The organism is Microbacterium ureisolvens (assembly GCF_015278315.1).
GTDB lineage: Bacteria > Actinomycetota > Actinomycetes > Actinomycetales > Microbacteriaceae > Microbacterium > Microbacterium ureisolvens.
This window is the reverse complement of the sequence record NZ_JADIJE010000013.1, coordinates 1-54,906: the sequence shown is the minus strand read 5'-3', so window position 1 is coordinate 54,906 and position 54,906 is coordinate 1. Positions and strand designations below refer to the sequence as shown.

Here is a 54,906-nt window from a genome sequence, read left to right as displayed (position 1 = left end):
CGAAGCGGCTCGCCGCCGACGGCAACGCCGTCGCGGTGCTCGACCTCGACGAGGCGCAGTGCGCCCAGACGGTGACGGCGATCACGGATGCCGGGGGCCGGGCCCTCGCCGTCGGCGCCAACGTCGCCGACGCCGCGTCGGTCGAGCGCGCGGTGGCGCGGATCGCCGAAGAGCTCGGGGCGCCGACGATCCTGGTGAACAACGCCGGCATCATCCGCGACAACCTGCTGTTCAAGATGACCGAGGACGACTGGGATGCCGTACTCGCCGTGCACCTGCGGGGCGCGTTCCTGATGTCGCGTGCCGTGCAGGAGCACCAGGTGAAGGCGGGGTGGGGCCGCGTCGTCAACCTCTCGAGCACGTCGGCTCTCGGAAACCGCGGCCAGGCGAACTACGCCGCCGCCAAGGCGGGCATGCAGGGCTTCACCAAGACGCTCGCGATCGAACTCGGGCGATTCGGCGTGACCGCCAACGCGGTGGCGCCCGGCTTCATCGTCACCGACATGACGCGCGCCACCGCCGAGCGGCTCGGCGTCTCGTTCGAGGACTTCATCGCCCACAACGCCGCCGAGATCCCGGTCGGGCGCGCAGGCGCCCCCGACGACATCGCCGCGGCGGTGTCGTACTTCTGCTCCGAGGGCGCCGGTTTCGTCTCCGGCCAGGTGCTGTACGTCGCCGGGGGTCCGCGGGCATGAGCATCGCCGTCGACTCCCCCGCCGCTCTCACCGAGGCGATCGGCCGCACGGCCGTCGGGGACTGGTTCGCGATCGACCAGGACCGCATCCAGGCGTTCGCCGACACGACCGAGGACTGGCAGTGGATCCACCTCGACTCAGGGCGCGCGGCATCCGGCCCGTTCGGCGCCACGATCGCCCACGGCTACCTGACGCTGTCGCTCCTCCCCCGCCTCACTCAGGGGCTGCTGTCCGTGGACGGTGCCGCGATGGTGGTCAACTACGGGCTCGACAAGGTGCGCTTCCTCCAGCCGGTCACCGTCGACTCGCGGGTGCGCGCCGTGACCGAGGTCGCCTCCGCCGAGCCCACGCCGCAGGGCTACCGGGTGGGCTTGCGCACCACGGTCGAGCTCGAGGGCTCCGAACGACCCGCGCTCGTCGCCGAGACGGTCGCGCTCTTCGTGCCCCAGGCCTGAAGAAGACGACGGATGCCGCACCCCCGGCATGCCGTCATCGCGCCGGAGCGGCCCCGCCCGGCCCGGAGCGGCAGCGAGGGCGGACCGTCGGGTCCGCCCTCGCGCCGTGGGGTCCTTCGCAGCGTCAGCCGGCGGCGACGGCGATCTCGTTCGGCGTGACGTCGAGCGTCGCGGTCGAGACGATCTCGCCCGATGTCAGGTCGACGGCGTGGATGGCGTTCGCGGCGGGCTCGGTGACGTAGGCGATGTCGCCCGCCACCACGATGGCCGGGTGCGGGTCCTGCCACTCCGCGGGGCTCTCCCACGGCTCGACGACCGGGTACGCGTCGACGATCTCCGCGGTGGCGGGGTCGAACACATGGATCGACCCGTCGGCGGCGAGGATGTACGCCAGGTCCTCCGGTCCGCGGGCGATGTCGCGGAACGTGTACTCGACGCCCTCGGGCAGGTCGACGACCTCGAGCGTGCCGGCCCCGGTGTCGATCACCGTGACGGCGCCGAGGAGGTAGCCCTCGGCATCGGGATCGCTCTTGTAGTCGCCGACGACGAGCGGGCTCGTCTCGCTGACGTACGCGTTGCCCATACGACCGTAGGGCTGGTCGGGGGCGTCGAGCTTGAGGATCTCGCCGTCGCGGTACAGGAGGGCGCCGTTCTCGCAACCGAAGACGACGGCCTCGTCGGCTGCCGTCCCCTCGCCGTGCACGCCCGGGCAGGCGTCGCTCGTCGCGATCACCGCTCCCGACGCATCCTGCGCCGAGATGCCGGTGCGTCCGTCGGCGCCGCCGACCGTCGTGAGGAAGGTGCCGTCCTCGAGCACGACCGAGACGCCGTGGTGCGCATCGACCCCCGGGATCGTCTCGGTCTCGGGCAGCTCGCCGTCGGCGGCGAGCAGGGCGTCGGTGTCGAAGATCATGGTGTCGCTCGTGCCGTCGGCGTAGAGGATCGTCTTGCCGCCGTGGCGGACGACGTGGCCGGGGGTGTCGGCGGCGAAGACGAGATCGGTGAGCTCCGCCTCGTCGGTGCTGCCGGCGGCGGTGTCGAGCACCTGGAAGCCCTCGCTCATGGTGACCAGCACGTGGCGGCCGTCTCCCGATGGGTTCAGGCGCGTGAACTCCTCCGACTCGAGGTCGGCGACGGTCTCGAGGCTCTCGCCGTCGAGGACGACGATGCCGCCCTCGTACGAGACCGCGATGCGGGGGCCGGCGGTCTCCGCAGACGGCGTCGGGGCGCCGGCATCCGACCCTCCCGGTGACGACGAGCAGGCCGCGAGGGTCGCGACGGCACCGGCGGCGACGGCGATCAGGCCGGCGCGACGCAGCGTGCGTATGCGCATGTGGTGTTCCTCTTTCTCGGTGTGGGGCTCACTGCGAGAGCCCGGTGACGATGCGCCGCGTGTTCTCGCGCATCATGGTCAGGTAGTCGCCGGCGCCGCCGCCGTCGGCGGTCAGCGACTCGGTGTAGAGCTCGATCACGTCGACCTCGGTGCCCGTCTCGTTCGCGAGCGCCTGCATCAGCCGGTCCGGCGACGAGGACTCGGCGAAGATCGCCGGCACACCGTTGCCCTCGATCGCCGACACCAGATCGGCGAGGTCGGAGGCGCTGGGGGCGGCCAGCGTCGTGCCGCCGGGGATCGCCGCGCCCACGACGCGGAAGCCGAAGCGCTCGGCGAGGTAGCCGAAGACGTGGTGGTTCGTGACCAGCGTCCGGCGCTCGGCCGGGATGCCGGCGAACGCGCTCGTCATCTCGCCGTCGAGGCGCGCGAGCTCGGAGAGATACGCGTCGACGCGCGCGTCGACATCGTCCGGTTCGACTCCCGGCAGGCCCGACAGCCTCGGCCGCAGCGCCTCCACGACGGCGACCATGCGCGCCGGATCGGTCCAGAAGTGCGGGTCGGGCGTGCCTGCGGCATCGCCCTCGGCGTAGGTGAGCGCGTCGATCGCGTCCCCGGCGGCGAAGGCTGCGTCACCGTCGGCGGCGGCCGCGTCGAGGTGCTGCTGCAGCCCTTCCTCCAGGCCCAGCCCGTTGGAGACGAGCAGGTCGGCGGCACGAAGACGCGCGGCTTCCCGCGCCGAGATCTCGAACGAGTGGGGGTCTGCGTTCGGACGCATGAGCGTCATCACCTCGACGTCCTCGCCCACGAGCTGGTCCACGACGTCGCCGAGGATGTTGGTCGACACGACGACGAGGGGGCGCTCGGCGTCCGCCGGCGAGCACGCGGCGAGGACGGATGCCGCCACCGCCGCCGTCGCGAGCGCTGCGAGAGCTCGACGCCGGATGCGGCTCATCGACCGTCCGCGGCTCATCGGCCCGTCTCCGCGAGGAATGCCGGGGTGGTCGGCGGCGAGAACACGCGGGCGATGCGGGCGCCGTCGGCGAAGTCGATCTCGTAGAGCGCGCGCTCGGCCGGCGCATTGAGGTAGGCGCGGTGCTGATCGGCGACGAGAGTCGGGGCTCCGGCATCGATCGCGAGCGACTCGGCGACGAGCGGCTCGGTCTGCGCGATGGTCTGCCCGCTCGCCCCGTCGATCGCGAGCACGCGCCCGTCGGCGCCGAGCGCCAGCACGTGCTGGGCCTTGTCGTCGACCGCGGTGGCCTGCACGATCGGCCGGTCGACGGCGAGCAGGGTCCACGCGCGCTCGCGCGTGTCGAGCAGCCAGACGTGGCGGTCACCCGCGACGGCCGCCACCGTCGGGCGGCCGTCGCGGCCGGCGAAGTCGGTCGCACGCGGCGCGGCGGCCCCGGTCGGATAGGCCACGCGCTCGATCTCGACGCCGCCGTCCACGACGGTCGCGAGCAGTGCACCGTCCGCGCAGCCGATGACCGCGCCCACGCGCGTCGTGATGGTGCCTCGCGCTTCCGCGCACGCGGCAGTGCGGCCGGGCACCGGCATCCCGTCCTCGTCCACGACGCTGACGGATGCCGCGACTCCGTCGCGCGGCTCGGTGACGAGCGCGAACGACCCGATCGGCACGACCATGCCGTCGTGCGGCGCGGTCTCGAGGCGGAACCGCTCGACGAGCTCCCCCTGCGACAGCGCCCGGGTGTCCAGGAGCACGGCCTCGCCGCTGCCGGCGAAGAAGACGCCGGTGCCGCCGGTTGTCGACGACAGCGTCGTCGCCACCGTCGCCGCACCTCGGCCGGCGACTTCACCGAGCAGAGCCGGCTCGGCCAGGTAGTAGTGGAAGTGGTCGACGTGGTCCCACGTCCAGCGCCCGCTGTCGATGACCGACATCCCCTCGGCCAAGTCCGCGAAGACGTAGCGGCCATCCGTCGCCGTGCGCTCCGGCGCGGGCACCGACCCGAGCTCGGTTTCGGTCTCGTCGAGGAGGTCGAGCTGGCGGACACCGCCCTCGGGGTCGATGGTCAGCAGCGCAAGCTGCGGCTCGCTGACCTCGGCGGCGTCGGCGACGGCGCCGTGATCGTCGGATGCCGGGGCCGCGGCCGGCGGCTCCGCCACGGGCTGCGCGCATCCGGTCAGGGCGAGCACCGCCCCTGCGAGCAGGGCGGCGGTGAGGGAGCGGTGGGGCACGGTTGCTGTTCCTTCGGAATGGGGCGGGTGGCGCGGAGCCGTGGAAGAGGTCAGGGGTGCGTCGGGCGCAGAGCGGTGGATGTCACGACGGTGCGGATCCAGGCGACGCGCACCGCCCACGAGATGCCGGCCAGGAGGACCGCGGTCAGCGCGATCGAGGCGCCGGCGGCCGTGCCGGCGTACCACGAGGCGAGCAGCCCGACGAGCACGGCCGCCACGCCGAAGCCGCAGGCGAGCGCCATCGTCGGCAGCACGCGCGTCGCCCAGCGAGAGGCCGCGACCGCCGGGGCGATCAGCAGTCCCACGACGAGCAGCGAGCCGACGGCCTGGTACGAGGCGACCACGGCGAGCGTGACGAGGCCGACCAGAGCCGCCTGCGCGACCCGTGGCCGCAGGCCGAGCACGGCCGCGACCCGCGCGTCGACCGCGAGCGCCACGAGCGACCGGTGGGCCAGCGCTGCGACGGCGAGACCGACCGCCGTCGCGCCGGCGAGCACCGCGAGATCCTCCGCCGAGATCGCCAGGATGTCGCCGAAGAGGATGGCCGTGGCATCCGTCGCGAAGCTTCCCGCGTGCGAGATCACGATCACGCCGGCGGCCAGCATCGCGACGAAGAGCATGCCGATGCTCGTGTCGTACGACAGTCGGCCACGCCGCTGGAGGGCTCCGATGCCGAGGCTCATCGCGACGGCGCTGAGGCCGGCGCCGAGCACGACGGGCACTCCCAGCACCGTCGCCACCGCGACGCCGGGAAGCATGCCGTGGCCCAGCGCCTCGCCGAGGAACGCCATGCCGCGCGTCACGACCCACGTGCCGACGACGCCGCAGAGCACGGCGACAAGACAGCCGCCCAGCAGCGCGCGCTGCACGAACTCGAGGGCGAAGGGTTCGGTGAGGAGGGTCACGAGCGACGACCGTAGCGTTAATGAGAACGATTCTCAAAATCGATAAGCTGTACTCGTGCCTTCAGGTCAGCCGCCCATGTCCGCGCTCTCGGTTCGGGGCATCCACGTCGATTTCGCGGGCAAGCCGGCACTCCGCGGCGTCGATCTCGACGCTGCGACCGGGGCGATCACCGTCATCGCCGGCCCGAACGGCGCGGGCAAGTCGACGCTGCTCGAGGTGCTGGCCGGCACCCTCGCTCCGAGCCGCGGCGTCGTGAAGGCCGGCGCGCTGTCGCGGGCCTTCGTCCCGCAGCGCGCTGCCGTCTCGGAGACGCTGCCGCTCACCGTCCGCGACGTCGTGACGGTCGGGGCGTGGGGGCGCACGAGTCCGTGGCGCCGCGTCGGGCGCGACGGTCGTCACGCCGTCGACGAAGCGCTCGAGCTCCTCGACCTCGGCCCCCTGCAGCGGTCGCCGTTCGGCGCGCTGTCGGGAGGGCAGCGCCAGCGGGCGCTCCTCGCTCAGGGGCTCGCGCGCGGCGCCGACGTGCTGTTGCTCGACGAGCCGACGACCGCGCTGGACTCCTCCAGCGCCGCGCGCATCACCGACGCCGTGACGAGCCAGGCGCGGCGCGGTGTCGTGGTGGTGTGCGTGAGCCACGACCCCGCGCTGATCGAGCTGGGCGACGTCGTGATCCGGCTGGACGCCGGGTGCGTGGCATCCGTCGACGGCGCGGTCAGCCCCGTGTGCCCGTGAGCCGTCACGACCTCGTTGGCCGCCGGCCCGCTGATCAGCGGAGGGTGTCGCGGATCGTCGGCGTCAGCTCTCGCGCGAGTTCCCCTGCCAGGAAGCCGAGCCCCGGGTCCTCGGTCAGCCGCGCGCCCGCTCGCGCGTGCGCCCATGCTCCCCACACGGCGGCCTGTTCGAGGGCCACCCCGCGCGCCGTGAATCCCGCGATCGCGCCGGCGAGCACATCGCCGCTGCCCGATGTGCCGAGCCCGCCGCCGCCCTCGTTCACGCGCCATGCCCGGCCGTCCGGATGCGCGACGAGTCCGTAGCAGTTCACGACGGCGCGGAAGGTCCGCGCGATCTCGCGCACGTCGGCGACGCCGTCGCCGAGTTCGCGACCGAGGAGGATGGCAGCCTCGTCCTTGTTGGGACTCAGGATGAGATCGTCGGGCAGCGTCGCCCGGTCGATCTCGGGGAGCACGCCCAGCGCGAAGGCGTCGAGCACGACGCACCGGGGCCCCGCCGCTGCGACGGCGATCAGGGTCGCGCGGGTCTCGTCCGGTTCGTCGAAGCCCGGGCCGACGAGCACGGTGTCGACGGATGAGACCCGGCCGCCGAGCTCCTCGCCGAGCGGATCGTCCGCGGCATCGGGCAGCGCGAAGATGCCGGCCTCGGGCAGCGCGATACCCACGTGCGCGTCGATCGACTGGGGAACCGCCAGGCCCACCCGGCCCGCGCCGACGCGCAGCGCCGCCTCGCCGGCGAGGAGGACTCCTCCGGGCGAGCGCCGCGAGCCGCCGACGACGAGGACGTCGCCGCGCGACTTCTTCGAGTCGCCGGGGCTCGGCAGGCCCCACTCGCGCAGCAGCGCCGGGGTGACGGGCTCAACGCGGCTCGACATCGGGGCTTCCCGGGTGCGCGGTGATGTCGGCGCCCTCGCGCTGCAGGTGCGCGACGTCGGAGAACGCCGAGAGGGTCCAGCCGTCGTCGCCGCGGACGAGGTGGGTCACGGAGGCGTTCAGCACCGTGTGCCCGGCGGCGAAATCGAGGAGCCCGGGTTCGTCCATCGGCAGGAGGATGTAGAGGACGAGCATGACGACGGCGTCGTGCGCGACGATCATCGCGCGCTCGTCGGGACCGGCCATGACGTCACGCAGGAAGGACCTCAGCCGCAGCGCGACATCGGCCCACGACTCACCGCCCGGCGGGCGGTGGTAGAACTTGCCCAGGTGCTGTCGCCGCGCGAACTCCCCGGGGTGCAGGCGCGCCGCACCCCGACGGGTGAGCAGGTCGAGGATGCCGAGCTCGCGGTCGCGCAGCCGCTCGTCGACCAGCACCCGCCCGCCCTCGTCTCCGAGCGCGAGCGCCAGCGTCTCCCGCGCCCGGAGGTACGGCGACACCCAGTACACGTCGAGGCCCTCGCGGTGCCCGTCCAGCCACTCGCCCAGGGCGAGCGCCTGCTCGCGACCGGTGTCGGACAGCGGCACGTCGGCGTCGCGCACGTCCAGCGGAATGGTGTCGAGTCCATCGATCTCGGCCTGCGTCGCCGCGACGTTGCCGATGCTCTCACCGTGCCGCGCGAGCCAGAGCTCCTTCACTGCCATCGCCCCAGGCTAGGCAGACGGACGGCGACCGACCAGCCGTTGACAACCGCGTCGCGGAGCACCAGTGGTTCGGGTGACAGCCGGCGGGCGCAGCATCCGTCCCCTCCGCTCCGCGACGGCGCCCGCCCGGATAATGGGGAGGTGGAGCCGTGGGAGATGCGCGAGTGGTACGCCGACTACCTCGACGCGTGCAACCGCCACGACCTCGACGCCATCCGCTCGTTCGTCGCGCCGGGTGTGCGGCGCGCGCATCTACCCGGCGGCGCCGACGCGTGGGTGTCCGACATGGCCGACCTCTTCCACGCCTTCCCCGACTGGCGGTGGCGCCGCATCCAGCTCGTCGTCGAGGACGACCGTCTCGCCGCACACCTGCGCGGCAGCGGCACGCACCTCGGCGTGTTCCGCGGCGTCGCGCCGACCCGGCGGCACGCCAACGTCGCGCAGTTCGCGATGTACCGCGTGACCAACGGACGCATCGCCGAGTTCTCGGGTTCGGCGGACGAGGTGGAGCTGCTCGCTCAGCTGACGGGCACGGACCGGTAGCGGATGCCGCGACCCGGCCCCACCGCCGGTCGCCGAGGCGGCGTGCCGATGAGCCGCCGGCCGACAGAATCGGTCCGGGAAGATCGGGTGCGGTGCGCACGCCCCCGACAGGCTGGATGTCGAAGGAGGAACCGTGATCGCGATTCTCAACCGCGTCGTCGAGTACGTCGACTCGCATCTTGCGGACGACATCGACGTGGCCGGGCTGGCACAGAGCCTGGGCACGACCGAGTACCACGTGCGCCGGATGTTCTCGTCGCTGGCGGGCATGCCGCTGTCGGAGTACATCCGGCGGCGGAGGATGACGGTCGCAGCCGCCGACCTGCTCGGCGACGACGACCTGCTGGGCATCGCGGTGCGCTACGGCTACGGCTCCACGGAGGCGTTCACCCGTGCGTTCCGCGCGGTGCACGGCGTCGGCCCGGCGGACGTGCGCCGTGAGGGCGGTCCCCTTCGCTCACAACAGCAGCTCAGGTTCCGCCTGACCGTCGAAGGGAACACGATCATGGACACCCGCCTCACCGAGCGACCGGCCTTCCGCCTCATCGGCCACGCCGCCCGGGTGCCGCTCATCCACGAGGGGCCCAACCCGCACATCCAAGCGCACATCGCCGCGCTGCCGCCCACCGAGCACGAGCGGCTCAAGTCGCTGAGCGACACCGAGCCCGGAGGCCTCCTCCAGGTGAGCGCGGACGTCGATCCGGACTACACCGAGGGAAGCGAGCTGACGTACCTGCACGGCGTCGCCGTCAGCACCGGCTCGGCCCTGCCCGAGGACCTGGACGAGATCGACGTCGCAGCCGGCGCGTGGGCGGTGTTCCGCTCGGCGGGTCCGTACCCGGCCGCACTGCAGGAGACCTGGGCGGCTACGGCCGGCGAATGGTTCCCCTCCAACCCGTGGCGGCTGCGGCCCGGCCCGTCGATCGTGGCGGTGCTGGACCGGGCGCCGGACTTCTCCACCGCGACCTGCGAGCTCTGACTGCCGGTGGAGCGGGCGCAGGAGCCCGCGTAGGAGCGACTAGCGGCCGGCGGAGCCGGCGAACCAGCCGAAGCTCGCGCCGCGCTGCGGCGCGGGCTCCGGCTGGGCCGGTTCGCCCGAGCCGAGCATCGTGCGGGTGAGCTGGGAGCGGGAGTCGAGCAGGCGTGCGAGTTCGCCGGCGAGGTCTTCGTCGACCGGCGGACGCCCCTCCTGGGCGGCGCGCAGCACGCTGCGCCGCATGAGCTCCTTCGCGAAGGAGCCCGTGGTCCCCTCCGCGCGCTCGGCCGCGGCATCCAGCGCAGCGTCGCTGTACGGGAGCTGCTGCGCGTAGCGGCGGAACAGCCGCTGCCGCTCGGGCAGCGCGGGCAGCGGCACCTCGACGGCCAGGTCGACGCGTCCCGGCCGCTCGGCGAGCGCGCGCTCGAGCATCTCGACGCGATTGGTCGTCATCACGAACGCCACGTCGGCGTCGCCGTCGAGGCCGTCCAGGGCGTCGAGCACCTCGAACAGCAGCGGCTGCGGCGACCCGTGACGTTCCATCGCCACCAGGTCGATGTCTTCGAGCACGACGATCGCGGGCTGGAACGTGCGGGCGATCTCGGCGGCGGCGCTGATGTAGCGGATGCTCGAGCCGGTGAGGAGGACGGCGGTCGTGTCGGGCGTCGCGCTGAGGAGGTGGCGCACGGTGAGCGTCTTGCCGGTGCCCGGCGGCCCGTACAGCAGCACGCCGCGCTTGAGGTGCTGACCGGCGCGCGAGAGCGCCTCGCGGTGGGCGCCGATGCCGATGACATGCTCGACGACCTCTTCCAGCACCCCTTCCCGCAGCACGATGTCTTCCGCCGCGACGTCGGGCCGGTGCACGAACGTCGCGCCTGCGTCCCGCCCGTACTCGGTCGGCTGGAACGACAGCACCTTCCCGCGCAGCACGCTGAGCTCCACCATCGTCCGCCGCAGCGTCTCGAGGAACCGCGTCACCACGTCGGCCTCGGCGCCCATGATCTCGACGCTCGCCGTCTGCCGGCCGAACTGCGGCACCGCGGCCCGCTGCGACAGCGCGATCGGAGACCCCTCGAAGTGGAGCAGGCGGATGCCGAGCGACACGACGCGCTTGCTCGAGTCCGGACCGGTCGAGCGCTCGGTGTAGTCCACCGGTCCGGGCGCGTAGCGCACGTGGCTGTTGCTGACGAACTCCGCGAGGCCGTGGTGGTGACGCTGCTCACCCCCGCCGACGCCGAGGAGAGTGCCCGCGCCCCCGGCGGAGAGCGCCTCGAGCGCCACGTCCGCGTCGGCCAGGCGGTGGTCGGCGATCACCTCCTGCACGACCGAGACCTGCGAGGCGTCGGTGCCGAGGTGCTCGCTGATCAGATCGCCCAGCGGCGTTCGGCTCGGCCGGGCCTCGCGCTCCCCCAGCTCGTTGACGCGTCGAAGGTAGCGGGAGACCTCCCGCATGAGATCCCGGTCGTCCTCGCTCAGCACCCACCGAATCTCCCACAGAGCCGCGACACTCCGCAGCGACACGCGGCACGCGGCACGCGGCGTCCGGCAGCGCGCAGGTCTCAGCGACCCGTCTCGTCGAGCTCCCGGCGCAGGTACCTCGGCGCCTGCACCCGCCACGCCTCGGTCACGAGCTCGGCGAGATGGTCGTCGTCGATGCGCGCCATGCGGAACGCCACCTTGGGCTCGCCCCACGCCGTGGTGGCGCCGAGGAACACCTCGGGCTGCATCTCACGGAGCGCGAGCGCGTCGAGCCCGTCGGCGACCTTGACGCCGACCACGAGCTCAGACGCGATGATCGCCCGCACGTCGGCCGGGATGCTCGGCCACGGGTGGCACTCCCACGCGTACAGCTTGCCGCGCACGAACCAGGCGGCGCCGCCGGTGGTCGCGCGCTCCTCGCTGCCCGGCAGCGCGTCGGCGGTGCGGCGCAGGTCGTCGAGGGTGGCCACAGGCCGAGCCTAGGCCGCGCCTCCGACAGCCCCGCCCTCACGCCACGGCGCGGGGCCGGCGCTCACACGCGCTCGACCACCATCGCCATGCCCTGGCCGCCGCCGACGCACATCGTCTCGAGGCCGTACCGCCCGCCGGTCGCCGTGAGCCCGTTGAGGAGCGTGGAGGTGATGCGCGCCCCGGTCATGCCGAACGGATGCCCCACCGCGATGGCCCCGCCGTGCACATTGAGCCGCTCGGGGTCCACACCGAGCTCGCGGGCCGAGGGGATCACCTGCGCGGCGAACGCCTCGTTGATCTCGACCAGATCGATGTCGTCGATCGTGAGCCCGGCGAGAGCGAGCGCGCGACGCGATGCCTCGACCGGCCCGAGGCCCATCACCTCGGGCGAGAGCCCGGAGACCCCGGTCGACACGATGCGGGCGATCGGCTGCAGGCCGAGCTCGGACACGACTCGGTCCGACACGATCACGACCGCCGCCGCCCCGTCGTTGAGCGGGCAGCAGTTGCCGGCCGTGACCGTGCCATCCGGCCGGAACACGGGATCCAGACCCGCGAGCGCCGCCACGGTGACGCCCGGCCTCGGGCCGTCGTCGGCGGCGACGACCGTGCCGTCGGCAAGGGTGACCGGCGTGATGTCGCGGGCCCAGAAGCCCGAGGCGATCGCGGCCTCGGCGCGCTGCTGCGACCGCGCCGCGAAGGCATCCTGGTCCTCTCGCGTGACTCCGCGCAGCTGTGCGACATTCTCAGCCGTCTGCCCCATCGCGATGTAGGGGTCGGGCAGCGCACCGTCGTCGCGCGGATCGGTCCACCCCTCGGCTCCGGCGGCGGCGCGGGCCGCCGTGCGCGCGAGCGATGGCGCGAACGCCGGGTTGACGGCATCCGGAACATCCGACGCCCCCGCCGCGTAACGCGACACCGACTCGACGCCGGCCGAGACGAACACGTCGCCCTCGCCCGCTTTGATGGCGTGGAACGCCATGCGCGTGGTCTGCAGCGACGACGAGCAGTAGCGGTTGACGGTCGTGCCGGGCACGGCGTCCCAGCCGAGCAGCACCGCGACGATCCTGGCGAGGTTGAAGCCCTGCTCGCCCGCGGGCTGCCCGCAGCCGACGAGCAGGTCGTCGATGCGCGACGGGTCGAGCCCGGGCACCTTGTCGAGCGCGGCGCCGACCATCCGCGCCGCGAGGTCGTCGGGTCGCACGTCGACGAGCGACCCCTTGCGGGCACGCCCGATCGGCGAGCGCGCGGTGGCGACGATGTAGGCCTCGGTCATCGCTTCTCCTTCAGACGAACGCGGCGATGCCGGTGATGGCGCGGCCGACGATGAGGGAGTTCATGTCGTACGTGCCCTCGAACGTGTAGACGGCCTCGGCATCGGCGAAGTAGCGCGCGATGCCGTAGCCGGCGGGGATGCCCAGCTGCTCCTGCCCGCCGAGCTGCACGCCGTTGCCGCCGCAGATCTCGCGGCAGAGCGCGACGGTCTCGCGCACGCGCCTGCTCACGAACGCCTTGGCCATCGCCGAGTGGTGGTCCTGCTGCGTGCCCTCGTCCTGCAGCTGCGACACGCGCACGCACATGCCGATGCACGCCGTGATGTCGGCGAGTGCGTCGGCGAGCTTCTGCTGCACGAGCTGGAACGACGCGATTGGCTTGCCGAACTGCACGCGAGCCTTCGCATAGGCGACCGCGCACTCGTACGCCCCGACGGCGACGCCGAGCGCCTGCCACGCGACCTGCGCGCGGGTGATCCGCAGCACGGCCGCGAGGTCGCGGAAGCCGTCGATCCGCTGGAGGCGGTCGCGCTCGGGGACGACGACGTCGGTGAGCACGATGTCGGCGTTCTCCACCGTGCGCAGCGACTGCTTGCGCTCGATCTTGGTCGCCGAGAAGCCCACCGACGGCGTCCGCACGAGGAAGCCCTTCACCTGGTCGTCGGCGACGTCGCGCGCCCAGATGACCACGACGTCGGCGAACGCGCCGTTGCCGATCCACCGCTTGGCGCCGTTCAGCACCCACTCGTCCGCGCCGTCAGGGCCGGGGCGACGCTCGGCGGTGGTCTCGAGCCCCTTGGCGGTGTCGGATCCGTGGCCGGGCTCGGTCAGCCCGAAGCAGGCGATCTGCTCGCCGCGCGCGAGCACCGGCAGCCATTCGGCCCGCTGCTCGTCGGAGCCTCCGACGGCGATGGAGGTCATCGCGAGCCCGCTGTGCACGCCGATGAACGTCGCCGTCGACGGGTCGGCCCGCGCGATCTCCATCGCGACCCAGCCGCGGAACACGTTGCTGTTCTCGAAGGTCCGCGTCTCGGGGAACGCGTTGCCGTAGAGCCCGAGCTCCGCGATGCGGGGCACGAGGTGGCGCGGGCTCTCGGCGCGATCCCAGTGATCGTCGGCGTGGGGGCGCACCTCGGTCTCGAGGAAGCCGCGGATGTCGCGCAGCGCGCGCCGCTCGGCATCCGTCAGCAGCTCCTGGAACGCGTAGAAGTCGGCGTCGAGCACGTCCGCCGGCTCGGCGAGGCCGGCGCCGGCGGGGCCGGTCTGGGTCAAGGTGAACGTCATCGTCTCTCCTCAGCTGGTCGTGACAAGAGTATGCATCACTTTCAGGAATGTTGCACAACACATTCGGAAACGTTGCACCAGCGCTTGCTCCGCCGGGTAGAGTTCCGGCATGAGCACGACGGTGACCTCTCCCCCCACGATCGCGACGGTCGGGACGGATGCCGCGCCCTCGTGGCTCTCGGATCGCCTGGCAGGCGGCGCGCACCCCGACGCGCAGCGCGCCTTCGAAGCCGCGCGGGCGACGCTGATCGGCGGACGCCGCATCGACATGACCGCTCTGGCCGGCGCCCTCGGCGTGGATCGCACGTCGCTGTTCCGCTGGGTCGGCAACCGCGACGCGCTGCTGAGCGAGGTGCTGTGGTCGCTCGCCATCCCCACCCTCGTACAGGCCGAGCACGCCAGCACCGGCCTCGACGGCGGCGAGCGCGTCGCGGGAATCCTCACGCATTTCGTCGACGACCTCATCACGGCGGAGTACTTCCGCTCGTTCCTGCGGCGCGAGCCGGCTCGCGCGCTGCGCCTGCTCACCACGAAGGAGAGCCCGATCCAGCGCCGCTACGTCGCGACCGCCGAGTGGCTCATCCGCCGCGACCTCGGCGACGCCCCGCTGGGCGGTGCCATCGCCCCCGCCGACCTGGCGTACATCCTGGTGCGCCTCTCGGAGTCGTTCACGTACGCCGACCTCATCTCGGGCGACACCCCGAGCGCCGAACGTGCCCGCGTCGCGTTCCGCCTGACCCTCCGGGTCGACGGATGACCGCGCCGACCCCGTCGCCCACCTACCCGGTGCGCGAGCCCTTCGCCACCCGCTGGAACGACAACGACCAGTACGGCCACCTCAACAACACCGTCTACTACGCGGCCATGGACACCGCCGTCAACGCCTTCATGATCCGCGACGGCGGGCTCGAACCGCTGGGCGGCGCGGCGATCGCCCTGTGCGCGGCGTCGTCGTGCGAGTTCCGCGCCTCGGCCGGATTCCCCGAGCCACTCGAGGTCGGCATCGGCATCGAACGGCTCGGCACGACGAGCGTCACCTGGGCGCTCGCCATCCTCCGTGCCGGGGAGGCCGACCCGATCGCGACGGGACGATTCGTGCACGTGTTCGTGGATGCCGGCACCCGGCGCCCGACGCCGGTGCCGGCATCCGTCCGCCACGCCATCCAGACGCGGATCCTCGAGGCCTGACCCCACCCGGACCTCAGGTGTCACGACACGCGGCAGCCCCGCGAACGAAGCCGCCAATCGCGACCCTCGAACCACGCCCCGGACCTCAGGTGTCATGACACGCGGCACCCCCGCGACCGAAACCGCGATTCGCGACCCTCGAACCACGCCCGCACTCTCGCGGCGCCGCGCGATGGACGATTTCGAAACAAACCGACCATCCGGTATGCTCGTTTTCAGACCCGATGGCGGGGCTGGGAGGGTGTCGAAGATGACCGCAGTGCCCGGACTGGATGCCGCAGGCCTGACCGCGTGGCTGCGCGACGCGCACCCCGACCTGGCGGGGGGCGACCTCGCGGCGAGCGTGATCGCGGGGGGTCGCAGCAACCTCACCTACGCGATCGAGGGCGCGCGGATGCCGCTCATCCTGCGGCGCCCGCCGCTCGGGCACGTCCTTTCCAGCGCGCACGACATGCGGCGCGAGCACCGCGTCATCTCGGCTCTGGAGGCGACCGCTGTGCCGGTCCCCCGCGCGATCGACGTCGTCGACGACTCGACGGCCGCGCGCGTGACGGGCACGGTGTTCTTCGTCATGGAGCGTGCGCCGGGGCAGGTCCTCGCCCGGCGCGCGCAGAACGCCGCCTACACCGCGAGCGGACTGCGCACTCTCGGCCTCGATCTGGCGCGACACCTCGCCGACCTCCACGCGGTCGATCCCGCAGCAGTGGGTCTCGACGACTTCGGGCGCCCCGACGGGTACCTCGAGCGCCAGCTCGCCACGTGGCGCCGGCAGCTCGACGCCTCGCGCTCGCGCGAGACCCCGCTCCTCGACGCGCTCCAGTCGCGCCTGGCCGGCGGCGTCCCGATCTCCGCCCGGTCGGGCATCGTGCACGGCGACTACCGGCTCGACAACGCGCTGGTGGTCGGCGACGCGGAGACTCCCCGCATCTCGGCGATCCTCGACTGGGAGATGGCCACGCTCGGCGACCCCCTCGTCGATCTCGGCATGTTCGGGCTCTACTGGGACATCGCCGAACTCCCCGGCGGAGGCGGTGTCGTGCCCAGCGCGGTCGATCCGGCCGCCGGGTACCCCGCCTTCGACGAGCTCGTCGACGCCTACGCCGCGCACGCCGGCCTCGCGGTTCCCGACCTGCGGTGGTACCGCGCGTTCGCCGCCTACAAGCTCGCGGTGATCCTCGAGGGCATCCATTTCCGTTTCCGAGCGGGAGACACGGTCGGCGAGGGCTTCGACCGCATGGGCGCGCTCGTCGAACCGCTCGCCCGCACGGGGCTCAGCACCGCGCGGGCCCGCACACAGGAGGTGCGCTGATGGACTTCGCCCCCGACGCCACGACTCGCGACGTGACAGCTCGCGCCCACGCGTTCCTCGAGGAGCACGTTCTCCCGGCCGAGCCCGTGCTCGACGCGCAGCTGGCCGCGACGCCCGACGAATGGACGGTGCGTCCCGTCGTCCGCGAGCTGCAGGCAGAGGCCCGCGCGCAGGGCCTCTGGAACCTCTTCCTCCCCGGCGACCACGGTGGAGCCGGGCTCACGAACTTGCAGTACGCGCCGGTCGCCGAGGTCACCGGCTGGAGTCCGCGCCTCGCACCGCCGGCCTTCAACTGCGCTGCGCCCGACACCGGGAACATGGAGGTGCTGAACGACTTCGGCACGCCGGCGCAGAAGGAGGAGTGGCTCGAGCCCTTGCTCGATGCCCGCATCCGCTCCGCGTTCTGCATGACCGAGCCGGAGGTCGCATCATCCGACGCGACGAACATCGGCACGCGCATCCGCCGCGACGGCGACCACTATGTCATCACGGGCCGCAAGTGGTGGTCGACCGGCGCGATGAATCCGGACGCCGCTGTCTTCATCGTGATGGGGAAGACGGATCCGGATGCCGCGCGCCACCGTCAGCAGTCGATGATCCTGGTTCCGCGCGATACGCCGGGAGTGCGCATCGTGCGGCCGCTCACCGTCTTCGGCTACGACGATCGCGACCACGGCGGGCATGCCGAGGTCGCCTTCGACGATGCGCGCGTGCCAGCCTCCCACCTCATCGCGGGCGAAGGCGACGGGTTCGCGATCGCGCAGGCGCGGCTCGGACCCGGCCGCATCCACCACTGCATGCGCGCCCTGGGCATGGGCGAGCGCGCGCTCGCCCTGATGATCGACCGCGCCTCGGCGCGGCACGCCTTCGGCCGCGCCCTCGCCGAGCAGGGCGTCGTGCGCGAGTGGATCGCCGAGGCGCGCATCCAGCTCGAGTCGCTGCGGCTGTTGGTGCTCAAGACGGCCTGGCTCATGGACACCGTCGGCAACAGGAACGCGATGACCGAGATCCAGGCGATCAAGATCGCCGTGCCCCGCGCCGTCCAGCAGATCATGGACCGCGCGATCCAGCTCCACGGCGGCGCCGGCGTGTCGTCCGACACGCCGTTGGCAGAGCTCTACGCCGGCGTGCGGTCGCTGCGCATCGCCGACGGACCCGACGAGGTGCACCTTTCGAGCCTCGGCCGCGCGCAGCTGCGCGCCTGAATCGCACGTCGAAGGAGACGACATGACCACGCATCGCACCGACCCCGCCATCGACGGGCCCGGCTTCGCCACGCTGTCGGTGGCGAGCATCCTGGCCGAATCGGCGGTGCGCCACGCCGACCGCACCGCGCTCCACTTCGCGGGCACGCGGACCACGTACCGCGAGTTGTGGGATCAGACCCGCGCGTACGCCGGCGCGCTGCGCGCACGGGGCATCGGCCGCGGTGACCGCGTCGCGCTCCTCGCGCCGAACGTGCCCGACTTCGCGCGGGTGTACTACGCGGCACTTTCGCTCGGCGCGATCGTCGTGCCGGTGCACCTGCTGTTCAAGTCCGATGAGATCGCCTACGTGCTGCGCGACGCCGGCGCCGACCTGCTGGTCGCGGCCGCGCCGCTCCTGGGCGAGGCGGCGCCCGCGGCGGCGTCCGCCGGAGTTCCGCTTCTGACCGTTCTCCTCCCCGCCGGCGCGGGCGTCAATCTCCCCCGCCTCGAGGACGAAGCCGCCGCCGCCGAGCCGATCGCGCGTCATGAGTCGGTGCGAGCATCGGATGCCGCCACCATCCTCTACACGAGCGGCACCACCGGCACGCCCAAGGGCGCCGTCGGCTCGCACCTCTCGATCGTCGAGCAGGTGCACACCACCCTCATCGACGCGTTCGACCTGCGCGCCGACGACGTCGTCTTCGGCGGGCTGCCGCTCTTCCACACGTTCGGGCAGACCGCTGTGATGAACATCGCGCTGCGGGTGGGGGCATCCGTCATCCTCCTCCCGCGGTTCGACGCCGATGAGGCCCTCGCGCTCACCACCGAACTCGGGGCGACGGTGTTCACCGCGGTGCCGACGATGTACGTCGGGATGCTCGAGGCCGCGCGCCGCTCCCCCGCCAGGCCGCCGCTGCGGTACGCCGTCTCGGGCGGGGCGGCGCTGCCGGTCGCGGTGCTGGAGGCGTTCCGCGATGCGTTCGGCGCCGACGTGCACGAGGGGTACGGCCTCACCGAGACCGCGCCGACCGTGTCGTCGAACCCGCTGCGCGAGGCGATCCGGCCGGGCACAGTCGGTCGCGCGCTGTGGGGTGTCGACGTCGCGATCGCCGACCCCGAGATCGAGGACGCCGTCGTGCTCCTGGACGCGGCCGACGCGCTCGGCGAGGTCGTCGTGCGCGGCCACAACCTCTTCAAGGGCTACCTCGGGAGGACGGATGCCTCTGCCGCCGCGGTCGTCGACGGCTGGTTCCGCACCGGAGACCTCGGCACGTACACCGACGGCGTGCTCACGATCGTGGACCGCAAGAAGGACATGATCGTCCGCTCGGGGTACAACGTGTACCCGACGGAGGTGGAGGCCGTGCTCGCACGCCACCCCGGCATCGCGGTGGCCGCGGTGTTCGGCGTCGCCGACGACGTGCGCGGCCAGGAGGTGCACGCCGCGGTCGTCGCCCACGACGGGGTCGACCTCGAGCCCGCCGACGTGGTGGCGTTCGCGCGCGACCGCATCGCCGCGTACAAGTACCCGCGCGTCGTGCACGTCGTGCCGGCGCTGCCGCTGGGTGCGAGCGGCAAGGTGCTCAAGCGCGAGCTCGTCGCCCAGTTCTCCCCCGTGCCCTGACCTCGGCGGTTCGGCGGAGGGGGTTCGGCGAACCACCCTGGTCGCCGCGCACCGGGCCGGCGCCGCCCAGGCCGGCGCCGACCATGCCGGCGTGTCTCACAAACCGCGGGCCGCGGCATCCGTCACCCACCGATCGCGCGACACGCACCCGAACGCGGCACAGAACCCGCGCGGTCGGGACCCTCGACCCGGCGAGTTGTGAGACCGCCCCGCAGCGGCCGCAAGCGCACCAGGCAGCGACCGCATGGACGCACACCCGGACGCGCGACACCCGGGTCGCAGCGCCCAGGCCGGCCGCGCGCAGGCCGGCGTGTCTCACAAACCGCGGGCCGCGGCATCCGTCACCCACCGATCGCGCGACACGCACCCGAACGCGGCACAGAACCCGCGCGGTCGGGACCCTCGACCCCGCGAGTTGTGAGACCACCCCCGCAGCGGCCGCAAGCGCACCAGAAGGCGACCGGATGGACGCACACCCGGACGCGCGACACCCTGGTCGCCGCGCACCGGGCCGGCCGCGCCCAGGCCGGCGTGTCTCACAAACCGCGGGCCGCGGCATCCGTCACCCACCGATCGCGCGACACGCACCCGAACGCGGCACAGAACCCGCGCGGTCGGGACCCTCGACCCCGCGAGTTGTGAGACCACCCCCGCAGCGGCCGCAAGCGCACCAGAAGGCGACCGGAGGCCGCACTCCGACCCGCCGACCCGCCGACCCGCCGACCCGGCTGCCCGGCTGCGGCGTCAACGCCGAAGGCCCGGACCCACTCGGGGTCCGGGCCTTGGGCGGGGGGCCGTCAGGAGCCGGGGACTCCCTCGCCGGACAGGGCGACGGGTGCCGGGTCGACCGCAGTCACGGTGCCGCCGTCGACGGCATAGGTCGCGCCGACGTAGTCCTGCACGCCCTGGTCGACGGCGGTGATGCCGACACCGAGGTACGCGGCGTGGCTGTCCTCGCCGAACGAGAGCGGGACGATGCCGTTGCCCGCGAGGTCGCCGGACTGCACCGCGTCGATGAGGGACTGGCGCGTCGGGTTCTCACCCGCGGCCTCCAGCGCCTCGGCGAAGAGGTACGCCACGCTCATGCCGTAGATGGTGTTGCCGTCGAACACCGCGCCGTCGTTGTACTCGTCGTTGATCTGGCGGAAGAGCGCCACCCACTCCGAGTCGCCGCCCGAGGCCGGCAGGTAGTTGGTGCCGATGAGGCCCTGCAGCAGCTTCGGCCCGACGTCCTCGCCGAGGTAGCCGACGAGCGTCTCGTAGTTGGCGCCCGACGACGACGAGAACCACATCGGGAACCAGCCCAGCTGCGCCGCCGTGCCGACGGCCAGGGCGGTGAACCCGTTGATCGTGCCGAGGATGTTGATCTCACAGCCGGCCGCCTTCATCGCACCGATCTGCGCCGAGACGTCCTGGTTCGACACCGAGTACCGCTCGACGGCGGCGAGGCCGTCGGCGCCGAGGGCGAGCTCGGCGCCCTCGATCATCTCGTCGCCGAAGTCGTCGTCCTGGCCGAGCAGGCACACGACCTTGCCGGGGTGCTCGTCGGCGGCGTACTGCGCGAGCGCTGCCCCCTCGACGACGTAGTCCGCATTGAACCCGAACGTGAAGGGGTAGGTCGACGGCTGATTCCAGCTCGTGGATCCCGACGCGACGAACAGGTCGGGCACCTCGTTCTGGTTCAGGTAGTCGAGCACGGCGGTGTGCGTCGGCGTGCCGAGGCCGTTGACGATCGCGAAGACCTCGTCCTCCTGCACGAGCTCGCGCACGACCGTCTGGGTGGTGGCGGGGTTGTAGCCGTCGTCCTTGACGAGGTACTCGATCGACCTGCCGTGCACGCCGCCGTTGTCGTTGAGGTACTCGAAGTACGCCGTCGCGGCGGCCGAGATCGACGAGTACCCGGCAGCGGCCGGGCCGGTCAGGGGCGTGTGCGTGCCGATCGTCACGGTGTCGTCGCTGACCCCGGGGACGGCCTCGTCGGTGCCGCCGGGAGCGGCGGGCGTGCTGCAGCCGGCGAGCGCGACGAGGACGGCGGATGCGCCGGCCACCGCCGCGACGCGGCGTGCGAGGGAGTGCTGTGACATGGTCACCTCTTTCTGTGTGGATGGTGCGGAGGAGGAAGGATTCACGGATGCCGCGCCCCGGCGCCCGTCGCCGCGGTCGGCGCCTCGTCGCGTGCGGGGTCTGCCCCGGCATCGACGGCGGCCGCGGCATCCGTCGGCGAAGCGTCGGGAAGTCGCGAAGCGGAAACGGGACGACGGCGGCGGAGGCTCGCCAGGCCACCGGGCCAGACGAGCATCACGACGATGAGCAGCACGCCGAAGACGAGGATCGACAGGTTGCCCGACAGCCGCTGGGCGAGCTCTGCGGGAACGGGGAGCGCGGCCGTCATGGTGGAGAGCAGCCACGGCAGCAGCACGATGAGCGCCGATCCGATGGCCGCACCCCCGAGGGAGCCGAGGCCGCCGAGCACGATCGCCACGATGAGCAACAGCGAGAACGCCAGGGTGTAGGCGCCGGGGCTGACGGACTGGGTCGCGAAGCACAGCACTGCGCCCCCGGCGCCGGCGGCGATCGCGCTGACGGTGAACGCGGTCACCTTCACCCGTCCCGCGCGGACGCCGCTCAGGCGCGCGGCGGTCTCGTCGTCGCGCACGGCGCGCATCTGCAGGCCGAGCCGGCCCCGCGCGTGGGCCGCGAGGGCTGTCACGACGACGCCGGCGACCATCAGCGCGACCCACGCCTGCCACTGCTCGACCGCGATGAGCCGCTCGAGCACCGGCGGCACGCCGTCATAGGCGATCTGCACGCCTTGGTCGCCGCGCAGCACCCCCGAGAACACCGCCGCGACAGCGGGCACGGCGATCACGAGGGTGAGCGTGACGCCCGCGAGGTACGGGCCGCGCAGCCGCGCAGCGGCGAGACCCAGCAGCCATCCGAGAGCCCCCGACACGATCACCGCGGCAGCCATGCCGGCCAGGAATCGCGGGATGCCGGTGACCCCGGTATCCGTCATCGCATTCGCCGTGAGCGCATACCCGTACCCGCCGGCTGCCATGAGGGCGGCGTGGCCGAGCGAGAGCTGCCCGCTCTGCCCGATGAGAAGGGTGAGCCCCGCGGTCGCGCAGAAGTACGCCGCGATCGTCGCGAGCTGGAAGTTGCGGTACGGGTCGAGCAGGAACGTGCCGCCGATCGCGAGCACCGTGAGCGCCGCGCCGAAGACGATGGTGCGCGGGATGCCGCGCAACGACGGAAGAAGCCGGGTCATGCGCTCCTCGCCTCCCGCAGTGAGAAGATGCCGCCGGGTCGCACGAGCAGCACAGCGACCAGCAGCACCAGGACGCCGATCGGCGCGACGGTGGCGCCGAGGTAGCCGGTGACGAGCGTCATCGCGACGCCGACGACCAGTCCGCCGAGCAGGGCTCCGACGGGTGAGTCGAGTCCGCCCACCACGGCCACGGCGAATGCGTAGACGAAGAGCATGTCGGTCGCGTGGGGGTTGAGGCCCAGCTCCGTGGGCACCAGCAGCATGGCGGCGAGCGCGGCGACCGCGGCCGACAGCATCCACCCGATCGTCACCATCCGGCTCACGCGCACGCCCAGCACGCGGGAGACCTCCGGCGCGAAGGCGGAGGCACGCAGCTGCAGACCGAGCGACGTGCGGGTGAACAGGAGAGCGAGGAGGGCCATCACCGCGAGTGCGACCACCAGCACGAACAGGTCGTACGGCGAGAGCAGCGGAACGCCCCCGACGGTGATCGGGCTGTCGTCGAACGGCGCGCGCATCGGCAGATACTGCGCGCCGAACAGGATGCCGAGAAGCGACTGCAGCACCATCACCAGCCCGATCGCCACGATCACCCCCGACAGCGGGCTCGAGTGCGGGGCGAAGCGCATGAGGCCGCGCTCCACGCCGAGTCCGATCGCCGCGCCCGAGATGAGGCCGGCGGCGAGCCCCGCCCAGTACGAGCCGGTCAGGCCGGTCACGGCGAAGGCCGCGTACGTCGCGACGAGGGCCATCGCGCCCTGGGCGAAGTTCACGATGCGCGCGGCGCGCCAGATCAGCACGAGCGACAGGGCGAACAGCGCGAAGATCGCGCCGCGCGCGAGGCCGGTGGCCAGGAGGAAGAGCAGTCGGTCCATCAGAATCCCAGGTAGGCGTGGCGGAGGGTCTCGTCGGCGGCGAGCGCGGTGGCCGGGGCATCGGCCACGACGCGGCCGAGGTCGAGCACGACGCCGCGGTCGGCGATCGACAGTGCGCTCGTGACGTTCTGCTCGGCGAGCAGGACCGTCAGGCCACGGCTGGCGGCGGCATCGCGGAGCGTGCCCATCAGCTGCGCGACCACGAGCGGCGCGAGCCCGAGCGACGGCTCGTCGAGCGCGAGCAGCACCGGTTCGGCGATGAGGGCGCGACCGAGTGCGAGCATCTGCCGCTCACCGCCCGACAGCTGGTGCCCGGCGCTCGTGCGGCGGCGCGCGAGGGGCTCGAAGAGGTCGTAGACCGCGGCGACCGCACGCTCGCGCGCCCTGCCCCGGTGTCGCCAGAGGGCGCCGAGACGAAGGTTCTCGTCGACGGTGAGCTCGGCGACGACGCTCTGACCGTCGGGCACGAGGGCGAGGCCGCGGCGGGCTCGATCCTCGGTGCGCAGGGCCGCCACGTCGTCGCCGTCGAGCGTGATGGTGCCGGATGCCGCAGGCACGAGGCCCGCCAGCGTGCGCAGGAGCGTCGTCTTGCCGGCGCCGTTCGCTCCGAGCAGGGCCACGACCTCGCCGGGCGCGAGCGCGAAGGCGACGTCGTGCAGCACCGGCGCTCCGCCGTAGCCGACGGTGAGTCCGCGGATCTCGAGCGCGCCCCGCGGGCCGGAGGACTGCGCCCGGGGCTGCGGCGTGGCCTGCGACCGGGGCTGCGGCGTGGCCTGCGACCGGGGCCGAGGCTGGGGCTCGGTCGGAGCCGGGGCTGCGGCGCTCATGCTGTCGCCTTCACGCCGAGATAGGCCTCTTCGACGCGTGGGTCGGTGCGCACCTCGTCGGGGGTGCCGCGGGCGATCACGCGGCCGAAGTCGAGCACGGCGATGCGGTCGGCGAGGCCCATGACGAAGTCCACGTGGTGCTCGACGAGGAGCACGGCGCAGCCGGCCGCGGCGACCTCGCGCACGGTGTCGCCGAGCGCGGCGATGTCGTCGGAGCCGAGGCCGCCGGCGGGTTCGTCGAGCAGCAGCAGCCGCGGCTCGGTGACGAGGGCGCGTGCCAGCGCCACGCGCTTGCGGTCGGGGTACGAGAGCGCTGCCACCGGACGGTCGGCGAGCTCCTCGAGTTCGAGCGAACGCAGCCGGGCGGCGACGCGGTCCTCGGCGTCGCGGCGCGCAGCGACCGGGACCCGCACGTTCTCGCGCACCGTGAGCCCGGTGAACAGGCCGAGCCCCTGCAGCGTGCGCGAAACGCCGCGGGCCGTGAGGTCGGCGGTGCGGCGCGGGGCGGGGGCGCCGTCGATCCGCACCTGCCCCCGCCGGCGGACGAGTCCGCACGCGGCGTTGAACACCGTGGTCTTTCCGGCGCCGTTCGGTCCGATGAGGGCGACCACCTCTCCAGGACGCACGTCGAACGAGACGGCGTCCACGGCGGTGAGACCGCCGAACGAGACAGCGAGGTCGACGACCTCGAGACGCGGGACGACGCCGGCGGCGGGGTCGACCGGGATGGGGTCGGAATGGGGGTTCATCGGCACCTCTTCGTGTCGGGTGCGCCCACTGTATCGCAGAAACCGACCGGGCGGTATGTAGTTGTTGCACGATCGTGACGAGCGCGTCCATCCGTCCGGTCCGGGCACCCCCGCCTCGTGTCGCCGGCGCGCCTCGCGCGTCCCAGCGACGCTGCGGCGCGGCATCCGCTGGCACTCTCGCCGCCATTCGTCAAGCCCCCGGCCGACCCAGCGCGGGCGACATAGCGTCCCCGTCATGACAGATCGCGACCAGCACAACACCCAGGGCGTGCCAGACGAGAACGCCGACGCCGACACGGCTTCGGGCGGTGCGCCCGAGCCGCCGGACACCACCGACGACAACGACATGCCCGTCGACAACCCCTCAGGAGGCTGATCATGCCGAAGACCCGCATCTGGACCGCTCTTGTCGGAGTGGCGTCCGTCGCCGTCGCCTACGTGATCGGCGCGAAGGCCGGTACGAGTCGATTCCGCGAGCTCACCGGAATCGCCAAGGACGTCTGGAACGACCCGGGCGTGGCGAAGGTGCGTGACCGCGCCTTCCGCAGGATCGAGTCCAAGGCGACCCGGGTCGCCCAGAAGGCCTGACCCGAGGGGCCGACCCGGGGGGCTGACCCGGGGGCGCAACAGCCCTCACGTCCGAAAACCTGGTCCGCGACGTCGACGCGCCGATTCGGGGCATCCGTCCCCGGCGTGTCGCGTTGCCGGCCAGGTTTTCGGTCTTTCGGCACGTCGGCTGGACCAGAGCGCAGGGCGCCGGCGGGCGGCACCGGCCGAGAGGGCAGGTCAGACGCCGGCGAGCAGCTCTCCGAGCACGCGACGGGCGAACTCCGCCTGGCCGGGTGGCTTGTTCGTCAGCATGATGAGCGCCTTCCACAGCGCCCAGCCCCGGCCTCGGGCCCACGTCGCCTCATCGACGGCGAGGGTCTCGCGGAAGGCGTCGCGGGCCGCGCCCTCGAACATCGTCCAGAGCGGCACGGTGTCGCAGGCCGGATCCCCCACGGCGGCGCAGCCGAAGTCGACGACGGCGGCGAGGGCGCCGTCGCGGATCAGCAGGTTGGCGGCTGCGACATCGCCGTGGAACCAGACCGGCTCCGCAGCGGACGGCGCGGCCAGCGCGTCGCGCCAGATGCCCTCGGCGATGTCTCGGTCGCGGCCCTGCACGCGCTGCAGCAGGTCGCGCATCTCGTCGTCCCAGTGTGCGACGGGCCCGCCGCGGAACGCGCTGTGCAGCCCGGGAGCCGGCCCGCCGGCGGGGTCGGCCGCGCGCAGCGCGACGAGGAAGCCGGCGAGGTCCTCGGCGAGTCGCGCGTGGTCGTCGATCGCGGCGACCGCGGCGTTGCGGCCGGGGAGCCAGCCGTACACCGACCACGGCGCGGCGAAGAGCGCCGACGGCCGACCCGCACCCCGTACGGTCGGCACCGGAAGCGGCAGGTGAGGCGCGAGGCGGGGCAGCCAGGACTGCTCCTTCGCGACCTGCGGCACATACCCGGGCGCGCTGGGCAGCCGCACCGACAGCTCGTCGCCGAGCCGGAAGCTGCGGTGGTCGTTGCCGCCCGGCAGCACCGGTCGCACGTCGAGCTCCGCCCATTGCGGGAACTGCTCGCCCACGAGCTCACGCACCAGCCGTTCGTCGATGCGCGACGCGTCGATCGGGCCGGAGGTCATCGGCTCACGCTACCCCGCCCCCAGAGGGCGGGGTCTACTTGTGCGGGATGCCGGCGATCATGCCGCCGTCGACCACGAACTCCGCGCCGCTCGTGAACGACGACGCGTCCGAGGCGAGGAACACGATGGTGCCGGCGAGATCCGCGGGCTCGCCCGGCCGTCCGAGCGGGATGTCGAGGTGCGCCGGGTCTATGCGGGTCGTCATCTGGGTGCGGATGAACCCCGGATGCACGGAGTTCACCCGGATGCCGGACTGACCGAGTTCCACGGCGAGCGACTGCGAGAGGCCGCGCACGCCGAACTTGGCCGCGGTGTAGCCGTGGAGGCCGGGGCTGCCGCGCATGCCCTCGACCGACGAGATGTTGATGATCGAGCCGCGGCCCTGCGCCTTCATGACGGGAACGGCGGCCCGGCACCCGAAGAAGACGCCGGTCAGGTTCACCGCGATGACGGCGTTCCACTTCTCGGTGGTCAGGTGCTCGATCGGCGCCGCGTTCGCGATGCCCGCATTGTTCACGAGGACGTCGAGCGCGCCGAAGGCGCCGACGGATGCCTGCACCGCCGCATCCCACTCCCCCTCATCCGTCACATCGAGGTGCACGAAGCGTGCGCCGTCGCCGAGATCGGCCGCGAGGGCGGCGCCTTCGCCGTCCAGGATGTCGCCGATCACGACGCGCGCTCCGGCGCCGTGGAGCGCACGCACGTAGGCCTCGCCGATGCCGCGCGCACCGCCGGTGACGAGGCACACCCGCCCGTCGAGATCGAACCGGGTCACGGCGACACCTCGATCACGACGCGGCCCACGGTCGAACCCGAGGCGAGCGCGGTGAGCGCCTCCGGCGCGCGCTCGAAGGGCACGACGTGGTCGACGACCGGCCGGATCGAGCCGGCGTCGGCGAGCCGGGTGAGCTCCGCACGAGCTTGTTCGACGAGGTCGGGCCGCACGCCCGGGTACATGCCCCAGTGGAGACCGAGCACCGAGTAGTTCTTGACCAGCACGTGTCCTGCGGGCACGCTCGGAATCGTTCCGCCGGCGAACCCGACGACCACCAGGCGCCCCTCGAACGCAATGCACTTGGTCGATGCCTCGAAGGCGTCGCCGCCGACCGGGTCGAACACCACGTCGCCGCCGCGGCCGCCCGTGGCGGCCTTCACGCCCGCGACGAGATCGTCCGCTCCTCGCACCAGCACCAGCTCGGCGCCCGCCTCGCGGGCGACCGCCGCCTTGGCCTCCGAGCCGACCACGCCGATGACGCGCGCACCGGCGGCCAGGCCGAGCTGCACCGCGGCGAGGCCGACGCCCCCGGCGGCGGCGTGCACGAGCAGCCACTCCCCGGGCTGCAGTGCGGCCCGCCGGTGGAGCCCGAACCACGCCGTCTGGTACGCGACAGTGAGCCCCGCCGCCTCGGCGTCGCTGAGCGACGCGGGCGCCGCCCACACGTCGGATGCCGGGAGCACCGCGTACTCCGACAGCACCCCGATCTTCGACCCGGCGACGCGCGCGCCGACCGCGATGCCGGCGACCCCGGCGGCATCGGCCCCATCGCCGCCGACGGCGACGACCGTGCCGACGAGCTCGATCCCCGGCGTGAACGGCAGTTCGGGTCTCACCTGGTACTGGCCGCGGCACAGCAGCACGTCGGGGAAGTTCGCCGCCACGGCCCCGACCTTCACCAGCACCTCCCCCGAACCGGGGGCGGGCACGGGCACGGCGTCGAGCGACAGGGCGTCGGCGGGTTCGCCGAGCCGCGTCACCCGCCACGCGCGCATCGCATCGGGCAGGGCGTCGGTCACGGCGGCGTCGGCGTCGACGGTCGCGTCAGGTTGCGGCATCCGTTCTCCTCAGACTGGTCAGGAACAGGTCGGTCAGCTGCTCGGCCACGAGCGTCTTGTCTTCGGGGCCCTCGGGCGAATACCAGTGCGACAGGTAGTGCACGTCGCTGAAGAAGTGGGCCACGAGCATCGCCAGCGGGATGTCGTCGCGGTAGACGCCCTCGGCCTGCCCACGCGAGATCAGCTCGGCGAACTCGTCGTGATACGCGCGCCGGCGGCGCGTGACCTCCTGCTGCCGCGGCGCCGAGAGCATGTTGAGGCTGCGGAAGAAGACCGCACCCTCCTCCATCGAGTCGATCGACGTCTCGAGCACGTCGATGCACACCGCGCGCAGCACCTCGTCGGTCGTGCCGCCGCGCGCGATGATCTCGTCGAGGTGCGCCTTCTGCAGCGTCAGCAGGCGCTCGTAGATGCCGAAGAGCAGGTCGTCCTTCGATTCGAAGTAGTGGTACATCGCGCCTTTGGTGACGCCGGCGGCCTCGACGATCTGCTGCACGCTCGTGTTCGCGTACCCCTGACGGGCGAAGAGCTCGACGGCGGCACGCGTGACGTCGTCGGCGACGTGGGAATCCTTCATGCCTTCATCCTTCACCCGAACCGGCCGCGACCACTGTCACTCGAGGGCTCTGTCATGTGAGGGGACGGATGCCGGCGCCGCCGTCGATCGGGAGGGTCTGGCCGGTGATCCATGCGGCGTCGTCCGAGAGCAGGAAGGCGACCGGGCCGGCGACGTCGGCCACCTCGCCGAGCCGCGCGAGGGGATATGCCGCGGTTGCCTCGGCCTCATGCCCTTCGTACAGCGCCCGTGCGAACGCGGTCTTGACGACCGCGGGGGCGACGGCGTTGAACCGGATGCCCGGGGCCAGCTCGAACGCGAGCTGCGCGGTGAGGTTGATCAGCGCGGCCTTGGAGATGCCGTAGAACCCGATGCCGGGGCTCGCGCCGAGGCCGGCGACGGAGGCGATGTTGACCACCGAGCGCGACAGCCCCGCGGCGAGCGCGGCGCGGGTCCAGTCAAGCGTCGAGACGACGTTGACTTCGAGGATCTTGCGCGCCGCCTCCGCGTCGATGTCCACCAGCGGCCCGTACACGGGGTTGATGCCGGTGTTGTTGACCAGATGGTCGAGCCGTCCGTGGCGCTCGGCCAGGTGCGCGAAGACGGCGGCGCGATGGTCGGGGTCGTCGGCTCGCCCGGCGACGGCCGAGGCGGCCGCGCCGAGGTCCGCCACCGCGGCGTCGAGCGAGTCCTGCTTGCGCCCGGTGATCACGACCGATCCGCCCTCGTCGACGATGCGCCGCGCGATGGCGAAGCCGATGCCGCGGCTCGCGCCCGTCACCAGCGTGACGGTGCCGTCGAAGCGGCGGTCGTGGTCGTGGGTCATGGCGCCTCCTTGCGACATACCGGCTGGTCGGTTTTCACACCGTACCACTCCGGACGACCGCCCGCGCCACCAGCGTGAGCCGCCGAGCCCCTGGGCCTAGGCCGCGGGCACGCGCTGGGCGACCACGGGATGAGGCGACCACGCGTACACGTGCGCCGCGGCGAGCGCCAGGAACACCCAGCCCGAGAGCACCGCGATCCACAGCAGAAGCACGCCCAGCGGTATCATCGCGAATGCCGCTCCCCCGAAGAACCCGACCAGGACCAGCACGCCGAGCGCGATGGCGACCGCGGACCGCCGCCGCTCGCCGATACTCCGGCACCATCCTGCGTACGCGAACGCGGCGGCCGCGAGCGCCACGAAACCGACCGCGCCGAACACGAGGTGGAGGATGCCACTGATCGTCGCGACGCCACCCTCCGAACCAGGCGGGAAGCCGGCGACCGGATCCGGCGGGAAGACGGCGCTGAGGACCAGGCAGAGCCCGTAGGCATCGAGCAGCACGGCGATCGCGAGCCCGCGCCCGTTGCGGATCGCGCGCTGGAAGCCGAGCGCGGCCGCGAGCACCATGAGGGCGGTGAGGATGAGGTTGAGGCGCTGGAGCCACCCCCACTCGCCCAGCATCAGGAGCGACAGCGCATGCTCGGAGAGAAGGAATCCGGGACGCGTCAGCGCGAGCGCGAGCCCGACGACGACATAGAAGGGACCCGCGACGACGCCCCATCCGAGGAGACTGCGGGTGACGGCGGCACGGCGGTCGAATCCGGTCGCAGTTGTGGACATGTCTTCCTCCTGTTGCACTGACGAGTGCAGTACTGCACGCACGAGTACAGTAGAAGCGAACTGCCGCCGACGCAAGACCCCGGAGGTGCCATGACCGCGGAGGACCCGCGGATCACGCGATCCCGCTCACTGATCCTCGACGCCGCGAGCGAGGTGTTCCTGATGCACGGCTACGACGCGGCCGGCGTCGACGCGGTCGCAGACCGCGCCGGCGTCGCCAAGCGCACCGTCTACAACATCTACGGCGACAAGGAGAGCCTGTTCCGCGCCACGCTCGCACGCTCGATAGAGACCGCCGAGCGGTTCGCCGCGATCCTCGCGGAGTCCACGGCGCAGCTCGACGACGTCGACCGCGACATTCCGGCACTGAGCGTCCGCCTGGCCGAGGACGTGCTCCTCGGCCCCGTGCTTCCGCTGCGGCGGCTGCTCGTCAGCGAGGCTGCGCGATTCCCCGACCTCGTGGCGGAGTACCGGCGCCGCGCACCGGATATGGTCCTGCGGGCGCTCTCCGAGGCGTTCGCCGGCCTGAGCGCGCGCGGCGTCCTCGCCGTCGACGACGCCGTCGTGGCCGCCGAGCACTTCGCCTTCCTGGCGATGGGGGCAGAACTCGACCGGGGCATGTTCGCGACCACCGCGCCGTCGGCACGCGAGGTCCGTGTCCGCGCCCGCGCCGGCGCCCGGGTGTTCCTCGCGGCCTACCGCGCGGCAGAGACGGACGGCGCGGATGACTGACGGGCGCGCGTGACCCCAAGGTGACACTGAGTACTATGGATGATGGAATCCAGTTCCACGAACGGATGCCGCACCACCCGTCACCACCCCGCCAGGAGTCCGATCGTGACCGACTTCCAGCCTCGTCCCGGCCAGAGCGTCGAGGGCTACGACGTGACCGCGCGCCGCGGCACCGACTACTACGCGGTGTTCGCCGACATCCCCGCCGCCGACCGCGAGATGTGGGAGCGGGCGCAGGCGTACATCGACGAGGTGGGCACTCGCATGCAGGACGCCTGGGACACCGGCGCATACCCGCTCGACATCGCGATGCGCGCGGGCGAGCTCGACATGTTCAACGACGGCATCGTCCACCCCTCGCTCACGCGCGTCTCACCGCTCGCTGCGGGCCTGGTCAACATGGAGATCTCCCGCGGCGACGGGTCCCTGGGCACGGTGCTCGCGGTACAGGGCGGTCTCGCGCTGCGGACGCTCGCCCTCTTCGGCAGCGAGGCGCAGCAGGAGCGCTGGCTCGTGCCGGTCGCGCGCGGCGAGGTCGCGGCATCCTTCGCTCTCACCGAACCCGACCACGGATCCGACTCGGTCTCGCTCGAGACCGTGGCCCGCTGGGACGCTTCGACAGGCTCAGCGACCGGCGCCGGCGAGTGGGTGATCGACGGCGCCAAGAAGTGGATCGGCAACGGCGCGTCGGGCGGCATCACGTTCGTGTGGGCGCGCGTGGACTCCCCCGGCGACGAGCACCACGGCGCCGTGCGCTGCTTCCTCGTCGAGCAGGAGGCGCCCGGCTACGTCGGCACCGTCATCGAGGGCAAGGCGTCGCTGCGCGGGATCCACCAGGCCCACATCGTGCTCGACGGCGTGCGGGTGCCGGCCGACGCCGTGCTCCCGGGCACGAAGAGCTTCAAGGACGCCTCGACCGTGCTGTACTCGACGCGGTCCGGTGTCGCCTGGTCGGCGCTGGGCCACGCCACCGCCTGCTACGAGGCGGCGCTCGCGTACTCGCAGCAGCGGATCCAGTTCGGCAAGCCGCTCGCGAAGTTCCAGATGGTGCAGGAGCGGCTGGCGAACATGCTCGAGGAGCTCACCGCGATGCAGCTCTACTGCCGCTGGATGGCCGACCTCGAGGAGCGCGGCGAACTGCGCCCGACGCAGGCCTCGCTCGCGAAGTACCACAACACCCGCGCCGCACGCCGCATCGCGTCGACGGCGCGCGACATGCTCGGCGGCAACGGCATCCTGCTGGAGTACGGCGTCATGCAGCACATGGCCGACATCGAGGCGATCCACACCTACGAGGGCACCGAGAGTGTGCAGGCCCTCCTGATCGGCCGCGACATCACCGGGATGAGCGCCTTCGCCTAGTCGGCATCGGTCACGGACGCAACCCGCACCGCGGGACGCTCCGCGCCCAATACGCTCGGCGCATGGGACTGTTCCGGAACGACCCGCAGCGCGTCGTCCTCGACTCGCACGACGTCGAGCCGAAGGCGACGCAGCCGCCGTGGAGCCTGTGGGCCGACGGCTTCGGCAAGCTCGGCATCCGGGCGATCCAGATCATCGTGGTGGTGGCGGTCGTCGGCGGCATCATCTTCGCGCTGCAGTTCCTCACCCTCGTCACGATTCCGCTCACGATCGCGCTCATCCTCGCATGCGCGTTCGCGCCCGTGATGGGATGGATGCGACGGCGCGGCGTGCCGGCCGTGCTCGCGACCGTCCTCACGCTCCTGGCGATCACGCTCATCCTCACCGGGATCGGCTGGCTCATCGTGTGGGCGGTGCGCGACCAGTGGGATGAGCTGTACGACCAGGCGGTCGACGGCATCCAGGACGTCATCGCCTGGGTGCAGACCCTCCCCTTCGCGCCCACGCAGGAGCAGCTCGACGGATGGCTCGAGGGTGTCCTGGACTTCATCACGAGCGCGCAGTTCGGCTCTGGTGCTCTGGCGGGCGTCAGCGCGATCACCAACTTCGTGACCGGCTTCGTGCTGATGGTCACGATCCTGTTCTTCTTCCTGAAGGACGGCCCGCAGATGTGGGAGTTCGTGCTGCGGCCGTTCCGGGGAAGCAACTACATGCGCGCGCGGCGCATCGGCGACAAGACGGTGGGCGTGCTCGGCTCGTACGTCCGCGGCACGGCGACCGTGGCCCTCGTCGACGCGGTCGGCATCCTCATCGGTCTGCTGATCCTCCAGGTGCCGCTGGCGATCCCCCTCTCGGTGCTGGTGTTCCTGCTCGCCTTCATCCCGATCGTCGGCGCGACGCTGGCCGGCATCATCGCCGCGCTGGTCGCACTCGTGGCCAACGGCTGGGTGAACGCCCTGCTCGTCGTCGGCGTCGTGGTGCTCGTGAACCAGCTCGAGGGCAACTTCCTGCAGCCGGTGCTCATGGGCCGGTCGATGAAGCTCCACGCGTTCGTCATCCTCGTCGCCCTGACCGTGGGCACGGTGCTCGGCGGCATCGTCGGCGCCGTCCTGGCGGTGCCGATCGCGGCTGCCGCGTGGGGCGCCGTGCAGGTGTGGGACGGCGTGGACCTCCCCGCGCGGTGGGCGCGCCCGAAACGGCCGGTCGCGGGCTGACGGGCGCGGGGTCGCGGGGCGCCCGGCGCACCCGAACCTGCCGCGGACCGATCGGCGCCCTAGCCCCGGCTTCGCGTCGCTAAGGTAGCCGCCCCCACCAAGACAGGGCATCCGTCCGATGGGGAGCGCCCGCCTTAGCGAGCAGAGTCGTACCCGTCAGCACGACCGCAGCCGCCGACCGGCTGTGCCGCAGACGGGAGACCCTCATGACCGACATCGTCTACAGCGCCCACATCCTCCACGCCCACCGTGTGGCGGAGATCGATCGCGAGAACCAGCTGATGGTCGCCCATCGCGACCGCGGCCTGACCCTCACGCCGCCCCGCGGCCGCAGGCTCGCCGCCTGGTTCCGCTCCGCGCTGCTCAGTCCGCGGCGGCGGGCAGCCTTCGCCTGAAGCCGTTCCGCGGGCCAGGATCTGAGTCGTCTCCGTCCCGGAGATAGGGCATCCGTCCGATGAGGCAGGCACCCCTTAGCGAGGACAGTCCTAGAGGTAAGACAACCCGCCACGGCGGGCCGCTCGACAGGAGACGCAGATGAACGACACGACGTATGTGGCCACGATGCTCGATGCTCACCGCGCGGCCGACCTCCGCCGCGATGTCGAGATCCTCGCGCGTCGGGCGGAGCGGGAGACGGAGCAGCACCGGGCAAGCAGGGCCTCGGTCGACGCGGGCGCGCAGGCCGCGGCATCCGTCGACGCCACCGGACGCCACTTCGGTTGGCGCCGCTCCCCCCGGCGCTCGAGCGTCGCCGCCGCGCGATGACCGTCCGCCCCCGGGCGGGAGGTGCCACGATATGACCATGCCCGCACCGTCCTCGAGCCCGCGCATGGTCGGCCGTCACGCCGAGCTCGCCGCGCTGCTCGAGGCCTTCGACGACGGCACCGCCGGCACACCGCGCACCGTCGTCGTCCGCGGTGAGGCCGGCGTCGGCAAGACCCGGCTCGTGCAGGAGTTCCTGTCGCTCGTGACGTCCGACCCGCTCGGCGCCGCCGCGACGAACAGCGGCTCCTCCCCGAGCGGCGGCTCGACCGCGGTCAGCGGGTCGGCGGTCGAAGGGCCGGTCGTCGCCTTCGGGCAGTGCGTCGACCTCGGCCCGATCGGCGCCCCCTTCGGGCCGGTCCGCCGCGTGCTGCGCGATCTGCACGCGGCCGTCGGCACCGTCGCGCTGCGCGAGGCCGCCGGCTCGGCCGCCGCGATCGCGAGCCTCGCGGCGCTGGTCCCCGGCATCACCGAGGTGACGCCCGAGGCCGACGAGCCCGCCGGCGAGTTCGCCGAGGCGATCGAGGTGCTCCTGGAGCGCCTCTCGCAGCGACGTCACGTCGTCGTCGTGCTCGAGGACCTGCAGTGGGCGGATGCCGCGACCATGGCGCTGCTGAAGACTCTCGCCAGCACGCTCCGGGGCCCTCATCTGACCATCGTCGCGACCTACCGTTCCGACGACATCGACAGGTTCCATCCGCTGCGCCCCGTGCTCGCCGAGCTCGACCGCACGCGCTCGGTCGTCCGCGTGGAGGTGACGCCGCTCAGCCCCGACGAGGTCGCCGAGCAGGTCGCGCAGCTGGTCGGCGGCCGCGACCCGCGCTTCGTGGAGGCGCTCGCGGAGCGCAGCGGCGGCATCCCGTTCCTCGTCGAAGAACTCGTCGACCTCGGCGACCGCTCCCTCCCCGACACGCTGCGCGAGCTCGTGCTCGCCCGCTACGCACGGCTCGGCGACGACGCGCAGCAGGCCGTGCGCACGATGGCGGCCGGCGGCATGCACGTCGACGACGACGTGCTCGCGGCGGTGACGGCGCTCGACGAGAACGCCCTCGACCACGCCGTGCGCGAGGCGATCGACACGCGGGTCATCCTCGCCGACGGCGCCGGCTACCGGTTCCGTCACGCCCTCACTCGCGAGGCCGTCGAGGGCGAGATGCTGCCAAGCGAGCGCGTGCGCGTGCACCGCCGGTACGCCGAGCATCTGCGCGACCACCGCGGCGACTCCCCCGACGACGCCTCAGCCGCTGCCGAGCACTGGCTCGCCGCCCGCGATCTCCCCGCCGCATTCGACGCCACGGTCGCCGCGCTGCGGCAGTCGCGCTCACGGTTCTCTCCTGCCACGGCCGCGAAGCTCACCGAGCGCCTCGCCGAACTGTGGGACCAGGTGCCCGACGCGCAGGTGCGTGCCGGCACCACGCTGCCCGAGCTGCACCTCGACGCCGCCGAGGCCTGGCACGACCTCGGTGAGGCCGAGCGCTCGCTACGATCGGCGAACGAGGGTCTGTGCGTGTGCGACGACGACCCGCTGACGCGGGCGGGGCTGCTGCGGCAGCGCTTCGTCGAGACCTACAACCTCGAGCACCGCGGCCGCACCGAGGACCTCCACGAGGCCGTCGCACTGCTGGAGGGCATCGACGACCCCCGCGCCCGGGTGCTCCTGTCGCGCGTGCTCACCAACATCGCCCTCGACGAGCACGGCGAGGAGGCGGCGGCGCACGCCGCACGAGCCATCGCGCTGGCCGAGGAAGCCGGCGACGACGACGCCCTCGCCGTCGCGCTCACGGTCGAGGCGTGGCGCATCGCCGGCGACGAGGACGACGAGCTGGGCGCCCTGCAGCCGCTGGAGCGCGCCGCGACGCTGCGGGTGGAGCCGCCGCTGCGCGCCTACGCGGGCAGTGCCCTCACCGACATGCTCCTGCGGGTCGGACGCTTCGACGACGCGGCGGTCGTCGGCGCCCAGCACTACGACGACGTCGTGCGCGCGGGGATCGAGCGCGGCTCAGGCTCGGGCCTCGCGTACGCGCTGGCGCAGGCGCTCTTCGCCACCGGCCGCGCCGAGGCCGCGCGGCGCTACGCGCAGCGCTCGCGCCGGCTGATGAGTCCGCTACACGGCGCGTCCGTGGTGAGGCTGCTGGCCTCCCACCTCGCGTGGGACGACCGGATGGCCGAGCGCGACGACCTGCTCGTCGTGGAGCGCCCGACGATCGAGGACTCCCGGCGCCGCTACCCCGACAAGCACGGGTGGTGGGCGGTCGAGCGCGCCGAGGCGATCCTCGCTCCGGACGGTGCAGACGCGGATGCCGTCGCAGACGTGCTCTCCGATGTCTTCGACGTCGCCGCCTCCGAGACCGGATCACCGGCGGTCCGACGCTACGCCGTAGTCACGGCGGCGCTCCTCACACTCGGGCACGGACGCACCGCGCCTCCCGAGCTGCGCGACCGGCTCGGTTCGGCGATCGACGCGTGGCCCCCGCACCCGGCGGCACAGGCGGGCGCCGGCATGGTGCGGGCCCTGCTCGCGGACGTCGACGGGTCGCCCGCGGACCGCGCCGCCGCGTGGGATGCCCTCACCGCGGAATCGACGATCGAGCTGATGCCGATCTGGCACCGGCACGTCGCCCGGTACCGCCTCGCTCAGGCGCTCCTGGATTCCGGCGACCGGGACACGGCCGCAGCGATCCTGACGGGCATCGTCGCCACCGCGCCCGGGGACGGGGTGAGCCGTGTGGCACGCTGGGCCGCCGAGCTCACCGCGCGCGCCAGGCTCGAGCCCGGCGGCGCCGGCGCAGCTGCGCAGGACGACGGTGTGATCGCGACGCTCACCCCGCGCGAGCTGCAGGTGCTCGAGCTGGTGGCCGAAGGCCTCACGAACCCGCAGATCGGCCGGCGGCTGTTCATCAGCCCCAAGACGGCGTCCGTCCACGTGTCGGCGATCCTCGCCAAGATCGGGGCCGCCAACCGCGCCGAGGCCGCGGCGCTGTACACCGCATCGGCCGGGTCGCCGGCGGCGGCGTCGACCTGAGCCGGACGGCGAGCCGCGGCGCGGCATCCGTCCTCACAGCTCCACGAGCACCTGCGCGAGGAGGATCTTCACGACCATCGCCGCCGGGTACACCAGGGTGTAGCCCAGGGCGACGCGGACGTCGTAGTCGGTGCGGGAGTTGGCGAAGCCGAGGATCGCGGGGTTCGTCTGCGCGCCGCCGATCGCGCCCGACAGCCGGGTTCCGCCGAGCCGGAAGACGTGGCGCGCGAGGAGGAAGGTCGCGCCGATGAAGAAGGTGGTGAGCACGGCGCCGAGCAGCAGCAGGCGCACCACCTCGCCCGACGCGATCGCCGACAGGATCTGAGCGCCGGCCTTCGTGCCGGCGTACGCGAGGAAGATGAGGAGGCCGAGCTCCGCGAGCACGCTCGAGGCGGTGTTCGGCAGCGACGTGACGAAACGTCCGATGCGGCCGACGCGCCCCATCACGAGGCCCACGACGAGCACGCCGGCGGCGTAGCCGAGGCTGAACTGCCCGCCGCCGGGGAGCGGGATCACGATCGAGCCCAGCAGCAGGCCGAGGAGGATGCCGAGGCCGAGAGCGACCGGGTTGATGTCGGCGAAGCCCCGCTCGGAGTCGCCGAGGAAGCGGGTCACCTCCTTCATCGAGCCGGTCGGGCCGACCACGCGCAGCCGGTCGCCCTGGTGCAGCACGAAGTCGGAGGTGGCGACGAACTCCACGTCTCCGCGCCGGATCTGCGCGATCGTCGCGCCGTACCGCTCGGGCAGGCGCAGGCTCGCGATGGTGCGGCCGGCGAGGCGGGCGTCGGACAGGATGATGCGTCGGAAGTCGAGCCGGCTGCGGTCTCGCGTGAGGTCGATGGCCGACGTGTGGCCGAGCTCGAGGGTCACCGCCTCGACGTCGTCGGCAGGGCCGACGACGTTCACGATGTCGCCGGGCTCGAGCGCCGCGTCGGGTCCGACGATCTCGACCTCGCCGTCGACCGAGCGCCGGCGCGAGAACGCGACGCGGTCGCCGCGGCCCGCCGCGACCTCGCCCACGGTGGGGCGCGAGGTGGTGTCGACCTCGATCGGCTTGCCCACGATCGGCGCCTGGGCGTCGGTGTCCTCGGCTCGGGAGCGCAGGGCGAGCGCGACGCCGATCATCGCCGCGATCACCCCGTAGACGTAGGCGCTGGCATAGCCGACGGTCGCGTCGGGGCTCCCGCCCGTCGCGGCGAGCGCGGGGGTGTTGTTGAGCGCGCCGGCGAACGTTCCGGCGATCGTGATCGGAGGGATGCCGAGGGCCGAGCCCACGAGGTAGGCCACGACGGCCGTCACGACCAGCACCCCCGTGACGGCCAGCATCAGCGCGTACGACGTGCGCAGCGCGTTGAAGAAGCCCGGTCCTGCGATGAGGCCGGTGCAGAAGGCGAAGATGACGAGCCCGAGGTCGCCGACCGCGGCCGGCATCTCGATCGTGACGCCGGTCGACACGCCCCACGCCGTGATGGCGATCGCCACGAACAGCACCCCGACGGCGCCGAGCGAGACGCCCTTGACGCGCACACGGCCGAGGGCTGCGCCGATGCCGATCAGCACGAAGAGCACGATGATCGGGCGCTCGGCCAGGAACTGGAAGACGGTCGCCACGGTCACCCTCCGTTCGGGACGCGCACGCGTCCGCTCCGAGTCTGCCCACTCTTCAGCCGCCGCGCATCCGCTCGCGGTCGCGGGGTGTCGGGTGTCGGCGCGGAGCGGCAGGATGGACCGCATGCCGTACGAGATCCCCGCGCCGATGCTCGCGAAGTCCGTGCCCGACGTCCCCGATCCCGCGAAGGTCGCCGGCGGCCTCAGCTACGAGCCGAAGTGGGACGGGTTCCGCGCCCTCGTGTCGTGGGACGGCGAGAACGTCGAGATCGGCTCGCGCGGCGCCAAGCCGCTGACCCGGTACTTCCCGGAGCTGGTCGAGGCGTTCGCGCGGCTCCTCCCCGAGCCCTGCCTGCTCGACGGCGAGATCGTGGTGCCGATCCAGCGTGACGGGCGGCGCCGGCTCGACTGGGAGTCTCTGTCGCAGCGCATCCACCCCGCCGCCTCTCGCGTCAACATGCTGTCGGAACAGACGCCCGCCATGTTCATCGCCTTCGACCTGCTCGCCGTCGGCGACCGCGACCTGCAGGAGGAGCCGTTCGCGGCGCGCCGGCAGACGCTCGTCGAGCTGCTGCGCGAGGTCCCCGACCCCGTGCACGTCACCCGCACGACCGACGACGCCGACCTCGCGCGACGGTGGCTGGCGGAGTTCGAAGGCGCGGGACTCGACGGGGTCGTCGCGAAGCCGCTCGACCAGCCGTACGCGCCGGGCAAGCGCACGATGTTCAAGATCAAGCACGCCCGCACGGCCGACGTGGTGGCGCTCGGCTACCGCATCCACAAGTCGGGAGAAGGCGTCGGCTCGCTGCTGGTAGGCCTCTACGGCGAGGACGGCACGCTCTACCCCGTCGGCGGCGTCGCTGCCTGGAGCAACGCCCGCCGGCTCGAGCTCATCGACGAGCTCGCGCCTCTCGTGCAGCGCGACGCCGACGGCGAGGCACTGCGCGGTGAGGGCGAGCCGTCGCGGTTCCAGTCCGGACGCGCCGACTCGTCGTTCGTGAAGCTGCGCCCCGAGCGCGTGCTCGAGGTGCGCTACGACCAGCTCGAGGGCTGGCGGTTCCGCCACACCGTGCAGTTCGAGCGGTGGCGACCCGACCGCGAGCCCCGCTCGTGCACGTACGAGCAGCTCGAAGTGGTCGCCGCGTACGACCTGGCGGACGTCCTGCTCTGACACCGCCGTCCGCGACGGCTCGAGGCCGCGGACAGTGCTCTGTCGGCGGGCTCGGTGCGGGTGTACCGTGCGGTCAGGGTCACCGCTGACGGAGGCATCCATGGCCCGCCTCGACCATCAGAGCTCTCGCGGTCGTGTCGGCACGCGGGTCGCCCTGATGTGCGCCGCGATCGGAGCGCTGCTGGTCTCGGGGTGCTCGTCCGCCGTGCCCACACCGCCGGAGCAGCCGAACCCCGCCGAGGCGATCCAGGAGGACATCGACGCGGTCTTCGGCACGCTGTACGGCGACGAGGCCGTTCGCGCGCTGCTCGTGCAGCAGCACGGCGACGTCGTCTTCGAGATGTATCAGGAGGCGACCGAGGAGGACACGTGGGACGTGAGGGGCGTCACACGGGCAGTGACCTCGACGCTCGTCGGGATCGCCGTCGACCGCGGGCTCATCCCCGGGGTCGATGCCACGCTCGGTCAGCTGTTGCCGGCCTACGCGGGCGTCCTCACCCCCGAGACCGCGGCCATCCAGCTGAAGTCCGTGCTCACCCACACGGCGAACTTCGCGCCGACGTCCGAGGAGCGCGACATCCGGGGCGGCCCGGCCGATCTGTATGCGCAGCCCGACTGGGTCGCCGCGATCCTCGTGGACCGGGCGGCCCGCGGGCCGGGCGACGGCGCCTTCCTCTTCTCGGAGGCGGGGACGCACATCCTCTCCGCCGTCGTGGCCCAGGCGACGGGCATGTCGCCTCTGCGTTTCGCGGAGGAGGCGCTCTTCGAACCGCTCGGCATCGACACCCGACCTCGGTGGGAGGAGCGCTTCACGCCGGCGGGAGACACCGCGGCACTCCTGCGCGCATACGAGGAGGCAGAGGTGGCATGGCCCGCCGATCCGCAGGGTGTGAATCTCGGCTTCACGCACCTGCGGCTGCGCGCGACCGACCTGCTGCGCATCGGACAGCTGCTGCTCGACGAGGGCGTCTGGGACGGCGAGCAGGTGGTGTCGGCCACCTGGGCCGTGGAGGCGACCAATCCTCTCGTCGCCACGGTGGGGTACGGAGCGATCGGCTACGGGTACCAGTGGTGGGTCGATCCCGAGGGTGGCGTGTTCTACGCCCAGGGCGAGGGCGGAACCGCCATCGTCGTCGATCCGGTGAGGGATGCCGTCTCGGTGATCGTCTCCGAGGTCACCGTCGACGACGTGCGCGGCAACCACGGGTTCGCGAGCGCGACCGCGGTCGGCCTCGCAACGCTCGTCCTCGCGGATCTCTCCGACTCGCCGTGATCCCGGCCGCTGAGCCTGTCGGAGCGCGGTCGCTGAGCCTGTCGAAGCGCCCGGTCAGGCCTCCGCTCGGCCCGGCGGTGCGCCCGGCGGTGTGAACTCGACGACGGGGACGTACACGTCGCCGCCGGCGGCATACTCCATGGCGGAGCTGAGGTGCTTCCACGCGTCGGGATGGACGACCGCGTACCGATCCAGCACGGCTTCGGACTCCGCCCGGTCCAGCAGCCGCGCGGCGGCGCGCACGCGTCGGGCGCGCCCGGTGCTGAGGTGCGCGATCGGGTGCGCGCGGAGGTTGCGGTACCACTGCGACCGGGTGCCGAACCCCGACGCGACCCGCAGCACGTTCCGCTCGCGCTCGACCACCTCGACGACCACGTACCTCGGCTCGCCCGAGACCCGGCCGACGTGCTCGATCATCACGAGGCGCTCGCCCAGCAGCCAGCCGAGCCCGGCGCGGTACAGCGGGATCGGCATCCGCATCAGCCAGCGCGTCTGGAGCAGACGTGCGGTCAGCCGGTCCGCGAACCCCGGCCCGTGGGCCGCCTGGCTGGGGTCGGTGAGCGCTTCAGTCATCCGCCTTCTTCGGCCAGTTCTCGGGGTTGATGCGGCTGGGCTGGACGCGCGGCGGCTCGCCCGGCATCTTCGGGAAGTCGGGCGGGAACGGCAGTTCGCCGAGGCCATCGTCGAGGTCGCGCTGCCACCACTCAAGGAGCGTGTCGATGCGTCCGGGCTTGGCGAGCAGGTCCGCCCACGGGTCGCCCGTGTCGGCCAGGCGCTGCGGCACCGTCCGCACCGTGAACGCCGCCGGGTCGACGCCCGCCTCGAGCTCGTCCCACGTCAGCGGTGTCGACACGGTCGCGGCGGGGAGCGCGCGCGGGCTGTAGGCGCCGGCCATCGTGCGGTCGCGGTTGGCCTGGTTGAAGTCGATGAAGATGCGCTCGCCGCGCTCCTCCTTCCACCAGTTCATCGTGACCTTGTCGGGATGCCGCCGTTCCAGCTCCCGCCCCGCGGCGATGACCGCGTGCCGCACGTCGAGGAACTCCCACTCCGGCTCGATCGGGCAGAACACGTGGATGCCGCGATTGCCGCTGGTCTTGAGGAACGCCGTCAGCCCCGCGTCTGTGAGGACGTCGCGCAACGCGGGCGCGACGGCCGCGGCATCCGCGAAATCCGTCCCCGGCTGCGGGTCGAGGTCGATCCGCAGCTCGACCGGATTGTCGGTGTCGGCCGTGAGCGACGCCCACGGGTGGAAGACGATCGTGTTCATCTGCACGGCCCACACAGCGGCGGCGATCTCGGTGAGGATGATCTGCGGATGCCGCCGCCCGCTGTTGTAGGTGACCGTCTGGGCTTCGACGAACGCCGGCGCACCCTTGGGCGGGTTCTTCGAGTAGAAGCGCTCCCCCTCGACGCCGTCGGGGAAGCGCTCCAGCGACACCGGCCGGTCGCCGTTGGCGGCCAGGAACGGCTCGCGCACCGCAATGAGGTACTCGGCGAGCTCGCGCTTGGTGATGCCGAGCTCCGGCCAGATCACGCGGTCGGGGTTCGAGATCCCCACCTCGCGATCACCGTCGGGGCCGGGCACGGTGAGGGTGATGCGCGGAGACGCCATGGCTCGACGCTAGCGGGCGGCCGCGACATCCGTCACCCTGCCCTCACTTCTCGACGGGGAACACCATGTGCGTCACGCGCGTGCTCGGGATGATCACCGTCGGGTCGCCCAGCCGCACGGCGGCGGGGTCGACGTCCGCGAAGTAGCGGTGCCCTGTGCCGAGCACGACGGGTACGAGGTCGACCGCGACCTCGTCGACGAGGCCCGCGGCCAGCGCCTGCCCGGTGATCGTCCCCGCGGCGAGGGCCACCGTGCGATCGCCGGCGATCCGCTGGGCGAGCGCGACGGCCGCCTCGATGCCGTCGGTGACGAAGTGGGCGTTGCCCGTGTGGGCGTGCGCCCAGTCGGCCGGCGCCTCGTGCGTGAGCACGACGAACGGCACCCCCAGCGGATGCGCGCCGCTCCACCCGTCGGTGATGTCGAAGAGCAGGCGGCCGACCACGAGGCATCCGATCTGCCCCACCCACTCCCGCCAGTACTCGGCGCTCGTCGGCGTGAGGTGGAAGGATGCGGGCTCGCTCGCGGTCACGACCTCGACCTCGCCCGCCTCGTACCAGTCGAACAGCCGGCCGGGGTCGTTGTTCCCGTGTGCGACGAAGCCGTCGAGCGACATCGACGCGGAGCTGACGACCTTGCCCATCGCTCAGCCCTCCTCGGCGAGGAGAGCGTCGAGCTTGTCGTAGCCCTCGCGCATGCCCCGCTCCATGCCCTCGGACTGCATGCTCTCGAGCACCTCGACGGTCGAGAACACGCTGTGGTCGACCAGGCGCGACCGACCGCCGTCGAGCGCCTCGAAGCGGATGCAGTCGATGCTGACCTCGTCGGGCCAGCCTTCGAACTCGAACGTCTGGATGATCAGCTCGTTCTCGCGGACCGTGTGGAACACCCCGCGGAACCCGTACTCGCCATTGGCGTCGCGCTGGACGAAACGGTAGCCGCCGCCGGTGCGGAAGTCCCAGTGGGTGATCTCGGTGCGCTCGTCGCCCGGCCCGATCCACTGCGCGAACAGCACCGGATCGGCGTGTGCGCGGAACAGCGCCTCGACCGGAGCGTCGAACTCGCGCGTGATGTCGGCGTACGACGTACCGGGAACGGCTTCGATGATGAGCGGGTTGCTCATGATTGCTTCTCCTTCGTGTCGGTCGTGCGAGGGTTCTGCAAGGTGTGCGAGGACGGAGCGGATGCCGCGGCCGCGAGCACCGCGTCGAGCCGTCGGTAGGCGCGCTCGGCGTCGAGGCGGTAGCGGTCGATCCAGGCGGTGAGCTGCTCGAGGGCCGCGGCGTCGAGGTGGACCGGTCGGCGCTGTGCGTCGCGCGAGCGGGTCACCAGACCCGCGTCCTCGAGCACCCTGATGTGCCGCGAGATCGCCTGCATCGTGATCGGGAACGGTTCGGCGAGCTCGCCGACGGTCGCCGGCCCGCGGCTCAGGCGCGCCACGATCGCGCGTCGCACCGGGTCTCCCAGTGCCACGAATGCCCGATCGAGCTGGTCGTCGTCCATTGTTCAACACATCCTTTTATCAATGTACGTGTTGATTACACACGACGCCGACGCCGCAGTCAACCCCTATCGCGGTGTTCGGCGGGTCGACGGCGTCTTCACGGGACCGGATGGGCGGTTCGGTCCTGCGAGAGGCCTGTTGCCCTGCCGAGCCGCTCCTCAAATGAGGACCTGGGCCGAGATGAGGGACTAAGGGCGCGAATGGCCCCTCACCTCGGCTCTCGTCCTCAATGAGGACCGTGCGGTCGGACCGCCGCGCGCCGATTCCCAGCTGCTCGGCCGGCGCGGGCGTCAGTCAGCGAGGGCGAGCACCGGCGCGAGGTCGTCGCGGGTGAGCCGGATCCACGGCCCGCCGGGATCGACCACGAGTCCGCTGAGGTCCGGCTCTGCGCGCAGCGCGCGGCCGAGCTGGGCTCCGGTGATGGGCGCGGCGTTGTCGCCGCGTCCGAGCGCGGCGATCTCCAGCGGGTGCGAGTACACCTCGAGGTAGCGGGCGCCGTCGGCGTCGCGGCCCTCCGCCAGTCCCGGGACGCCTCCCTCGGCCTGCCCGACCGCGACCCACAGCGGAACGCGGGTCAGCGCCTCGGCCACCTTGCCCTCGACCTCGGGCGTGCGCTCCGCTGCGAGGAGCGTCTTGACGGTGAGTTCAGGGTCCGCCTGGTCGAGGGCGCGCTGCAGCAGCTCCTTGGGCAGCACAGCCCGCGAGGGCGACGAGGCGGGATCGATGATGATGCCGTCGTACGAGCTCGCGAGCACATGCCGCAGCACGGTGAGCACCGGCTGCCCCATGGCCGAGGTGTCGGCGTCGCCGTCGGCCTTGAGGCTCGCCTGCAGCGCCGCGCCGCTGGAGTACACGAGCGCGAACGTGCGCTCGTTCGAGTGGGCGACGGCGAGGGGCAGGCCCTTCCCCTCGGCGAGCAGCGCGCGGGCGTCGCCCTTGACCCGCAGGAAGACATGCCCCTGCAGCAGCTGCCGTGCGACGTCGAGCAGCGCCTGCGACGCGGGGGCGTCGCCGATGCGGCCGAGCGCCGCGCGCAGCAGCGCGTTGTCGCGCAGCCCCGGCACGGTCTCGGTCTGCTCGGGCGCTGTGCGCATCCACTCGCGGGTTCCGACCCGGGGCCGGGGTCCGGGCGAGGCTGACGTGGCCGCGGTTCCCTCCGCAGCCGCCGCGGGCTCCGCAGTCGCCGGCTTGGGAGCAGCCGGAGAGACCCCGAGTCCGCCGTACGACGAGACGGAGATGGAGACGGATGCTGCGGCATGCGTCTGCGCATCCGCGGGGGCCGAGGGGCCCGGCTCACCGACGGCCACGTCGTCGCGAGCGCTCGAACCGTCGTCCGCCACAGCCTCCGACGAGGCGTCGGACGCCGCTTCGGCGGGGGCGGACGATTCGGCCGCGGGAGTCGGCTCGTCGGCGGGCTTCTTCGGACGGCGCGAGAACAAGGCCATTGTGCGAGCCTAACCGCCACGGTCACCCGAGCGCCGCGACCCCCGCTGCGATCACGCCGACACCGACGGCCAGAAGCGAGGCGGCCAGCACGATGACCCCCGCCCACAGCAGCGCGATCGCGCGGCCCGGCCGCTGCGGATCCTGCCCGAGCACCGACAGGAAGAATCCGGCCGGGATGAGGATCGCGCTGGCGAGCACGCCGACCGACGCCCACTGCCAGGCAAGCGCGGCTCCCGCGGCTGAGGTGAGCAGCAGGCTCACCAGCCCGAGCAGCACCAGCACCCCGGCGTGGGCGTGGCCGGCCCGGAAGAACGTCTTCTGCAGTCCGTTGAAGGGCAGTCCGCGGGACGCGATGCGCAGAAGGAATGCGCCGCCGGACATGATGCCGATGACGGTGAGGATCGTCGCGCCGGCGACGATCGTCAGGATCGGGTCCATGCTGAACTCCTTGGATAGTTCGACTCTCCAATATTGGATAGCTATAGTATCCAATGTCAAGACGGAGGCGCCATGAAGATCTCAGAGCTGTCGGAGCGAAGCGGCGTGCCCGTCGCGACGGTCAAGTTCTACATCCGCGAGGGCATGCTCCCCCGGGGTGAGGCGCTCTCCACGACGCGGGCGGAGTACGGCGACGAACACCTCGCCCGCCTGCGTCTGATCGCCGCGCTCGCGGACGTGCGAGGCCTGTCGCTGTCGCGCGTCCGCGACATCCTCGCCCTGGTGGACGCACCGGACGACGACCCGATCGAAACCCTCGGCCGCGCGGTCGGTGCGCTTCCGCCGTACGTCGACGGCGACCGCGGCGACTACCCGCGCGCCCGCGCTGCGATCGCCGAGCTCGGCCTCACCTACGACGCCGACTTCACCGCGGTCGCTCAGCTGGACGAGGCGCTGCGCGCCCTGGAGGCTGCCGGGCTGGATGCCTCCCCCGCCGTCCTGCGCCGCTACGGCGACGCGATGCGCCAGGTGGCGGCCGAGGAGATCGCACCGGTGTCGTCCATGGAGCGCTCCGCAGCGGTGACCTACGCCGTCCTGGGGACGGCCCTCTACGAACCCGTCATGCTCTCGCTGCGACGGCTCGCCCACCACCACCTGCTGGTCGAGGGTGCGCCGGCCGACGACAGCGCCCCCTGACGCCACGACATCAGCGGAGGACTCCGGTCAGAGCTTCTCGATCGGCGCGATCTTGATCAGCAGCTTCTTCGGCCCCGCCGAGTCGAAGCGGACGTGCGCGACGCGCTTGGCGCCGTCGCCGGTCACGGCATCCACCCGCCCTTCGCCGAAGTCGTCGTGACGGATGCGGTCGCCCGGCGCCAGTTCGAGGTCGCCGTTGTCGCGCACCTTGGCGGGGATCTTGTTCGCGAAGCGCTCGAGGTTGGTCGACGGCTCGCGGCGCGCGAGCGGCACGAGGTCGTCGCCGTAGCGCCGCCCGCCGGAGCCGCCGCCGAAGCCCGACCCCGATCCGCGTCGCGCGTTGAGCGCGCGCGACTGGGTGCCGCCGCGGGAGTTGACGTCGCCGGGCGACTGGCGCCAGTGCAGCAGCTCGACGGGGATCTCCTGCAGGAACCGGCTCGGCATCGCCACGGTGACCTCGCCGAACTGCGCGCGGGTCATCGCGAGCGAGAGGTACAGGCGCTGGCGGGCCCGCGTGATACCGACGTAGAACAGCCGCCGCTCCTCCTGCGGGCCGCCGGGCTCGTTGGCCGAGATGCGGTGCGGGATGAGGTCCTCCTCGACCCCGGTCACGAAGACGGCGTCGTACTCGAGGCCCTTGGCCGTGTGCATCGTCATGAGCGCGACCGAGCCGGAGGCGTCTTCGAGGTCGTCGGCGTCGGACACGAGCGCCACCTCGGTGAGGAAGTCGAGGATCGTGCCCTCGGGGTTGTTGCGCGCGAACTCGCGTGCGACGGCGATGAGCTCGTCGAGGTTCTCGATGCGGGCCTCGTCCTGGGCGTCCTTGCTGGCGCGCAGCGCGTCGTAGTAGCCGCTCTTGTTCAGCAGCAGCTGCAGCCCGTCGGCGACGGCGGTCGGCGGGGCGAGCTCGCCCGAGGCAGGGAGCATGATCTCGGATGCCTCGGCCAGCACCGCGTCCAGATGCGCGATGGCCGCCTGGATCTTGGGCCCGACGCCCAGCGCCGACGAGTTCGCGAGGGCGTCGCGGAAGGTGATGCCCTCGTCGGCCGCGTATCGCGAGATGGTCTCGATGGTCACATCGCCGATGCCGCGACGCGGCCGGTTGATGATGCGGCGCATCGCCATCTCGTCGGCCGGGTTGGCGACCGCCACGAGGTAGGCCAGGGCGTCCTTGATCTCGGCGCGCTCGTAGAACTTCGTGCCGCCCATGATCTTGTAGGGCAGGGCCGAGCGGATGAAGATCTCTTCCAGCGCACGGGACTGCGAGTTGGTGCGGTAGAAGACCGCGATCTGCGAGTACGCGACGCCCGCGCGGCGGAGGGTCTCGATCTCGTCGGCGACGAACTGCGCCTCGTCGTGCTGCGAGTAGCCGGTGAAGCCGATGATCTTCTCGCCCTCGCCGACGTCGGTCCACAGGCGCTTGTCTTTGCGGTCGAAGTTGTGGCTGATGACGGCGTTCGCGGCCGAGAGGATGTTCTGCGTCGAGCGGTAGTTCTGCTCGAGGAGCACGACCTTGGCGCCCGGGAAGTCCTTCTCGAACTCGCTGATGTTGCGGATGTCGGCGCCGCGGAAGGCGTAGATGGACTGGTCGGAGTCGCCGACCACGGTGAGCGAGGCGCCGTCCTCGGCGGCCGGCTCGGGCTCGAAGATCATCATGCCGCCGGACCCGGCGAGGGGCGCGGCGTCCGACCCGGGCGGGCGGGTCAGTTCGTGGATCAGCGCGTACTGCGCGTGGTTGGTGTCCTGGTACTCGTCGACCAGCACGTGGCGGAAGCGGCGACGGTACACGTCGGCGACCTGGGGGAACGCGCGGAACAGGAACACCGTCTGCGCGATGAGGTCGTCGAAGTCGAACGCGTTGGCCCGCTGCAGCTCGCGCTGGTACGCGGCGAACAGCTCGACGAACACCCGCTCGGCGGGGTCGCTCATGTTGGCCGTGCGGGCGTAGGACTCGGCATCCGCCAGCTCGTTCTTCAGGCGCGAGATCTTGCCCTGCACTGCGGCGGGCGTCAGGCCGAACGCGTCGGCCTCATGCTCCTTGACGAGGCGCTTGATGAGCGCGCGCGAGTCGCCCGAGTCGTAGATCGTGAACGACTTCGTGAAACCGAACTGCTCGGCCTCGCGGCGGAGGATCCGCACGCACGCCGAGTGGAACGTCGAGATCCACATGCCGCGCGCGGCGTCGCCGACCAGGTGCTCGACGCGCTCGCGCATCTCGCCGGCCGCCTTGTTGGTGAAGGTGATCGCGAGGATCTGGCTGGGCCACGCCTCGCGGTTGCGCAGCAGCGACGCGATGCGGCGCGTCAGCACGCTCGTCTTGCCGGACCCCGCGCCCGCGACGATGAGCAGCGCCTGGCCGCGATAGGTCACGGCTTCGCGCTGCTGCGGGTTGAGCCCGGCGAGCAGGTCGTCGTCCGCTCGTGCCCCGGGGGCCTGCGGGCCGATGTCTCTGCCGACGATGAGTGGGGTGCTGGCGTCCGTCATTGCTCGTCAAGTCTAGGCGCGCGCACCGACACCCGTGTCGGGCGGCGACGTGGCCATCATGGGAGATCGGATGCCGCGTCCTTGAGCTGCCGCAGCGCCTTCGGCACCTCGGCCAGCTTGTCCTCGGCCGCGCTCTGCGCCAGGTCCGCGATCGTGTCGTACGCGTCGGACCGCTCGCCGGCGCGGGCAGCCAGCGCGCCCTGGCGCCGGGCATGGCGGGCCAGGAGCATGCCGTCTCGGTGGTCGCCGAGCGCGTCGTGCAGATCGTCTCCGGCCGCCGCCAGCGCCTCGACCTTCTCGGTCCACAGGCCCGGGGCCGCCTCCGCGACCGCTTCGGCGACGTATTTGGCCCGGCGCGCGGCCTTGCGGACGTCGTGATAGCGCTCGTCGGACTCATCGAGACGGCGTCCGGCCTTCAGAACGCGCTTGGTCTGCGCCTGCAGCGCGTCCGACAGCACGGGAGCGGCCTTGCGCTCGGGTTCGACCACGACCAGCGCGTCGACGAATTCGCGCAGCTCCCGGTCCCTCTCCAGCGCCCGTGGCTCGCGCGCGAGGTCGACCAGCCGCGCGTGGGCGACGGTGTACGCCCCGCGCTCGCTGTCGACGAGCCGCCGCACGACGGCGGGGTCGTCGATCCCGGCCTCCGCCAGAGTCTCTTCGGCGACCGTCGCGCGCACCTCGATGTCGCGCACGACGCCGAGCTCGCTCCCCCACTGTGCGAAGAGCACCCGCAGCCGCTGTGCCGCGCGCGCGTCCAGCTCGTCTTCGAAGCCGGCGAGCACGCTGCGCAGCCGCCGCACGCGGACCCGGTGCTGGTGGACGCCGTCCGGCTCGTCGGCGAGCGCCGCCGCCGCCGTGGCCTCGACCTGCTCCGCGGCGCCGCGCACGATCCGCGCGAGCACCGCTGTGATCGTGAGGTCCTTCTGCGCACCGCCCACGGTCCCGAGCCTAGAGGCCATCGGCGGGACCGGCTCCGACCGCGGCGCGTGCTGCGGACGGATGCCGCGTGCTGCGGCATCCGTCTCCGCGCTACGCGCTCTCGCCTTCGAGCAGCCACGCCTCGATCGTGTCGACGACTTCGGGCGCGTCGGGCTTGGTCTGCGGCGAGAACCGCTTGACCTCGCCGGTGGGGCTCACGAGGAACTTCTCGAAGTTCCACGTGATCCGGCCCTTGTTGCCGTCGACGTCGGGGGTTCCGGTGAGCTCCTTGTACAGCGGGTGGGCGCTGCGGCCGTTCACGCGCACTTTCTCCGACATCGGGAAGGTCACGCCCCACGTCGTCGAGCAGTACTCGGCGACGGCCTCTTCGGTCGACAGCTCCTGCAGGAACTGGTTGCTCGGGAAGCCGACCACGGTGAAGCCACGGTCGGCATATGCCTTCTGCAGGGCCTCGAGCTGCTCGTACTGCGGCGAGAGTCCGCAGCGGGAGGCGACGTTGACGACGAGGGCGAGCTTTCCGTCGACCAGGTCGCCGAAGGTGGTCTGCTCGCCGTGGATGGTGGTGACGGGGATGTCTTCGAGGGTCATGCGCTGTCCTTCCTGGGGGATCGTGAGGCGGATGCCGCGACCGCCGCCCGCGCGTCGTAGCGGAGCATCGAGCCGCGAAGGGAGCGGAGCGTCGCGACGACGGCCTCCGCGTCGGCGGGGGTGACCTGCATGGCCTCGGCCACGCAGCGTTCGATGTGGCCGAGCTCGCCGCGCACCTCGAGGGCGTGCTCTGTGGCCGTGACGCGCACCGAGCGCCGGTCGGACGCGCGGTGCTCGCGCTGGAGGAATCCCATGCGCTCCAGCCGCCCGACGAGCCCCGACACGCTGCTGGCGTCGAGGCAGAGCGTCTCTGCGAGCTCCCCCGGTGAGACGTCGCCGCGTTCCCAGACGACCGCGAGCACCATGAGCTGCTGGTAGGTCAGGCCCCACGGTGCGAGGAGGTCGCGATAGAGCTGCAGCGTCGTCTGCATCGAAGAGTAGAGCGCGAAGCACACCGAGGATTCGAGTGTCGTCGCGTGCGCGGCCATGGAAAGAGCTTTGCATACCAACTATTGGGATACAAGGGATCTCGCGTCGTGCGTGCGGTGACGGATGTCGGCGGCCGCGGCGTCCGTTCCCTCCCAGGTCAGAGCAGGCGGCGCGCCGACGCCCACGCGGTCAGCTCGTACCGCGACGACAGCTGCAGCTTGCGCAGCACCGATGAGACGTGCGTCTCGACCGTCTTCATGGAGATGAAGAGCTCGGCGGCGACCTCCTTGTACGCGTAGCCGCGGGCGATGAGCCGCATCACCTCCTGCTCGCGCGACGACAGGCGGTCCAGCTCGTCGCTGGTCGCCGCCGTCTCGCCCACGGCAGCACCGAAGGCGTCGAGCACGAAGCCCGCCAGCCGCGGCGAGAACACCGCGTCGCCGCCCGCGACGGTGTGGACCGCCCGGCTCACCTCGGCGCCCGAGGAGCCCTTCGTGATGTAGCCGCGGGCGCCGGCGCGGATGACGCGCACGACGTCCTCGGCGGCGTCCGACACGCTCAGCGCGAGGAAGCGGGTGGCGGGAACCGCGGGTGACGCCCCGCGGATGACGGCCTCTCCTCCGGAGGCGTCCGGACCGGATGCCGCGCCCGGCCCCGCCGGAAGGTGCACATCGAGCAGCACGACGTCGGGGCGGGTGGCCTCGATCACGGCGACGGCCGCTGCGGCGTCGGCCGCCTCGCCGACCACGTCGATCGACGAGTCGAGGTCGGCGCGCAGGCCCGAGCGGAAGATCGAGTGGTCGTCGACGATGACCACGCGGACGGGAGTGTCGGTCACGAGGCCTCCGTGTCTCCGGGCGTGGAAGCTGTGCCGCCCTCGGCCGCTCCGGCCGGCGTGGTCGCGGAGGTCGTCGCGCGGGGCGGTGCGGCGAACCGCAGGTGCACCTCGGTGCCGCCGCCCGCGCCGCGTCGCACCGTTGCCGAACCGCCGGCGCGCCGCATGCGGCCGAGGATGGATTGACGGATGCCGAGCCTGTCGTCGGGGATGTCGCCGAGGTCGAACCCGGGGCCGCGGTCGCGGACGTAGACGTCGACGGCGCTCGCGTTGCCCTCGATGTACACCGACACCTCACCGCCGGCGTGCCGCGCCGCGTTCAGCATCGCCTCGCGCGAGGCCGCCGCGACCTCGCCGCTCGCGCGCTCGGCGGGAAGGCCCGCCGAGACGACGTCGATCCGCACCGGGTAGTCGAGCTCGAGCGCGGCGGCGTAGTCCCGCAGGTCGGTGGGCAGGTCGCTGTCGGCGGGCGCGTCCCCGTCGTAGAGCCAGGCGCGCAGCTCGCGCTCCTGCGCACGAGCCAGGCGCGCCACTTCACTCGAGGCGCCGGCGCGGTTCTGGATGAGGGCGAGCGTCTGCAGCACGGAGTCGTGGAGGTGGGCGGCCATCTCGGACCGCTGCTCCTCGCGGATGCGCCGCACCCGCTCCCCCGAGAGCTCGCGCCAGCGGTCGACCAGGATCGACGTATACACGAGGGCGATGCCGGCGATCGTCACGAGGGCGAACCCGAAGCCCGCGACGCCCGTCCGCTGCAGCGCCGTCAGCTGCGCCAGCAGCAGCACGGCGAGTCCAGCCGTCACGACGATCCGCACCACGTTCTCGTGCGCAGGCCCCCGCGCCGGATCGCGCTGATCCACGAGCGTCGCCCACGCGCCGGCGCCCACCGCGAGCGCGGTCGCGACGAGCACGCCGCCGGTCCAGCCCGGGAGCGAGGTCCACACGACGCCGTTCGCGCCGAACAGCGCGATGCCCGCCACGGTCAGCAGCACCACCACGATCGAGAGGCCGGCGAGGATCCATGCGACGGGAGCGCGGCGGGTGGGCTCGGCGCGCACCTGTGAGACGCCGTCGCCCTGCGTGCGGGCCGGGTCGCCCGCGGGCTCCTCCCACGGCACGAACACCCAGAGCCAGGCGTACAGCAGGGCGCCCGCGAGCCCCACGAGGGTGAGGGCGATGAAGGCACCCCGTACCACCCACAGCGGCCGGCCCAGGTGGCGGGCGAGGCCAGCCGACACCCCCGACACCGCACAGTCGCGCGGACGTCGCAGCGGCGGTCGGTCGGGCGGCTGCGGCCGAGGGGCGGCCGATGCGGGCGCCGGCGCCTCCGCCCGGCCCTCGGACACCGCCGCACCTGCGGCAGGCGGAGGAGTCGGCGCGGCGGGCATGTGCACATCCAATCATCGCCCACCACCCCCGACCACACCGGGCGCCGAGGATCAGGGACGACTCAGGGGATCACCCCATAGCGGGCGTTCGCCGGGCGCCGCCAGGGTGGAACCATGACCGACACGACCTCCGCACCACCTCTCGATCCGGGACCCCCGCCGACCGCCCCTCCGAGGCTGCCGACATGGTCGGACCGGTTCTTCTCGTGGGTGGAGGGCCTGGGCGTCGTGCGCGCCGACGCGTGGCTGGGCGGCGTGTGCGGCGGGCTCGCCGCCCGCCTGCGGATCGACCCCATCATCGTGCGCGGGATCTTCGTGGTCGTCGCGCTGCTGGGGTTCCCGGCGCTCCTCGTCTACGCCCTGGCCTGGGCGCTGCTGCCCGACACCGACGGCCGCATCCACCTCCGCGAACTCTTCCGCGGCCGCTACGACGCCGCGATGACCGGCATCATCATCCTCGCGATCGTCGGGATCGTGCCGGTCATCCCGTGGCTGCGCAACGTGCTGCTGTGGCCGCTGTGGGCACTGACCGGCTTCGCGCCGTGGGCGTGGGACGCCGGCTCCGGCGTCTCTGTGCTCGGCGTCCTCGGGTTCGTGCTCGGCCTCGCCGTCACCGGCGGGCTCGTATTCCTCATCGTCCGGGCGGCCCAGGCCGACCGGTCCTCACGGGCAGGCGCGCGAACGGCTTCCGCGCAGCCCGCCCCCGCGGTCGCGTCCGATTCGGGTGACGACGCGACCGCCCCTCTCGCCGCGGATCCTGCGGCGACCGCGGACCCGGCCGGTCGGGCGCCGGCC

The 54,906-nt window shown here is 72.4% G+C and carries 57 protein-coding genes (1 of these 57 only partly in view); 22 read left to right on the top strand and 35 right to left on the bottom strand.

Annotated features, from left to right (window positions below):
* Both IM767_RS17410 and IM767_RS17405 read left to right on the top strand, forming a co-directional pair.
* Positions 1–695 carry the 3' portion of an SDR family oxidoreductase gene (locus IM767_RS17410; protein WP_109210996.1) on the top strand. 55 nt of this gene lie to the left of the window's left edge, so only the last 695 of its 750 coding nucleotides appear in the window; the start codon falls outside the window, past its left edge; the stop codon is at positions 693–695.
* Positions 692–1,150: a MaoC family dehydratase gene (locus IM767_RS17405; RefSeq protein ID WP_109210997.1), complete on the top strand. Its 459-nt coding sequence runs from the start codon at positions 692–694 to the stop codon at positions 1,148–1,150. Before IM767_RS17410 ends, IM767_RS17405 begins: the two co-directional genes overlap by 4 nt.
* A gap of 124 nt (positions 1,151–1,274) precedes the next feature.
* On the opposite strand, the gene aztD is transcribed toward IM767_RS17405, so the two are convergent.
* The 4 genes from aztD to aztB are packed head-to-tail and all read right to left on the bottom strand — an operon-like array spanning position 1,275 to position 5,584.
* Complete coding sequence (aztD, locus tag IM767_RS17400; protein ID WP_109210998.1) at positions 1,275–2,483, bottom strand: zinc metallochaperone AztD; 1,209 nt, start codon at positions 2,481–2,483, stop codon at positions 1,275–1,277.
* A gap of 28 nt (positions 2,484–2,511) precedes the next feature.
* Positions 2,512–3,453, bottom strand: coding sequence for a zinc ABC transporter substrate-binding protein AztC (aztC, locus tag IM767_RS17395; protein ID WP_239453377.1), 942 nt, complete (start codon positions 3,451–3,453; stop codon positions 2,512–2,514).
* Complete coding sequence (locus tag IM767_RS17390) at positions 3,450–4,679, bottom strand: ABC transporter (protein WP_109210999.1); 1,230 nt, start codon at positions 4,677–4,679, stop codon at positions 3,450–3,452. The genes aztC and IM767_RS17390 overlap by 4 nt, the downstream gene beginning before the upstream one ends.
* Positions 4,680–4,729: 50 nt before the next feature.
* Positions 4,730–5,584 (bottom strand): zinc ABC transporter permease AztB, encoded by an 855-nt coding sequence (gene aztB / locus IM767_RS17385; RefSeq protein WP_109211000.1) that lies wholly within the window; start codon positions 5,582–5,584, stop codon positions 4,730–4,732.
* Positions 5,585–5,639: 55 nt separating this feature from the next.
* On the opposite strand from aztB, the gene aztA reads away from it, so the two are divergent.
* Positions 5,640–6,317, top strand: a complete 678-nt coding sequence (gene aztA, locus IM767_RS17380) for a zinc ABC transporter ATP-binding protein AztA (protein ID WP_204161308.1) — start codon at positions 5,640–5,642, stop codon at positions 6,315–6,317.
* A gap of 34 nt (positions 6,318–6,351) precedes the next feature.
* Here the strand turns inward: aztA and IM767_RS17375 are convergent, their stop codons facing one another.
* Positions 6,352–7,191 carry an ADP-dependent NAD(P)H-hydrate dehydratase gene (locus IM767_RS17375; RefSeq protein ID WP_109211002.1) on the bottom strand — a complete coding sequence of 280 codons (840 nt, stop codon included), beginning with the start codon at positions 7,189–7,191 and terminating at the stop codon, positions 6,352–6,354.
* Positions 7,175–7,894 (bottom strand): histidine phosphatase family protein, encoded by a 720-nt coding sequence (locus IM767_RS17370; RefSeq protein ID WP_109211003.1) that lies wholly within the window; start codon positions 7,892–7,894, stop codon positions 7,175–7,177. Before IM767_RS17370 ends, IM767_RS17375 begins: the two co-directional genes overlap by 17 nt.
* Before the next feature lie 141 nt (positions 7,895–8,035).
* On the opposite strand from IM767_RS17370, the gene IM767_RS17365 reads away from it, so the two are divergent.
* Together IM767_RS17365 and IM767_RS17360 are read left to right on the top strand one after the other, a co-directional pair.
* On the top strand, positions 8,036–8,437 hold the full coding sequence (locus tag IM767_RS17365; protein WP_109211004.1) for an ester cyclase: 402 nt from the start codon (positions 8,036–8,038) through the stop codon (positions 8,435–8,437).
* A 133-nt stretch (positions 8,438–8,570) separates the two neighbouring features.
* Positions 8,571–9,416 carry an AraC family transcriptional regulator gene (locus tag IM767_RS17360; protein ID WP_109211005.1) on the top strand — a complete coding sequence of 282 codons (846 nt, stop codon included), beginning with the start codon at positions 8,571–8,573 and terminating at the stop codon, positions 9,414–9,416.
* 39 nt (positions 9,417–9,455) lie between these two features.
* On the opposite strand, the gene IM767_RS17355 is transcribed toward IM767_RS17360, so the two are convergent.
* From IM767_RS17355 to IM767_RS17340, 4 genes are all read right to left on the bottom strand, one after another.
* On the bottom strand, positions 9,456–10,892 hold the full coding sequence (locus IM767_RS17355; RefSeq protein WP_109211006.1) for an AAA family ATPase: 1,437 nt from the start codon (positions 10,890–10,892) through the stop codon (positions 9,456–9,458).
* A gap of 80 nt (positions 10,893–10,972) precedes the next feature.
* Positions 10,973–11,362 carry an MmcQ/YjbR family DNA-binding protein gene (locus IM767_RS17350; protein ID WP_109211007.1) on the bottom strand — a complete coding sequence of 130 codons (390 nt, stop codon included), beginning with the start codon at positions 11,360–11,362 and terminating at the stop codon, positions 10,973–10,975.
* 62 nt (positions 11,363–11,424) lie between these two features.
* A complete protein-coding gene (locus IM767_RS17345) occupies positions 11,425–12,639 on the bottom strand; it encodes an acetyl-CoA C-acetyltransferase (RefSeq protein WP_109211008.1) in 1,215 nt (404 codons plus the stop codon).
* A 10-nt stretch (positions 12,640–12,649) separates the two neighbouring features.
* Positions 12,650–13,921 carry an acyl-CoA dehydrogenase family protein gene (locus IM767_RS17340; RefSeq protein ID WP_109211009.1) on the bottom strand — a complete coding sequence of 424 codons (1,272 nt, stop codon included), beginning with the start codon at positions 13,919–13,921 and terminating at the stop codon, positions 12,650–12,652.
* 109 nt (positions 13,922–14,030) lie between these two features.
* Between IM767_RS17340 and IM767_RS17335 the strand changes: the two genes are divergently transcribed.
* The 5 genes from IM767_RS17335 to IM767_RS17315 all read left to right on the top strand — a co-directional run bounded on the left by IM767_RS17335 (position 14,031) and on the right by IM767_RS17315 (position 19,229).
* Positions 14,031–14,678 carry a QsdR family transcriptional regulator gene (locus IM767_RS17335; protein WP_109211010.1) on the top strand — a complete coding sequence of 216 codons (648 nt, stop codon included), beginning with the start codon at positions 14,031–14,033 and terminating at the stop codon, positions 14,676–14,678.
* Positions 14,675–15,109 (top strand): acyl-CoA thioesterase, encoded by a 435-nt coding sequence (locus IM767_RS17330; protein WP_109211011.1) that lies wholly within the window; start codon positions 14,675–14,677, stop codon positions 15,107–15,109. The genes IM767_RS17335 and IM767_RS17330 overlap by 4 nt, the downstream gene beginning before the upstream one ends.
* A 250-nt stretch (positions 15,110–15,359) precedes the next feature.
* Positions 15,360–16,418, top strand: a complete 1,059-nt coding sequence (locus tag IM767_RS17325) for a phosphotransferase family protein (RefSeq protein ID WP_109211112.1) — start codon at positions 15,360–15,362, stop codon at positions 16,416–16,418.
* Complete coding sequence (locus tag IM767_RS17320; protein ID WP_109211012.1) at positions 16,418–17,623, top strand: acyl-CoA dehydrogenase family protein; 1,206 nt, start codon at positions 16,418–16,420, stop codon at positions 17,621–17,623. Before IM767_RS17325 ends, IM767_RS17320 begins: the two co-directional genes overlap by 1 nt.
* Before the next feature lie 22 nt (positions 17,624–17,645).
* The gene (locus tag IM767_RS17315) at positions 17,646–19,229 is read left to right on the top strand and encodes an AMP-binding protein (protein ID WP_109211013.1); all 1,584 of its coding nucleotides are present in this window, start codon (positions 17,646–17,648) and stop codon (positions 19,227–19,229) included.
* Positions 19,230–20,026: 797 nt separating this feature from the next.
* On the opposite strand, the gene IM767_RS17310 is transcribed toward IM767_RS17315, so the two are convergent.
* The 5 genes from IM767_RS17310 to IM767_RS17290 are packed head-to-tail and all read right to left on the bottom strand — an operon-like array spanning position 20,027 to position 24,948.
* Positions 20,027–21,313, bottom strand: coding sequence for an ABC transporter substrate-binding protein (locus IM767_RS17310; RefSeq protein WP_109211014.1), 1,287 nt, complete (start codon positions 21,311–21,313; stop codon positions 20,027–20,029).
* A gap of 41 nt (positions 21,314–21,354) precedes the next feature.
* Positions 21,355–22,497: a branched-chain amino acid ABC transporter permease gene (locus IM767_RS17305; RefSeq protein WP_109211015.1), complete on the bottom strand. Its 1,143-nt coding sequence runs from the start codon at positions 22,495–22,497 to the stop codon at positions 21,355–21,357.
* Positions 22,494–23,372 carry a branched-chain amino acid ABC transporter permease gene (locus IM767_RS17300; RefSeq protein WP_109211016.1) on the bottom strand — a complete coding sequence of 293 codons (879 nt, stop codon included), beginning with the start codon at positions 23,370–23,372 and terminating at the stop codon, positions 22,494–22,496. The genes IM767_RS17305 and IM767_RS17300 overlap by 4 nt, the downstream gene beginning before the upstream one ends.
* Positions 23,372–24,199 (bottom strand): ABC transporter ATP-binding protein, encoded by an 828-nt coding sequence (locus tag IM767_RS17295; RefSeq protein WP_239453379.1) that lies wholly within the window; start codon positions 24,197–24,199, stop codon positions 23,372–23,374. The genes IM767_RS17300 and IM767_RS17295 overlap by 1 nt, the downstream gene beginning before the upstream one ends.
* Positions 24,196–24,948, bottom strand: a complete 753-nt coding sequence (locus IM767_RS17290) for an ABC transporter ATP-binding protein (protein ID WP_109211017.1) — start codon at positions 24,946–24,948, stop codon at positions 24,196–24,198. Before IM767_RS17290 ends, IM767_RS17295 begins: the two co-directional genes overlap by 4 nt.
* A 235-nt stretch (positions 24,949–25,183) precedes the next feature.
* Between IM767_RS17290 and IM767_RS17285 the strand changes: the two genes are divergently transcribed.
* Positions 25,184–25,324, top strand: coding sequence for a hypothetical protein (locus IM767_RS17285; protein ID WP_194398921.1), 141 nt, complete (start codon positions 25,184–25,186; stop codon positions 25,322–25,324).
* Positions 25,325–25,326: 2 nt separating this feature from the next.
* Positions 25,327–25,536, top strand: coding sequence for a hypothetical protein (locus IM767_RS17280; RefSeq protein ID WP_109211018.1), 210 nt, complete (start codon positions 25,327–25,329; stop codon positions 25,534–25,536).
* A 198-nt stretch (positions 25,537–25,734) separates the two neighbouring features.
* On the opposite strand, the gene IM767_RS17275 is transcribed toward IM767_RS17280, so the two are convergent.
* The 6 genes from IM767_RS17275 to IM767_RS17250 form a co-directional block, all read right to left on the bottom strand.
* On the bottom strand, positions 25,735–26,616 hold the full coding sequence (locus IM767_RS17275) for an aminoglycoside phosphotransferase family protein (RefSeq protein WP_109211019.1): 882 nt from the start codon (positions 26,614–26,616) through the stop codon (positions 25,735–25,737).
* A gap of 34 nt (positions 26,617–26,650) precedes the next feature.
* Positions 26,651–27,391, bottom strand: coding sequence for a glucose 1-dehydrogenase (locus tag IM767_RS17270; RefSeq protein ID WP_109211020.1), 741 nt, complete (start codon positions 27,389–27,391; stop codon positions 26,651–26,653).
* Positions 27,388–28,449 carry an NADPH:quinone oxidoreductase family protein gene (locus IM767_RS17265; protein ID WP_109211021.1) on the bottom strand — a complete coding sequence of 354 codons (1,062 nt, stop codon included), beginning with the start codon at positions 28,447–28,449 and terminating at the stop codon, positions 27,388–27,390. The genes IM767_RS17270 and IM767_RS17265 overlap by 4 nt, the downstream gene beginning before the upstream one ends.
* A complete protein-coding gene (locus IM767_RS17260; RefSeq protein ID WP_109211022.1) occupies positions 28,436–29,026 on the bottom strand; it encodes a TetR/AcrR family transcriptional regulator in 591 nt (196 codons plus the stop codon). The genes IM767_RS17265 and IM767_RS17260 overlap by 14 nt, the downstream gene beginning before the upstream one ends.
* 52 nt (positions 29,027–29,078) lie before the next feature.
* The gene (locus IM767_RS17255) at positions 29,079–29,831 is read right to left on the bottom strand and encodes an SDR family oxidoreductase (protein WP_109211023.1); all 753 of its coding nucleotides are present in this window, start codon (positions 29,829–29,831) and stop codon (positions 29,079–29,081) included.
* 96 nt (positions 29,832–29,927) lie between these two features.
* A complete protein-coding gene (locus IM767_RS17250) occupies positions 29,928–30,614 on the bottom strand; it encodes a DUF998 domain-containing protein (protein WP_109211024.1) in 687 nt (228 codons plus the stop codon).
* Between the two features lie 90 nt (positions 30,615–30,704).
* On the opposite strand from IM767_RS17250, the gene IM767_RS17245 reads away from it, so the two are divergent.
* The 6 genes from IM767_RS17245 to IM767_RS17220 all read left to right on the top strand — a co-directional run bounded on the left by IM767_RS17245 (position 30,705) and on the right by IM767_RS17220 (position 37,706).
* The gene (locus tag IM767_RS17245) at positions 30,705–31,346 is read left to right on the top strand and encodes a TetR/AcrR family transcriptional regulator (RefSeq protein ID WP_109211025.1); all 642 of its coding nucleotides are present in this window, start codon (positions 30,705–30,707) and stop codon (positions 31,344–31,346) included.
* 105 nt (positions 31,347–31,451) lie between these two features.
* Entirely contained in the window at positions 31,452–32,708 is a 1,257-nt protein-coding gene (locus IM767_RS17240) for an acyl-CoA dehydrogenase family protein (RefSeq protein WP_239453381.1), read from the top strand.
* Positions 32,709–32,770: 62 nt separating this feature from the next.
* The gene (locus IM767_RS17235; RefSeq protein ID WP_109211027.1) at positions 32,771–33,922 is read left to right on the top strand and encodes an AI-2E family transporter; all 1,152 of its coding nucleotides are present in this window, start codon (positions 32,771–32,773) and stop codon (positions 33,920–33,922) included.
* Positions 33,923–34,128: 206 nt separating this feature from the next.
* Positions 34,129–34,317: a hypothetical protein gene (locus IM767_RS17230; protein ID WP_109211028.1), complete on the top strand. Its 189-nt coding sequence runs from the start codon at positions 34,129–34,131 to the stop codon at positions 34,315–34,317.
* Between the two features lie 139 nt (positions 34,318–34,456).
* A complete protein-coding gene (locus IM767_RS17225; protein WP_109211029.1) occupies positions 34,457–34,687 on the top strand; it encodes a hypothetical protein in 231 nt (76 codons plus the stop codon).
* 37 nt (positions 34,688–34,724) lie between these two features.
* On the top strand, positions 34,725–37,706 hold the full coding sequence (locus IM767_RS17220) for a helix-turn-helix transcriptional regulator (protein ID WP_109211030.1): 2,982 nt from the start codon (positions 34,725–34,727) through the stop codon (positions 37,704–37,706).
* Between the two features lie 33 nt (positions 37,707–37,739).
* On the opposite strand, the gene IM767_RS17215 is transcribed toward IM767_RS17220, so the two are convergent.
* Positions 37,740–39,317, bottom strand: coding sequence for an aspartate:alanine exchanger family transporter (locus IM767_RS17215; RefSeq protein WP_109211114.1), 1,578 nt, complete (start codon positions 39,315–39,317; stop codon positions 37,740–37,742).
* Between the two features lie 121 nt (positions 39,318–39,438).
* Here IM767_RS17215 and IM767_RS17210 point away from each other — a divergent pair, with 121 nt between their 5' ends.
* Both IM767_RS17210 and IM767_RS17205 read left to right on the top strand, forming a co-directional pair.
* The gene (locus IM767_RS17210) at positions 39,439–40,485 is read left to right on the top strand and encodes an ATP-dependent DNA ligase (protein WP_109211031.1); all 1,047 of its coding nucleotides are present in this window, start codon (positions 39,439–39,441) and stop codon (positions 40,483–40,485) included.
* A 100-nt stretch (positions 40,486–40,585) separates the two neighbouring features.
* Positions 40,586–41,758 (top strand): serine hydrolase domain-containing protein, encoded by a 1,173-nt coding sequence (locus tag IM767_RS17205; protein ID WP_109211032.1) that lies wholly within the window; start codon positions 40,586–40,588, stop codon positions 41,756–41,758.
* 54 nt (positions 41,759–41,812) lie between these two features.
* Here the strand turns inward: IM767_RS17205 and IM767_RS17200 are convergent, their stop codons facing one another.
* The 7 genes from IM767_RS17200 to IM767_RS17170 all read right to left on the bottom strand — a co-directional run bounded on the left by IM767_RS17200 (position 41,813) and on the right by IM767_RS17170 (position 46,755).
* Positions 41,813–42,331 (bottom strand): nitroreductase family deazaflavin-dependent oxidoreductase, encoded by a 519-nt coding sequence (locus IM767_RS17200; protein WP_109211033.1) that lies wholly within the window; start codon positions 42,329–42,331, stop codon positions 41,813–41,815.
* Positions 42,324–43,370 carry a non-homologous end-joining DNA ligase gene (ligD, locus tag IM767_RS17195; RefSeq protein WP_109211034.1) on the bottom strand — a complete coding sequence of 349 codons (1,047 nt, stop codon included), beginning with the start codon at positions 43,368–43,370 and terminating at the stop codon, positions 42,324–42,326. The genes IM767_RS17200 and ligD overlap by 8 nt, the downstream gene beginning before the upstream one ends.
* Positions 43,371–43,413: 43 nt before the next feature.
* Positions 43,414–44,010 carry a dihydrofolate reductase family protein gene (locus tag IM767_RS17190; RefSeq protein WP_109211035.1) on the bottom strand — a complete coding sequence of 199 codons (597 nt, stop codon included), beginning with the start codon at positions 44,008–44,010 and terminating at the stop codon, positions 43,414–43,416.
* 3 nt (positions 44,011–44,013) lie between these two features.
* Entirely contained in the window at positions 44,014–44,490 is a 477-nt protein-coding gene (locus tag IM767_RS17185; RefSeq protein WP_109211036.1) for an SRPBCC family protein, read from the bottom strand.
* Positions 44,487–44,870: an ArsR/SmtB family transcription factor gene (locus tag IM767_RS17180; protein WP_109211037.1), complete on the bottom strand. Its 384-nt coding sequence runs from the start codon at positions 44,868–44,870 to the stop codon at positions 44,487–44,489. Before IM767_RS17180 ends, IM767_RS17185 begins: the two co-directional genes overlap by 4 nt.
* Positions 44,871–45,161: 291 nt before the next feature.
* Positions 45,162–46,316 carry an SseB family protein gene (locus tag IM767_RS17175; RefSeq protein ID WP_109211038.1) on the bottom strand — a complete coding sequence of 385 codons (1,155 nt, stop codon included), beginning with the start codon at positions 46,314–46,316 and terminating at the stop codon, positions 45,162–45,164.
* 22 nt (positions 46,317–46,338) lie between these two features.
* Entirely contained in the window at positions 46,339–46,755 is a 417-nt protein-coding gene (locus IM767_RS17170) for a hypothetical protein (protein ID WP_109211039.1), read from the bottom strand.
* Between the two features lie 72 nt (positions 46,756–46,827).
* Here IM767_RS17170 and IM767_RS17165 point away from each other — a divergent pair, with 72 nt between their 5' ends.
* Entirely contained in the window at positions 46,828–47,451 is a 624-nt protein-coding gene (locus IM767_RS17165; protein ID WP_109211040.1) for a MerR family transcriptional regulator, read from the top strand.
* A gap of 27 nt (positions 47,452–47,478) precedes the next feature.
* On the opposite strand, the gene IM767_RS17160 is transcribed toward IM767_RS17165, so the two are convergent.
* From IM767_RS17160 to IM767_RS17135, 6 genes are all read right to left on the bottom strand, one after another.
* The gene (locus IM767_RS17160; RefSeq protein ID WP_109211041.1) at positions 47,479–49,935 is read right to left on the bottom strand and encodes an ATP-dependent helicase; all 2,457 of its coding nucleotides are present in this window, start codon (positions 49,933–49,935) and stop codon (positions 47,479–47,481) included.
* 56 nt (positions 49,936–49,991) lie between these two features.
* Entirely contained in the window at positions 49,992–50,873 is an 882-nt protein-coding gene (locus IM767_RS17155) for a CHAD domain-containing protein (protein ID WP_162564315.1), read from the bottom strand.
* Between the two features lie 91 nt (positions 50,874–50,964).
* Positions 50,965–51,462 carry a glutathione peroxidase gene (locus IM767_RS17150; protein ID WP_109211043.1) on the bottom strand — a complete coding sequence of 166 codons (498 nt, stop codon included), beginning with the start codon at positions 51,460–51,462 and terminating at the stop codon, positions 50,965–50,967.
* The gene (locus tag IM767_RS17145; RefSeq protein ID WP_109211044.1) at positions 51,459–51,950 is read right to left on the bottom strand and encodes a MarR family winged helix-turn-helix transcriptional regulator; all 492 of its coding nucleotides are present in this window, start codon (positions 51,948–51,950) and stop codon (positions 51,459–51,461) included. The genes IM767_RS17150 and IM767_RS17145 overlap by 4 nt, the downstream gene beginning before the upstream one ends.
* A 98-nt stretch (positions 51,951–52,048) precedes the next feature.
* The gene (locus tag IM767_RS17140) at positions 52,049–52,729 is read right to left on the bottom strand and encodes a LuxR C-terminal-related transcriptional regulator (protein ID WP_109211045.1); all 681 of its coding nucleotides are present in this window, start codon (positions 52,727–52,729) and stop codon (positions 52,049–52,051) included.
* Positions 52,726–54,111 carry an ATP-binding protein gene (locus IM767_RS17135; protein WP_109211046.1) on the bottom strand — a complete coding sequence of 462 codons (1,386 nt, stop codon included), beginning with the start codon at positions 54,109–54,111 and terminating at the stop codon, positions 52,726–52,728. The genes IM767_RS17140 and IM767_RS17135 overlap by 4 nt, the downstream gene beginning before the upstream one ends.
* A 114-nt stretch (positions 54,112–54,225) precedes the next feature.
* Between IM767_RS17135 and IM767_RS17130 the strand changes: the two genes are divergently transcribed.
* Positions 54,226–54,906, top strand: a 681-nt coding sequence (locus IM767_RS17130) for a PspC domain-containing protein (protein WP_194398920.1), incomplete at its 3' end; no start/stop codon positions are given.

Excerpts from the sequence above, each read along its gene's own strand:
- IM767_RS17405 (WP_109210997.1), top strand. The coding sequence starts at position 692 with ATGAGCATCGCCGTCGACTCCCCCGCCGCTCTCACCGAGGCGATCGGC.
- aztD (WP_109210998.1), bottom strand. The coding sequence starts at position 2,483 with ATGCGCATACGCACGCTGCGTCGCGCCGGCCTGATCGCCGTCGCCGCC.
- aztC (WP_239453377.1), bottom strand. The coding sequence starts at position 3,453 with ATGAGCCGCGGACGGTCGATGAGCCGCATCCGGCGTCGAGCTCTCGCA.
- IM767_RS17375 (WP_109211002.1), bottom strand. The coding sequence starts at position 7,191 with ATGTCGAGCCGCGTTGAGCCCGTCACCCCGGCGCTGCTGCGCGAGTGG.
- IM767_RS17370 (WP_109211003.1), bottom strand. The coding sequence starts at position 7,894 with ATGGCAGTGAAGGAGCTCTGGCTCGCGCGGCACGGTGAGAGCATCGGC.
- IM767_RS17345 (WP_109211008.1), bottom strand. The coding sequence starts at position 12,639 with ATGACCGAGGCCTACATCGTCGCCACCGCGCGCTCGCCGATCGGGCGT.
- IM767_RS17340 (WP_109211009.1), bottom strand. The coding sequence starts at position 13,921 with ATGACGTTCACCTTGACCCAGACCGGCCCCGCCGGCGCCGGCCTCGCC.
- IM767_RS17335 (WP_109211010.1), top strand. The coding sequence starts at position 14,031 with ATGAGCACGACGGTGACCTCTCCCCCCACGATCGCGACGGTCGGGACG.
- IM767_RS17330 (WP_109211011.1), top strand. The coding sequence starts at position 14,675 with ATGACCGCGCCGACCCCGTCGCCCACCTACCCGGTGCGCGAGCCCTTC.
- IM767_RS17325 (WP_109211112.1), top strand. The coding sequence starts at position 15,360 with ATGACCGCAGTGCCCGGACTGGATGCCGCAGGCCTGACCGCGTGGCTG.
- IM767_RS17320 (WP_109211012.1), top strand. The coding sequence starts at position 16,418 with ATGGACTTCGCCCCCGACGCCACGACTCGCGACGTGACAGCTCGCGCC.
- IM767_RS17315 (WP_109211013.1), top strand. The coding sequence starts at position 17,646 with ATGACCACGCATCGCACCGACCCCGCCATCGACGGGCCCGGCTTCGCC.
- IM767_RS17310 (WP_109211014.1), bottom strand. The coding sequence starts at position 21,313 with ATGTCACAGCACTCCCTCGCACGCCGCGTCGCGGCGGTGGCCGGCGCA.
- IM767_RS17305 (WP_109211015.1), bottom strand. The coding sequence starts at position 22,497 with ATGACCCGGCTTCTTCCGTCGTTGCGCGGCATCCCGCGCACCATCGTC.
- IM767_RS17300 (WP_109211016.1), bottom strand. The coding sequence starts at position 23,372 with ATGGACCGACTGCTCTTCCTCCTGGCCACCGGCCTCGCGCGCGGCGCG.
- IM767_RS17295 (WP_239453379.1), bottom strand. The coding sequence starts at position 24,199 with ATGAGCGCCGCAGCCCCGGCTCCGACCGAGCCCCAGCCTCGGCCCCGG.
- IM767_RS17290 (WP_109211017.1), bottom strand. The coding sequence starts at position 24,948 with ATGAACCCCCATTCCGACCCCATCCCGGTCGACCCCGCCGCCGGCGTC.
- IM767_RS17285 (WP_194398921.1), top strand. The coding sequence starts at position 25,184 with ATGACAGATCGCGACCAGCACAACACCCAGGGCGTGCCAGACGAGAAC.
- IM767_RS17280 (WP_109211018.1), top strand. The coding sequence starts at position 25,327 with ATGCCGAAGACCCGCATCTGGACCGCTCTTGTCGGAGTGGCGTCCGTC.
- IM767_RS17275 (WP_109211019.1), bottom strand. The coding sequence starts at position 26,616 with ATGACCTCCGGCCCGATCGACGCGTCGCGCATCGACGAACGGCTGGTG.
- IM767_RS17265 (WP_109211021.1), bottom strand. The coding sequence starts at position 28,449 with ATGCCGCAACCTGACGCGACCGTCGACGCCGACGCCGCCGTGACCGAC.
- IM767_RS17260 (WP_109211022.1), bottom strand. The coding sequence starts at position 29,026 with ATGAAGGATTCCCACGTCGCCGACGACGTCACGCGTGCCGCCGTCGAG.
- IM767_RS17255 (WP_109211023.1), bottom strand. The coding sequence starts at position 29,831 with ATGACCCACGACCACGACCGCCGCTTCGACGGCACCGTCACGCTGGTG.
- IM767_RS17250 (WP_109211024.1), bottom strand. The coding sequence starts at position 30,614 with ATGTCCACAACTGCGACCGGATTCGACCGCCGTGCCGCCGTCACCCGC.
- IM767_RS17245 (WP_109211025.1), top strand. The coding sequence starts at position 30,705 with ATGACCGCGGAGGACCCGCGGATCACGCGATCCCGCTCACTGATCCTC.
- IM767_RS17235 (WP_109211027.1), top strand. The coding sequence starts at position 32,771 with ATGGGACTGTTCCGGAACGACCCGCAGCGCGTCGTCCTCGACTCGCAC.
- IM767_RS17230 (WP_109211028.1), top strand. The coding sequence starts at position 34,129 with ATGACCGACATCGTCTACAGCGCCCACATCCTCCACGCCCACCGTGTG.
- IM767_RS17225 (WP_109211029.1), top strand. The coding sequence starts at position 34,457 with ATGAACGACACGACGTATGTGGCCACGATGCTCGATGCTCACCGCGCG.
- IM767_RS17220 (WP_109211030.1), top strand. The coding sequence starts at position 34,725 with ATGCCCGCACCGTCCTCGAGCCCGCGCATGGTCGGCCGTCACGCCGAG.
- IM767_RS17210 (WP_109211031.1), top strand. The coding sequence starts at position 39,439 with ATGCCGTACGAGATCCCCGCGCCGATGCTCGCGAAGTCCGTGCCCGAC.
- IM767_RS17205 (WP_109211032.1), top strand. The coding sequence starts at position 40,586 with ATGGCCCGCCTCGACCATCAGAGCTCTCGCGGTCGTGTCGGCACGCGG.
- IM767_RS17200 (WP_109211033.1), bottom strand. The coding sequence starts at position 42,331 with ATGACTGAAGCGCTCACCGACCCCAGCCAGGCGGCCCACGGGCCGGGG.
- ligD (WP_109211034.1), bottom strand. The coding sequence starts at position 43,370 with ATGGCGTCTCCGCGCATCACCCTCACCGTGCCCGGCCCCGACGGTGAT.
- IM767_RS17190 (WP_109211035.1), bottom strand. The coding sequence starts at position 44,010 with ATGGGCAAGGTCGTCAGCTCCGCGTCGATGTCGCTCGACGGCTTCGTC.
- IM767_RS17185 (WP_109211036.1), bottom strand. The coding sequence starts at position 44,490 with ATGAGCAACCCGCTCATCATCGAAGCCGTTCCCGGTACGTCGTACGCC.
- IM767_RS17180 (WP_109211037.1), bottom strand. The coding sequence starts at position 44,870 with ATGGACGACGACCAGCTCGATCGGGCATTCGTGGCACTGGGAGACCCG.
- IM767_RS17175 (WP_109211038.1), bottom strand. The coding sequence starts at position 46,316 with ATGGCCTTGTTCTCGCGCCGTCCGAAGAAGCCCGCCGACGAGCCGACT.
- IM767_RS17170 (WP_109211039.1), bottom strand. The coding sequence starts at position 46,755 with ATGGACCCGATCCTGACGATCGTCGCCGGCGCGACGATCCTCACCGTC.
- IM767_RS17165 (WP_109211040.1), top strand. The coding sequence starts at position 46,828 with ATGAAGATCTCAGAGCTGTCGGAGCGAAGCGGCGTGCCCGTCGCGACG.
- IM767_RS17160 (WP_109211041.1), bottom strand. The coding sequence starts at position 49,935 with ATGACGGACGCCAGCACCCCACTCATCGTCGGCAGAGACATCGGCCCG.
- IM767_RS17150 (WP_109211043.1), bottom strand. The coding sequence starts at position 51,462 with ATGACCCTCGAAGACATCCCCGTCACCACCATCCACGGCGAGCAGACC.
- IM767_RS17145 (WP_109211044.1), bottom strand. The coding sequence starts at position 51,950 with ATGGCCGCGCACGCGACGACACTCGAATCCTCGGTGTGCTTCGCGCTC.
- IM767_RS17135 (WP_109211046.1), bottom strand. The coding sequence starts at position 54,111 with ATGCCCGCCGCGCCGACTCCTCCGCCTGCCGCAGGTGCGGCGGTGTCC.